Below are 57,671 nucleotides of genomic sequence, written 5' to 3'. Positions count from 1 at the left end.
TCGCTTTACTCTCCATATACAACCGCTTCATTGTCCCTGTATATGTGCAATGAATAAGATCAGACACACAGCGTTGAATCGCAGATGAATCGGGAACACGATCAATGCTTCCTTTGTGACGCTGCAGCCAAGTCTCGATCTGATGCTTCTCCAACACATCACCCGCATAATGAAATAATTCACTTGGTTCTAGGCGGATTTCGAGCAGTTGGTGATGAACACCTGCCTTCATTTCCTCGTAAACCTGAACGTCTTCCAGACACAGCACGCCGCTCGTCTCTCGATCAGTATAACTTTCCTTCCCATCCCATTCACAATAAATCTCACCGCTTACGCAATAGCTCAGTTCGAAAATCCCACATGCCTCCTGGATTCGCAGCTTCATATCTTCTTGAAATGTAACATCTGCGTATACAATCTCCATGCCTGGACGAATTCGTGTACGGGTTATACTTCCATTGCCAACAGGTGAAGGAATAGATAGGCGCTGATCCCATGCAGTATGCTGAACTTGACCGTTGACTACTTCTGTAAACTGGTCAAAATAATCATGAATGTTTGTGACAATGACATCCAAGGTCACCACTACACCTACTCTCGGCATGTTTAGATGCTTTGGCTTATGACTAGATATTAATATTGAGAATTATTATCAACTATTGTGTCATTTTTTATAGTAGTGAAGTGGCAGCATGCTGTCAACCATAGACTAGAGACATTATTGATTTCATTTCGCCAGCGTTTGAGTTCAATCATCACTTCATCCGACTTTCTAGTTGTCTCCGGAAAATAAAGTACTAGACTGATCCCTGAAGAAAGAACAGCAGCAGTCATGGACAAAAAATAAAGTTCTACCCTGCTACTATTTTATTGAACTAACGTTCCCCGCTACTTGAATAATTCGTTTTTGAATCTAGCCATCGTCTGTTTGGACAAATTCTCATAGAAAAAGCGCAGGCTCACGATGTTATCATGAAACCAACGCTTATTCGATCAATTCCACATATACGTTCAAATGGTTCTCTGTTAGGAGTACCTTTAATCGATGTAATGGAACTGCTTTAACAACCTTTCCAAGAGCACCGCCGCTTCCACCCGGGTCGTATGCACCAAGGGTGCAAATTGATTAGCGCTGCCCCCTGAACCTACTCAGCCCCATTGGACACCGCGTGATTCCTGCTGGTTACTATTCAAGAAGCGCGTGTCAATTGCGACGCGCCATTCGCTCTATGCCATCAACGGTTACTTGATACTGTTGGTGCGGCAGGTCGTGTCCCATACCATCAATCAACATGAGCTCGGCGCCCGGGATGGCAGAAGCCGTGTCTTCACCACAAGCCGGGACGAACAAGGGATCGTCCGTCCCATGAATGACAAGTACCGGTACTTTTATGGTCGCAAGCCGCGGACGACGGTCACCTGAGACAGCGATAGCAGCAATTTGTCGTCCGACACTGCCTGGATCGTAAGATCGCTGGACTTCCTCCAGAATAAGCGCCCGATAAGCGCCCTCTTCAAACGGATAGCCGGTGCCGGCGATGCGTTTGGCAAAAGTGAGGCTGTGCGCCAAAAATCCTGCTTCATCCTCAAATGGGTTCGGCGCCGGTTTAGTCATCATCGCCATGACATCCGGGGAAGATTGCGGAAGGGCGGGATTACCGGAACTGGACATAATGGAGGTGAGTGAAAGAACCCGGTCGGGGTACTCACTGGCTGCAATCTGAGCGATCATTCCGCCCATCGATCTGCCAACGAAATGTGCCCGGTCAATTGAAAGGGCGTCGAGCAGTCCGATAACGTCGTTGGACATGTCATCGAGAGTGTAAGGGATGTCCGGCCGCTGTCCAGACATGAGAGCAGTCGCCAGTGCGTCAAAATCCAGCGCATGGTAATGGCTAAAGTGCGTCGAGCAGCCTGCGTCGCGATTGTCAAAGCGGATTACGCGAAAGCCCCGGGCTGCTAATATCCGACAAAACGAAACCGTCCATCGGATCATTTGGGTTCCAAGTCCAGCGATGAGGATAATTGCCTCGTCATTTTCGTTACAGAAACTGTCATAGGCCAATTCAATGCCGTTGACTTTCAGGATGTTCATGGTCATATTCTCCTCCAATTAATTTAGATGTCGGATGTTCTACCATAGGCAGAAGGCGTGAATCTTCGATCGCTGCAGTTCGATGTCCGATACCAGCCAGGTAGTCTTGATGACTTGAAAAAGCAAGAAACGACTGCATGCTGCTCTGGCGGATCAGCATGACAAGATCCCATCTTTCTTCTTCGGGCCCAATAAGAAACTCTCCGCCATCGCCAAGAAACATCACTTCACCTCCGCTTTCACGGAGAAATGGGAGGGTGTGCTCAATATAGCGGTTGAAAGCTTCGGCACCACTAATTGGGACATCCGGTGTTAGCTCAGGATTTGTTGTGTAATCGGCAACATCACGAAAACGCAGCAGGTTCAACATGACAATGCTGCCCTCAATGCCTCGCTGCATGAATCTCATGCCAGCCCGTTGCGATGGTTCGATGTAACAAATAGATTCAAACTCCGTCATAGCAGCTCGCCTCCACATGCTTTCATTCATAAGTTCCCTTCAGGGAATGCATTAGTGGCTAATCTTTTGATATAGTTTCTGATATCAGGTGCCCAGTCATCGATGAAGTGGTAAAAACGATCCAAATCACCCGCATACAGTTCCCGCAGAGCTTCTTCGTATTGATGGAAGTTACCAGCCATAGCAGTCATAAAATGATATGTTGCTTCTTGCGACTCCCGTATCTTACTCTGTTCTCCTCCAGCACGGCGAGCCTCATCAACGAGTTTTCGTAATGTTACCGACGCCCCTCCAGGTTGACTCTTGAGCCATTCCCAATGCCGGGGCAATAACGTAACCTCACCGGATACAACCCCCAGCTTGGGTCGACCGGCCCGCCGTGTAGATTGGTGATTTGCTTCCATACTGGTAAAGTCACCAAACTGTTCTCCTAATCGTTTGAGCACGTCATCTGTCTTCCCGCGAAAATCAACATCTATTTGCATCCCCGTGGAATCGTCAAATATAAACAACTGTGTGAGGTCTCTGTCATTCAGAGCATCCTTCACTGTAGAAACAACGTGATGTAACGAACCACTGGCGACGACGCCCACACCCAAAAATGCCGTGCAGTAAAAGCGTGTTTGATCGTTTCTCATACTGTACCTCCTCCTCTGAATCCTGCGTTAATTATACCCGGGTAAAAATAATAAAGTCAATATTACCCGGGTAAAATATATTTTTTCGTTCGTTATGGAAGGAAGACATGCAAAAGACGCGGTCTAAGAGAAACCGCGCTGTTGAGGGCTAGTGTTTGCTTTATGTTGCACATGCTGTTTTTTGTGGCAAAATTGCCTGTTAGGATCTTGCCTTGAAGAAATCGCAGACATGCTGAAAATTCCCGTTGATTCAGTGAAATTCAGGCATCATCTGGCACTGAAAGAACTCCGGAAACGTTTCGACAGGACGGTAGGAGACGTGTATGTCCATTGACAGGGAATTGCGTGAAGTACTTCGCCAGGTGGCAGCTTCGATGCAATGCCCACCCACCCGATTTGAATGGTCGTGTCCGACCGTCCTATCAACACTATGTAAACGAAAAGAAAGGTAGGTCTCCCATAAAAAATGCCTGCTGGCAGGCATGGCCATAGTAGCCATCCTGATTCCGTCTTCCGTATTTGCTGCTTTCTATCTGGCCGATGCAAAAGGCAAGCTTACGGAAGACAAATTCAAGGAGTATATGGACCTGTTCAAGCAGTTGATGCAATTAAAGCGGAAGATCACCGATGAAAATGGGGTCAACAAAAAAAGACCGGATCGCCCGGTCTTTCATTGCTCACGCTATAATACTGCTACTCCTCTGCCTGCTTCCGAATACGGTACGTACAGCGCTTGCCTTGCTTAGCCAGACATTCAATTCGTTCCACATCTGTATCAAGCAGCTCACGGAACAAATTCAGCTCGCAAGCGCAAGGCTCTTCATATCGATCCGCTACTTGCGCAATCGGACAATTGTATTCATGCAGCAGCCAGCTGCCGTCTTCTAACTGTTCGGTCTCTACCATGTATCCATTAGAGTCCTGGATAGAACCAAGCTCTAGAACTCGCTCGTCCAAGCTCTTAGCTTCCATTCTTGGCTCGTATTTGCGAAGCAGCGTACGCTGTCTACCTGTAAATAGCTTGCCGACTCCATCGTCTGCTCCTGTTCCCCAAGACTGCATCTCATTCAACAGATCAAGTACGAGTTGATGATACTGCTTCGGGAAGCGCTCATCCCCTTCTGCTGACAGTCGGTAAAGCTGCAACGGCCTGCCCATCGGCTGACGAACCTGTTCCGTATCCAGCACTTGGTCATCAACCAATTGATATAGATGCCGTCGAACCCCCATCTCAGTTAAGCCAAGACGTTCTGCAAGCTGTGCAGCCGACATGGGCCCGTTAGTCTTCAGCAAAGTGAGCAGCAATCCGCGTGTTGACGGTTTACGTTCTGCTCGTTTCAATTGCATTCACCTTTTTATATACAAAATAGTACCGTCATTGTAACGTATCTTCAATCGCTTGTAAATCGCGGCATTTATACAACCAACCCTGTATTACACGAGTTCACGTTCCAAATAACTCCTTACCGAAGCTGCAAATTGAGGCATCAGTCCGCTTAACTGCTGAACAGTCGGGTGCAGCCCCGTGCGTTCCCAATCCGCAAACGATTGAACCAACGGCTTCCGCAGTTGGACGAGCTCCCGCATCCCAGTATGTACCTCTTCATTCAGCACACCCTCTTGCGCGATAATGTCGATAATATCCTCGTAGCTGCTTGCATCCCGCATAATAAAGCCGTCGATCAGCAAGCTCCCTACATCTGTCACGATTTCAATGGCAAGATGAAGTGCACGCTCCTGAGCAAGATGGTTCACAACAGAGTTGTTCCAATTCTGTTTCAGATCTTGAGCAGCATCCATAAGGACGGGAATTTGCTTCAATCGATTCTCAATCTGTTCACGATCGACATAATACATTGACGGAACCTCCTTCACAAGATGTATGCTTCTATTATGAAGCATGCCTGGACCGTTTCCTATAGGGTCAACTAAAAAAGGGCCTTCCGAATGAAAGCCCTCTTCCTGCTATCAGATGAACTTATTTCACTACTAAGTAAGATACCATTGTATCATGACCCGCCCCACACATAACTGAACAATGAATCTTATATTTGCCTGGCTTGTCAAATGTAATGTCTTTCTCCATTGCGCCATCTTTCAGATCAATCTTAAGCTCTTCAATTGCCGCGCCATGTACCCCGGACTTGTTCACAAGCTTCAGGCGGACTTTCTCTCCGACCTTAACTTCGTACTCTGGCTTATCGAACTTGAAGTCGCTGGTGGCTTGCAGTTTAACAAGAGTCATGCCTTCCGGTGCCGTTTCCTCAACAGGCGGCTTCGGCATATTAAACAGCATCAGTCCAGCGGCCAACAGGCACGCAATGCTGAATAACACAAACATCGCCCATTTCTGCATAACTGTCATACGCCCCTTTGTCAATTACATTTATCACCTATAATATTACAAAATGTTTCCTAATCCCTACAACCTAAACTTGTAAAAAACATGTCCAAAATTTTCTTTTGTGACAGAATGATGAACATCAGTTGCAGGTTAAACCCGCTGAATGTCCGATCCACTTAAACAGGATTTATATTTGTGCTATCGATGAATAAGTGTCTCTTTACTTGAATTGGATTGTAATCTGCATTTTATAGATATGTATACTTTTTCTTGTAGTTTCCCCTATCTCTTAAATATCTAAACGGTTAAGCTTACTTAAAGACTAAGCGCTGCACCTTGTCCCTATTACCTTTTCACAACTTATCATTTTGGCCTGTTCAAAAAGAAATGACAAGATAAGGTGACCCAAAACAGCCAATCTGCTGTTTATATGGTCATAGATTCTTGTCATTCCAATCTATGTGAAGTTCCGGACTAACCAATACTAGATAGAACAGTGTCAAAGCCCTATGACTTAAAGCCGGAACGGATAAGTTTGCTGCTGCAGGTTGAACACAATAAAGTTTATTTATCCTCTTTATTCGTTGCATCCTGCTTAAGCGTAGCGATGACTCGCTTGACTGCATCTGGGAGCGGAAGTCCGATGCGTCCATAGTTTTCAGTAATGCTGATCAATTCGTTAGCCATGTAAAATGAGATCGCCCCATTCATCACCCAAGTCGTAGCAAACACAACATCCATGTGATGTGCTAATGTGATAATAAGCAGCATTAGCCCTTTTTTGGCCAATCCCCAGTAACCAATGAGACTGTTAAGCCCTGTACCTGACTTTAATGAAGCGACAATGCCGGAAATGTAGTCGATCGATATCGTTATCAAAAATAAAGTCAACAATTGGCTCCACTCCCCGAACATAAAGGTGATGACAACACCGAAGGCTCCGCACACACTATTTAATATCGTCTGTTTCATATCTCGGTCCTCCTTCTTAGCGAGATATTGTATCGTATGCGATCTTGTCCAATACGGCACGGCACCTGCAGCCCGGGATATGCAAAAAACCTCTATTTTCTTCATCGTTAGCGAACTTTCACCAGCGAATCAAAAATAGAGGCTTATATCGTGCAGCCAAGTTATTAATATTTACACAGCAGTGTGTTATGACGGTTTCTTATTTGAAGAAGTTAGGCAAGTATGCTTTGTTTGCCTCCAGCATCTCATCCAACAACTTCTCTGCAACAGCTACCGATGGCACCAATGGATGATGTACCATAGCTTGCAGGGCAATGCCGCGATCACCCGTTACGGCTGCTTCAATCGTAAGCTGTTCATATACTTTGACAGCGTGCAGCAGACCTTTAATATGATCCGGAACCCGCTTCGGAGGAAGCGCTGTCGGCCCTTGCGCAGTGACGACGCAGTTAACTTCTATACTGGCATCCTGCGGCAGGAAATCGTAAATATTGCCGTTTGGTACATTTAGCGTCTGTATATCACGACGATCGCTGTAGATAGATGTCATCAAGTTAACCGCTGCTTCAGAGTAATAAGCGCCACCGCGCTGCTCCAACTGCTTCGGCTTTTCTTTTAGGTTTTCATCCTTATACAGTTCGAACAACTCGGTCTCTACGCGGCTGACGACATCGGCACGTGTGCCGTTTTTGTCCATCGCTTCCTTCATCTCGTCGAACATGATATCCGTCATATAGAAATATTTCAAATAATACGTAGGAATCGCACCCAATGACTGCAGGAATCTTTGATCCCAGCCCGTTGTAGGCACATTTTTAGCCGTATACGTCGTGCCGCCTTCCAGCAACTCATGCAGCTTCTCCTCGCCCTTTACGACAGCAGAAGTCACCCAGTGCAAGTGATTGATACCGACAAATTCAGGCAGTACCTCTTGCTCACTGACGCCATATTGCTCAGCTAGAAACTTCTGCACATTAACCGGGGAGTTGCAAAGGCCGATTGACTTTACTTTGCTGTGCTTGGTTACCGCTTCAGTGACGATACCAGCCGGATTCGTAAAGTTAAGCATCCAAGCGTTAGGAGCCAGCTCCTCAATATCGCGACAAATGTCCAGTATGACAGGGATTGTGCGCAGCGCTTTCATCATTCCGCCTGGGCCAGTCGTCTCTTGACCAATCACACCATGGGTAATCGGGATGTGTTCATCGCGCTTGCGTGCTTCAAGCAGTCCAACACGGATTTGCGTCGACACAAAGTCCGCATCTTTAATTGCCTCTCTGCGATCCAACGTCAAATGAACTTCTATTGGCAATCCTGATTGCTGAACCATACGCTTTGCCAAGTTGCCCACGATATCAAGCTTGTGCTTCCCTTGCTCAATATCGACTAGCCATAATTCACGAACAGGCATCTTGTCATAGTTGCGAATGAATCCTTCAACGATTTCTGGCGTGTAAGAGGAACCGCCGCCGATCACTGCAATTTTTAATCCGGATTGTTGCGTCATGCTTATCGCCTCCACGTAGTGTACGTTATTAGAATGTAAAAGCCTTTAGCTTTGCTTCCGTCTCCGGGGTGATGGTTATACCGTCCATTTCCATCGCACTCATTAAGGAACCGACTACAGGGTCTGTTGTCAACCGTACACAGCGGGCATATGGTGCCTGCTCTGCAACGATGCGCTCAATGGCATCAGACAAGTGTGTGCTGGCTCCCTTGTTTAATACACTGCCGATATAGACGATATCAAACGTATCTTCAACCATATTCAAACGCCGGATAAAAGTACATACCGCATTGCCAAGCTCTGCACCTTCACGATCCAGAATCTCGATCGCAAGCGGATCGCCTTGCTGAGCTGCTGTAAACAACGTCTTCACCAGGTCAAGTGGAATGGAGCGCCTACCATAGAGGACGTCCTCATATAGTTCATCAACGCTGCTGTATCCCATATGTCCAAGCACAAGTTCTGTAAGTACCGTCGCAGGTCCCCTTCCATCCCAAGCTCTAATGACGGCACGAAACGCCAACATAGCAAGACTCGATCCTGCTCCGTAGCTGTCTCCGTACATAAACCCGAAGCCGCCATACTGCAGTTCTTCTCCGTTCCGGTTGCGTGCAGCGGCATTAAAACCTGTGCCGCATATAATCGCCGCTCCGTAAGACTTGTTTGTACCCGCGCGCATGCCGATCATCGTATCACACGTAATCTGATAATTCGCGAATTCCAAATCTGCGATCATAGGCCTCAATATCTCATAGTCTGGCTCTCGGTCTGCTCCTGCCAGACCAAAATAGGCATAAGACACTTGTTCCCTGGTTATACCCGCTTCCTGAAGAGCCGCGTCACATGCCGCTCGAATATTGTTAGCCGCCACATTACGGTTTACTTGATGATTGCCGTTACCCGCGAGGCCTTTGCCAAGCACGTTGCCGTACATATCTGTGAGGACGGCGTGGGTCTTGCTTCCTCCGGCGTCTACACCTAAGTAGATGCTCATCCATACCTCTCCTATAACTCAAAGTTGGGCGTTTCCGTTGCATGGCATGAATATCGGTTAACGCTTACACCTTTAAAGATACACCCATTTACACCTTACCACTACTACTAAACAAGTAAGGACTAATACAATATTACTGACTTTTGTTCAATTAAATTGTAATTTGACTCCGCACATCACTTGGCGACGTGCCGATATGATGTTTGAACAGCCTATTAAAGTTAGATAAATTACGGAATCCACACTGTTCTGCGATATCGATAATCTTCTCATCTGATGACTCTAATAGATGGACGGCACGTGTTAGTCGTAATTGTATCAGATAATTAAGAGGTGACGTCCCGACCACCTGCTGGAACAGCGCACTAAATCGGGACGGGCTGAGATGTGCCTGTTCGGCCAACTCTTGCAGAGTCCAATTGTACGTAAGATTTATTTCCATCATATGAATCACTTCCTTCAGCACATGCATGCCACGGTGTTTCATAGGTGAATATTTCTGATCCTTCAGCTGTAGGCGCCGGTTCACAAGTGCTAAAAACCGGGTGAGGTCGCTCCTGATCATGGTGATATAAGAGATGTCCTCTCTTCTGCCTTCATCCATCATCCTTATAAATAACGTTTGTAAATCTTCAGCGGCAGGATGATCTTTACCAATGAGATTCGCAAATGAAGTGCCCATCTCTCGAAAAGGACGCATCAACTCCGGATCATACCGAAGATCAACCGCAAGTATAGAAGGATCGAACATGATAATATCCATTATAAGATTGTCCATCTCAAAGGCACGGTGCAGATCATCTGAATTAATCAAGATAAGGTCCCCTGCCTGAAATTGAATTTTGAGGCCATTGATTACATAGAACCCAGTACCCTCACGAATATAGTTAAGCTCTAATGCATGATGCCAATGCAAGCGCTGAAAGCCTGGACTTACCCCTTCTGTGGACGTCGTGAGCAGCGGGAAAGAACTGCTAGGGAATTCAATATCGTCACGTAGTATCGCTTGTGGTTTATCCATCGTAAGACTCCTTCTCATAAAATGAATATTCAAACATGCTCCGGACCTAAACTTACTCTCTACTTCCTTTATACTTCTTGATGAGCGACATGACAATGTACAAATACATGCAGGAAGTCACACAGGAAAGAACGATCAAGTAGAGGGAAGATCAAATCCTCTCCATGAGCGCCAATTATATCCTGTCCAATTAACCGCCGAACACAGTATCATTAGATAGAGACGATGGCATTACAAGCTGCTGATCCTAATAAGGGGTTAATAGAAATGAATGAAAAGCACAAATATCAAATCATCATGCACGGCATTACAAGTAATAACGTAGCTAAAACCTGCAAGGAGTTTGGTATTTCCCGCACCATTTATTATCAATGGTATAACGCTTATATAGCGCACGGGATGGAGGGACTTGCTGAGAAGACAAGACGAAGCCCGAATATGCCGAATCAGGTGGATAAGAGTACGGAGAAGCGTATCTTGCAGCATGCTGCAAAGTTCCCTGAAGATGGACCTAAACGGATAAGTTATGAATTGCAGGATGAGGGAATAAATGTTGGAGAATCAGGTATATACAATGTGCTGCGACGCAACAGGTTAAGCAAGAGGAAAGAACGAGAAGCTTACGCCGAAGAAGTTAGACAAATAAAACGAAGTAATGGAGCCTCAGCTCCCAAGCGTCGTCAGTATAAGCCGCAGACATTGGACTTTAAGATGACACAAGCATCCCATGCGCATCCAGGATATATGTGTCTTCAAAGTATCACGTACATGGGCGAATTCCCTAAGATAGGAAGAGTATACCAATATGTGATCTATGATGTCTACTCTCGATTAGTGCTAGTCAAGCTGTATAATCGTAAGGACACCATTCATATTATCGATTTTATGCAATTTAAAGTTATTCCGTTGATCAAAACCTTTCATTTTAGAATTGAACACTTAGTAACCAATAAGAGTCTAGAATTCACAACCAACTGGGAGATGGGAACCCACAAATATACAGAGCTTCTCCATAAGTATAACATTCAGCAAATCACAGTAACAGCTGGCAACAAAGAAGTGTTCCTGCCATTAGATCAATTTCTGACCGTTTTGACACAAGAATTCTATGAACATACCTGGATAGATGATAAAATTGATTCCTTCGAAGTACTGGAGAAACGGCTAGCGGAGTATATGAATAAGTACAACTTTAGCAGACCAATTACAGATGGGCCAAATCAGGGGAAAATACCCTCGGATGTAGTACTGGAGTATAACAACCAGAAAGAACTGTTTCCTCTATGGCTGTTTACAAGGAGATAACAAGTAATGGCACGTGCGACCTACGATCAAGAAATTGCAATTATCGGAGCGGGCATCTCTGGTATGACTATCGCCCATGAATTAGCCCAGAAAGGCTACACCCGCATTACGATTCTAGAACAGGAAGATCGTGTAGGCGGTAAATGTCACTCTATTGAGTATAAATCAAAAACGTATGAAATGGGAACACTTATCGGCCTGCCTTCCTACAAGCATACACAGGAACTAATGGCAGAGTATGGACTAACAGACAAAGGCCCCCTGCTGGAGCGTGGATTTTTTAACAAGCATGGCAGTAAGACATCTCAAATTCCGTTGGACCAGATTGAAGCTTTTACTGAACAGTTCAAACGGCTTCCGAATCTGCTTAGTCAATACGACTGCTTGAAAGAGCCCGGCTTTCTTCGGCTGCCAGAAGAATTGTGCCAGCCTTTTGCTTCCTGGTGTGAAGTACACGACCTTACTGTCATTCAACAAGTTTATATGCACTACTTTAGTACATTTGGTTTTGGAAGCGTCGACGAAGTTCCCGCTGCTTATGTTTTGAAATTTTTAAACTTTGATAATCTATTATCCTTTATCGAAATTACGCATATGATCACATGGCCGCAAGGTGCAAATGCACTGATCAAGCGTATGGCAGATCGAATTGACGACTTGCGCCTCACCTGTTCCGTACAGTATATGGAATTAGGTTCAGATGGACGGGTTCGAGTGGAAACCAATCAAGGAACGTTTTACTTTGATCACGTTATTTACACCTCTTCTCTGCACCATGCCCGTCATTTGCTGTCTTTGTCCCCTGCAGAACAGCAGCTGATGGAACAGGTTACATATGAACGTTTCCGGGTGTATGCCTACAGAGTAGAAGGTATACCAGAGTTATCCGGTTATATACCGGACAATATGTCGTCCGACCGCAAGGGCCATATGATGGCATGGTATTATCGATGGACGGATGAAGAAAATACAGATCTGATTACAGTATATGTGATGGAAAATGAAGACATGAGCGATCAACAAATGCGTGAGACTGTCGAGGAGGAACTCCGCAAGTTAGGCGGAACCCATATACGACTTTACATGATCAAGCAGTGGGAGCACTTCCCGCATGTCAATTCAGCAGCATTGCGTGCAGGATTCTATGATCAGCTGGACCGATTGCAAGGTAAGCAGCATATATACTATGCAGGGGAAATTATGAATTTTCCTACGCTCGAAAACTGTATCATCTATGCAAAATATCTCGTTAATCGTTTTTTCTAACTTTAACATTTAACACAAAAGCACAACAACCGAACGAGGAATAATCGTTTCGCTTGCTGTGCTTTTGTGTTGTATACAACATCGACTTCAAGTTGTTCGATTGCACCCGTGGGCGATTGGTCAACCATACTTGCCGTTCTTCCGGGTTCAGCTATTGTTACAGGAAAACCCACTTGAGACTAGAACTGCAAAATATCGTGTATTTTCCTTACTATAGCAAGCTTTTAGGCATGGATTGGACCTTTTTTTTACTTTCAAGTTGTGTTGACACTCTACTCGCTGTCTTTCCTAATCTGGTCGCGGAATCACCTGATAAGTCAGTGTGTCTCGCAAGTTTAGTTATCGATAACGCTGATACTCTCCAGTTGAAGCATGTTTCCGAGAGCTGTTCCTTTACTCATTATGCATAAATATTAAGTGTAAACCCATCTTTAAATAAGACTCTTAAAACGTTGATGTATCAAGCTCATTCCGGATTTGCTGGATCTAAAACGCTTGTATATATTCAAGGTATAGAACGATACATAATAACATTCTAGGGGAGGGTTACATATGTTTTTATTTGAATCCATACCATGGTACTCCGCACTCATGTGGCTTGTCGTATTAGGCGGCTTGATTTTTGTTAATGAGCTAGCTCGCTTAAACAAGTGGATTGCCTTAACCTTATTCTTGTTCCTGCCAATTGTGCTCACCGTCGCAGTATGGCCAACAACTGCTGGCGAAGGCTCCAGTACAGGGACATGGTTCCATTGGGTAAAAGTATACTCTGCGTTAGCTGGATGTCTTGGCTTTATGGCGCTACGTTACGTGAAAGGCTGGAGCGACAATAAATATTTGTTAATGTTCCCGCCTGTCATTCTTGCCATCAACATTATGGAAGCCGTCATTCGTGACTTCCAAGTGTCTGGTCTGAACGGCATGATTGATGGGGTAATGATGATTGGTGGACCTTGGAATATCATGAACGGTATTGCGGGCATTCTGAACATCATTACAATCTCAGGCTGGATGGGAATCGTCATCAGTAAAGACAAGCATAAAGATATGCTGTGGCCAGATCAGCTCTGGTTCTGGATTATTGCTTATGATCTCTGGAACTTTGCCTACGTGTATAACTGTGTGTCCGATCACTCCTTCTATGCAGGCGCAGCCTTGCTGATCTCATGTACGATTCCTGCTTTCTTTATGAAAAAAGGCGCATGGTTACAACATCGGGCGCATACATTGGCCATTTGGATGATGTTTACAATGTCCTTCCCAATGTTTGTTGGTGAGTCGAAGTTCGCCGTGCAATCTTCGCACAGCGAAACGGCCCTTTGGGTCGTAAGCGCGATCTCCTTAGCTGCTAATATTGCAGTCTTTGTATACCATATTTACAAAATAACGAAACATAAACGGAATCCGCTGAAAGTTGAAGTATATACCGATCTGGCTGCTTACAAAGCGATTGCAGAGGGTCATAAGTAAACGATCGAGTGAACATATGAAATGCCGGATCAGAGGGTTGGATACGTCCAACTGCCTGATCCGGCATTTTTTGTACGATTATTGCTGCAGTCAAGACGATATTGCAACCCAATGCCCTTGAGCAACCTCAACAAGTTCGGAGTTGTCCACATTGTACTTGTCTTCTCCCGCCAATTCTTCCGTCAGCTTGAGCTTTTTCTTAGCTTCAATTTTAGGGTCTGGGATCGGTATCGCCGCAAGTAGCGATTTGGTGTATTCGTGTTGAGGATTGCTGTACAGTTCCTCACTTTCTGCAAGCTCCACAATTTTGCCGCGATACATCACCGCAACACGATCACTAATATGCTTCACCATCGACAAGTCGTGTGCAATAAACATATAAGTCAGCCCCAGACGGTGCTGCAGCTCTTCTAGCAGCTTAACGATCTGTGCCTGTATCGACACGTCCAGCGCCGACAAAGGCTCGTCGCACACGATAAACTCCGGCTCCACAGCAAGTGCGCGAGCTATCCCGATCCGCTGCCGCTGTCCCCCGGAAAATTCATGCGGATAACGCATTGCCATAACAGGATCTAATCCGACCATATCAAGCAGCTCCTCTACACGCTTCTGACGTTCCTGCGGAGTTGCCACAAGCTTGTGGACATCCAGTGCTTCACCGATAATATCCAGCACTCTGAATCGAGGGTTAAGCGAAGCATACGGATCCTGGAAGATCATCTGCATATTCCGACGCATCACCTTCATCTCGGATAAGGTCAACCGATTAATCGAGATTCCCTTGTAAAGCACATCTCCTCCTGTTGGTTCATGCAGGCGCAGAATGGTACGGCCTGTCGTGGACTTTCCGCTCCCAGACTCCCCAACGATACCCAACGTCTCCCCAGCATGAATATGAAAGCTAATATTATTGACCGCTTTCAGCACGTTTCCTTTTCCCATATCGAAGTGTCGCTTAAGCGATCTGACTTCCAACAGCGGTCGATCATCAGCTGCAGAGCGAGTGATAAGAGGCGCAGGCTTCGCTTTCTTCTGCTCATGCAGGCGCGGCAGTGCATTTAACAGCTTTAATGTATACGGATGCTGCGGATTCGAGAAAATTTCCTCAGTCGTGCCTGTCTCTACGATCACACCGTCTTTCATAACTGCTACGCGATCACACATCCCTGCCACAACACCCAAATCATGTGTAATTAGAATAATAGAAGTCCCGATTTGCTGCTGTATCAGCTTCATTTGATTCAGAATCTGTGCCTGTATCGTCACATCAAGCGCAGTTGTTGGCTCATCGGCGATCAATAGTGACGGACGGCATGCTAGCGCGATCGCTATCATTACCCGTTGTCTCATACCGCCTGAGAACTCGTGCGGATATTGATCATATCGTGCCTCGCTATTCGAAATGCCAACCAGCTTAAGCATCTCTACTGCCTGTTGGCGTGCTTCTTTCTTGGATAACTTCTGATGCTTGATCAGACTTTCTGCGATTTGGCGACCGATCTTCATCGTCGGGTTCAAAGAGGTCATCGGATCTTGAAAGATCATTCCGATGTCCCGACCCCGAATTGCCTCCATTTGCTTATCTGTCATATATGCGAGATTCTGTCCGAGAAATGTAATCTCACCGGACTTCACATAGGAAGGTGGTGAAGGCAGCAATCTCATAATTGTACGCGCAGTTACACTTTTACCACTCCCGGATTCTCCTACAATACCTAACGTTTCCCCTCTTCTTAATTCAAAGCTGACCCCTTTTACCGCTTGAACTTCCCGATCACGAGTCTGAAAGGAGACGCTCAAATTGTTAACTTCTAATATCGTATCCACCGTTTCTGTCTTTTCCACTGAAGATCACCCGCCTGCATATATTAATAAACCATCGTATGAATAAGCATTGACTTTTTACTAACTCTAAAATAAAATCTACTATATCGATCGGAATTATGCAAATTAATTAATAGAGAGAGGGGGAACGATCATGGAAGCATCCGCTTCATCACCCCGTTGGGGCTTGCTCCAAAGAATTGCCGCTGCTTACGGCAAAATGATGCTGAATCCGACATACAGAGTGCTTGTCCTACTGCTAGGAGCACCTGTTCATATATTCGTATATTTTTATTACTGGCGTGAACGCAAAAGCGATCCCTATGTTCTTGCTTTGGAAGACACCAAACAAGAGTTGCTTGCGTCAGGTTATCACGACAGCCTTATAGAGGATATTCGCGACCAGCAAATTCGCAAGCACCAGTTCTTTCAGGAGGAGATCGAGCCGCAGACGCTTGAGCGGCAGGTTGCAGCTATTGCAGCGTCGCAGTTTCAAGCCGAAGCACACGAGCAAACAATGGCACGATTGCGACAGCACAGCCAACAAAGGCTTACTTATGCAGCAGCCTTTCAACAACTGCTCGAAAGCCCGCTGTTTGTTGCGATATCGCTTGTTCCTGGAGCATTAATGTACGTATTGATTCTGATATTCGGCAGCCCTTATCTCAAATATATCGTAGAACGGCTGTTGATGAGTGTTTTTGTAATTTTTGGCGTGGCATTCCTTGTGTTCTCGATTCTTTATATTTCCCCAATGAATCCGGCAGCTAATATTTTGGGAGAAACGGCGACGGCGGAACAAATTGAATCCTTTAACCAACTATATGGTCTAGATCAGCCCTATCTAGTCCAGCTAGGGAACACGCTGAAGGGTATTGCCACTTTTGATCTCGGCAAGTCATTCGCCGGCAATGAAGAAGTAACTACGGCTATTGCAGGAAAGTTTCCTGTCACACTAACGTTAACACTCATATCGCTTGTAATGGCGATCATCATTGCATTGCCTATCGGCATCATATCGGCTGTTAAACCTAACTCGGTGTATGATTATACCTTTATGTTTATCGCACTTCTTGGGTTATCGATACCTAGTTTTTGGCAAGGACTTGTCTTTATACTTAATTTTTCCATAAAACTGCAGTGGCTGCCCGCCACTTACAATCCGCAGAACTGGTTATCGATTATTATGCCGACGATCGTTCTGGGTACAGGATTAACAGCAGCCGTTGCCAGAATGACACGATCTTCTACATTGGAAGTCATCAATGAGGATTACATCATTACGGCCAAAGCAAAGGGGCTAAGCAAGCGCCAAATTTTGCGAAAACATGCAGTGGGCAACGCCCTTATTCCTATCATTACGGTCATTGGTCTTCAATTCGGAGGCATGCTGGGGGGATCTGCTGTGACAGAGAAGGTGTTTAACATTAGCGGCATCGGCAGTTATATTGTGGACAAGCAGTTTATTCCCGATATTCCGAGTATTATGGGAGGCGTAATTTATACTGCCATAACGATATCGCTGATCAATGTTGTGATAGACATTCTTTATGCCTTCTTTGACCCTCGTATCCGGTCTAAGATGAAACAATACTAAAGCAGGTGTCGACATGACAAAGAAGCTTATTCATACCCAAGAATTGAGATATCGATTAAAGACATCTCCTGAATATGGCCAGGCCAACCTGGCTTGGATTGTATCCCTGGCGCTGACGATCTTATTGCTGCTTAACAGCTACAGCCTTACCGAGCAGGTGATCAAACCTTACGTATTTATCGGTTTTGTTGTATATGCCCTGTTTACCGTCATCCAACTGGCACTTGCCCTCTTGATTCGGCGGGACCTTGTACGCGTTGGCACGATCCAGGGAAAGACCAGAGCAATTGGCTATATTCAACTGTTGAGCATCGCAGCAGGCAACGTGTTTATCGCGACTGCAGCTTTTGGACTCATTAAGCGTAATAAAAGCGCGGAGTACACATTAGCCGTATACATGCTGCTCACACAACTATTTATTATTGCTGTATCCGGCCTTAATTTATTTAAGCCTTATGTGACGGATACATTTCTGCCCGCTATGTTTGTACTCGTGATCCTGACTGTCTTTTACTTGATCACTCTTTTAATCATCGCCAAGTATGTAAGCAGAGAGCGTGTTCATCCACGCCTGCGGATTATAACATATCTGCTTATCCTAACCTCTGTTACAGGCAACTTGTTTGCGCTGCTGCTAGGGCTTACGTTACTCGCCAAGATTCGTAAAGCGAGCTATCAGTCCACCAGCAAGTGGGAAACGGTGCTGGAGAGATTAACACGGAGCACAACCTCGATGATTGGCTTATTTTTTATCGTGTTTCTGTTCTCCATCTCCATCTGCAGTTATTTTACATTTGATTATGCACTTGCCATTGATAACAACTACGGGGCGATATTACAGCAGCCCAGCTTAGCTTATCCGTTTGGCACAGACAATTTCGGCAGATGTTTGTTTTCACGCATCATCTTTGGTGCACGCATTTCCTTAGTTGTTGGCATGCTGTCCACCGCGATCCCAGTAGTTATAGGCGGTGTACTTGGCGCGATAGCTGGTTACTACGGACGTCGAACAGACAATGTCATTATGCGTATGTTGGACATTCTGTACGCTATTCCTGGCATTTTGCTCGCGATTGCTATCATCGCGGCCTTCGGAGCTAATACCGTAAACCTGATTTTGGCACTCAGTATAGGAGCGATCCCCTCTTATGCACGAACGATGCGAGCTAATGTCATGCTTGTATCTACGTATGAGTTTGTAGAGGCTGCACGTGCATTTGGGTCTGGGAATATGTCAATCATTTTTAAACATATCGTGCCTAATTCGCTGGCTCCCATGATTGTCAAATCTACTTTAACAATCGGTGCAGCCGTTATTTCAACTAGCAGCTTAAGCTATTTGGGACTGGGCGTCGAACCGCAAATACCGGAATGGGGCAACATTCTGAAGATCGGCAGTGCGTATCTGGAATCTCACTCCTATCTGGCCATCTATCCGGGTCTAGCCATCATTATGCTGGTCTTATCCTTTAACTTCCTTGGGGACGGCCTGCGGGACGCGCTCGATCCTAAACTTGATTAACATTGTGGCAGCCATGCATCACAGCTATCCATATCTAAATATGTTAAATACTTATCATTCAGGAGGTCCAACACAATGAAAAAAAGTCCATGGTTCCTATTATTAATCGCCTTTGCGGTCGTCATTAGCGGATGCCAGGTCAACACCAAGAAAGATGTCGTCGAAAATCCTCCTTCACAGGATACAACCAACAAAAGCGCTGTTACCATTGAGCTGCTTGGCATGAGCTCTGGTGAATCTGATCTCAACATTGTTCGCGATCAGTTAACCAAAAACGGGTTTAACGTCAAGTTGAACATTCAGCCTGATTATGGCAGCTTTAAAGCACAGGAAGAGGCAGGCAATTATGATGTTTCCCTCTCTGGCTGGACAACTGTAACGGGCAATCCGGATTATGCCGTCAGATCATTATTTAAGTCAGGCGGGGATTACAGCATCATAGCTGATCCCGATCTCGACAAGCTGATTGATCAAGCTTCCACACAAACACCGGAGCAATTTGTTGACACTTACAAGCAATTAGAACAAAAGCTCGTATTTGATAAAGCCTATATCGCGCCCTTATACAGCTCATTAAAATCACAAGGGCTTAACCAAGAAGTGCTGAACAAAGATTCCGTTCGTCTGTCGAAATCTCGCTCCCTCGTGTGGGAAGATATCGACTTCAAAGATACGTCCAAGCGTAATACCGATCCACTGCTGTTAACACAAGCGACATCCGTGTTGACCTCTCTCGATCCGATCAAAGGCAATGACGGTTCTATTAATATGATTAATACCAATATGTATGTTCGTCTGCTGAACTTGACTGACGATGACAAGATTACAACAGAGGGCTCCTTGTCCTACAACCATTCAATTGCAGAAGGCAATTCGGAGTATTACTTTGTGTTGAGAGATGATATTCATTTTGCAAAAGTTACAAACAAAGCTGCAGTAGACACTGGAGAGCGTGTAGGGGCAGATGATGTTATTTTCTCTCTGAATCGTGCCAAAGACAAAAATTCGGTGCCTGACCATCGTACGTACAGCTTGCACGAGCATATTAAGAACGTTGAGGCCATAACAGACCTTAAATCACTAGAAGCTATCAATCAGTCTGGAAGCAATGAGACGATCAAAGCAGCGTTAGAAAAAGGGCTTGCAGCCCCTATTAAAGAGCTTGTCGCAGACAAGACAAAAGCTAGCAGCAAAGACGGAAAATATCAAGTTATTAAGCTGACGACAACAGCGCCATTCCCGCAAGTCCTGAATTACCTTGCTCACCAATCAGGCGGCATCGTATCCAAAAAACAAGTCGAAAGCATTAATACGTATGATGTAGCTAAATTTGATGTAAACAAAGACGTTCCTTACGGCGATCAAAACACCGTAACCGAAGGAAACAAATATAATAATACCTTGTATGCAAGCGGACCTTATATTTTATCGCATAAAAATGACTATGAAGCGGTCTTTATTAAAAATCCGGGCTACTTGAAAGGCACAGCTCACGAGCCTAAAATTACAAACATCAAGCTTCGCTTTATCAAGGATGCAGACAGTGCATTGTCAGCACTGCGCAGCGGTGAGATTCATGTCTACTACGGCGTACCTGAAACGAAATTCGATCTGGTAAAAGGCGACTCCAAGCTAGCACTTCAAACGTTGCCAAGCAATGCGGTATCTTACTTGTTGTTTAATACGGGTAATCGTGATGTGGCCAAGAACGAGGATTTGAGAAAAGCTGTCTTGTATTCCATTAATCAGGACGAATTCCTGCAATTCTATAACAATAATAAATTTAAAGCCGTCTCTACAGTTAGCCCGCTCGTTACAACGGGCAATGAGCTAAAGTCTGACCCTGCAAAAGCAAAAGAGTATTTGGACAAATACAAAGCAAGCGTAAAGTAAATTAAGTAAAGTTCTCTACCCCTCTTAAAAGACAAATGCAGTTTCCATCTGCATTTGTCTTTTATTTCTTTTGTGAGTATCAAACTGCTGCTACCTCTATTTTCGGCTTCACTTGCTTCTACGCAAAATATTTTTAGTCTATATATTTTAAAGTAAAAATAAATTTAGAAATGAAAAAATGTTGTCATCTACTGACTATTACATTTTCTCAATGCACATGAATGGATTTGAGGCTGCATATCCGATATAAGCTCAACCTGAGTTTATATACATACTTCTTTAAGCAAGGAGGTTACAGCGATTATATTTTTGCAGCCGTAAAGAAGGGAGGTCTCGCACTAAGCAGGTACTACTGTGCAGTATTCTGTCTGATCAGTATCCCGATTTAACCATTAAGGGAGGAATATGATGTTCGTTTTAAATCGCACTTATCATGCATTATTTGTAAAGTTGTTGTTCGCGGCTGGCATGGCTTTAGTACTTACAGTTGCCATGATGTTGTTTGCAGGGAAAGCTTTCGCTCACGGCTACATTGATTCACCTAGCAGCCGCGCAGACCTATGCGCTCGCGGCATTAACAAAAACTGCGGCTTTATTATTTATGAGCCGCAAAGCCTTGAAGCTTATAAGGGCTTCCCTGCCGCAGGTCCGGCGGACGGCAAGATTGCCAGCGCATCAGGCGCTTTCCCGGAACTTGACCAGCAGTCCGCTACTCGCTGGAGCAAGGTCAACATTACACCTGGAACGACGACGTTCCACTGGACTATCGAGGCCAATCACGCCACCACTAGCTGGAAGTACTACATCACTAAGCAGGACTGGAATGCTAACGCTCCGTTAAGCCGAGCTGCGTTTGACCTTACGCCGTTCTGCAACGTGAACTACAAGGGCAAACAGCCCCCACACTCCTACTCCGATACTTGTAACGTGCCTAGTCGTACAGGATATCAGGTCATTTTGGCTGTATGGGAAATCGCGGATACGGCCAATGCGTTCTATAACGTGATTGACGTCGACTTTGGCGGTGGTTCGCCTGTTGATACTAGTGCGCCGACCGTTCCGACAAACCTAGCGGTTTCGAACATTGCTCCTACTAGTGCAACAGTGACTTGGGGGGCTTCGACCGATAACGTAGGTGTCAGCGGATACAAAATTTATAACGGTTCAACCTTGTTAGCTACAACAACCAACGGAACAGCTTTAACTTACAACCTCACAGGACTGACACCAACCACACCTTATACGTTAACCGTCCGTACGATTGACGCTGCAGGCAACAGTTCTACGGCAAGCAATGCAGTCGCCTTTACGACACTTGCATTACCGCCTGATCATGCTGCACCTACGTCCCCGACGAATTTATTAGCGGCGAATGTTACCGCCACAAGTGTCAAGTTAAGTTGGAGTGCGGCAACCGATAACGTTGGCGTTACTGGTTACCAGATCTATAACGGCTCAACATTGGTCACGACGACAAATGGAACGACGCTCACGTATACCGTTACTGGCTTGACGGCCAATACGGCATACACCTTTACAGCACGCGCAATTGATGCCGCAGGCAACATATCTGCTGACAGTAATGCAGTCAGCGTAACCACAAGCAGCGGACCAAGCATTACACCATGGGCCGCAAATACGTCGTACGCACAGGGTGACCTCGTCTCATACAACGGCAAGACCTATGAGGCTCATCAGCCGCACCTCTCTCTGGTTGGCTGGGAGCCGCCAAACGTACCTGCACTATGGACGCTAAAGTAACAACAGGCCATAACTATACAATTGAGCTGCAAATGAATGGATCTGCAAGGAATATTAGCGATTATTCCGCTCCACTTTCTACACTACTGATCTCATACCCTCTCAGTGGAACACAGCTAAAAGAACTCGCGTCACCGTAAATATCCGTACAACAAATCAAGCACCTCTGCTCCCACAAATCGCGTGGTTGTGGAGGTGCTTCAATATTTATCATGCGCCGGTCCCGGACGCTGATCGGGTCCCTATCTTGTTACGCTACCTACATGTGGAGCTCGTGCTGACCACGACTGTTCAATGATACGGTCCAGCAATTGACTGAACGTTAGACCAGCGGCAGAAGCGCTTTTGGGCAGCAGGCTGTTCGTTGTCATACCTGGCAGCGTATTTACCTCCAGAACATAAGGAACACCGTCCCTTAGTATCATGTCAACGCGTGCATACACACTGCACTTCATGATACGGTAACAAGCAAGTGCTGCTTCCGTAACGTTTCGTGTAATCTCAGCAGACAATTGTATAACCTGCTCTTCCGCCCCTCCATCGTCATACTTGCAGCGATAATCAAACCAATCCGATTGTAACGATCTAATACCGATGATCGGAAGCATCTCGCCATTTAACAAGGAACAAGTTATCTCCTGACCACTGATATATTCTTCAATCAACACCGTTCTGTCCCATTGAAAAGCGTTTTGTACAGCCGCATACAATGCTTCACGGCTCCGTACCAACTCCGTACCAACACTTGATCCGCCGCAATTGGGTTTTACGATTAACGGAAATCCTAAGAGTTCTACCACTTCTGGGTCATATTCTTCCATACTGCTCCAACATTTCCATTCTGGAGTGCGAATCCCTTCACTTCTCATGAGTCTCTTTGACACATCTTTATTCATACATATACTGCTGGACAGCACCCCGCTGCCCGTATATGGAATACCCATCGACTCCAGCGCGCCCTGTACTGTTCCGTCTTCTCCATACGTGCCATGCAGAGCAAGCAATGCCATATCAATCCCTTTTACCCGCTCAATAAGCTCATGCCGATTCGATATTTCGATAGGAACAACTTCATATTTATTCCGATCCAAGTGAAGCAGCATTTCCTGCCCTGTCTGCATGGATACCTCTCGCTCCGAGGAATCTCCGCCCATAATGACGCCCACTTTCATCCTTGCACCACCTTACAATCCCATAATATGTTTGGCTGTGTCGCCGATAATCCGAATTCCCTGACTAATCTCTTCTGCTGTCAATCTGGAGAAGCCAATTCTCATCGCATGTTGCCCTAGCCCGTTCGTATAAAATTGATCCCCCGGCGTAAACAACACGCCTTGACGAGCGCAAGCCTCAAGCAATACCCTTGTGTCAAAAGCAGCGTCGAATTCTATAAAAAGATGAAGTCCTCCGTCTCCGGACAGCTTTGCATAAGGGATATAGGTTTCGCAGCATTGTTTCGTCCATTCATATTTTCGACGGTATACAGCTCGCGCCCGTTTCACATATTTCTCCATATTACCGTTTTGCAAATACTGATATAAAAGCGATTGATCCAGTGTCGATGTATGGATACTGCGCGCCCGCTTTATGCTTTCCAAATAATATATTAACTCTTGATCAGCAAGCACCCATCCTACACGCAGTCCCGGAAAAAGAACTTTAGAGAAGCTTCCCAAATAAATAACGTTATTACCTCGGCCCGCAGCTGCCATTAAGGGGGACACATGGGCGCCGGAATAACGCAGCTCTTCATTAAAACCATCTTCAATAATCGGAATATCATAATTCGCCATGACCTGCAGCAGCTTTAATCGTTTAGCGGGAGACATCACAATGCCTGTCGGGTTGTGATACGAAGGTACTACATAAGCACAATCGTATGACTGCGCCTGAACAGCGCGCTCCAATTCCTGAAGATGAATACCGTCGCGCTCCATTGGTATGCCTGTAACGTCGTACCCTTGCAGCCTGAACTGCTTAATGGCCGTATGGTGCGTTGGGTTTTCACACAACACAGCGCCGTTATCCCGCTTTAGCGCAGACAAAACAATATCCAATCCTTCCGTAAAGCCATTCGTAATCAACATATCTTTGCCCTTTAGATTAACACCTTTTTTTTCCATATAATGAAATAGATAATCAATTAAGGGCTTATATCCTTTGGCATATCCATAGTTCAACAGTGTGCTGCCCTCGATGGCCATTCGATCGAGAAATGCGCGCTTCACATGGTCCACGTCAAATAACTTTTCATCAGGCGCAATGCTTGTAAACCGAATCATACCTTCTTCGGCCCGTATTCCTCGCTTCATAATGTCCAAAGAGTCTGCCATACGTGCATGGTTATTTACACGTCTTTTCCAATCTATACTGCGCGGGGAAATCGTTGCAGGCTTCGAAAAAGCCGAAACATAACTTCCATTTCCTCGCCTAACATAAACGAAACCATCCTCTTCCAAACCTTGATATGCCAAAATAACCGTATTGCGGCTCAAGTTCAACAATAAGCTGAGTTCACGGGTAGAGGGAAGCTTCTGCTCCGCTTGAAGGACTCCATTAATAATAAATTGTTGAATGTATTCTTTTAATTGGACCGCAGTAGAACGACCTGCCTGCGGCTTGAATTGTTGAAACATCGCTTCGCCTCCCCTTCTTGATAATGGCATACATAGCGGGATAACAAAAGAACCACGCTCCCGGTATATTTCGCCGTAGGTGGTTCAGGTGGTATAACAAGATCCATTTAATTAGTGCGAATCCCTTATGATTCTCTTCTCCCTGGCCGCCTTTAGCCACAATGGAAATTCATTCAGCAATTGATCGTACAACGATTCGTCGGATATAGCGCCAATATCATCAACATGAATAAAGTTGGCATTATCCACAATTCTGCCTTCCATCGTATCCAGCTTCTTCAACACCTCAAAGTCTGAATGTCCAATCCCAACAAACTGCCAGAAAATAGGCTGAACCGAAGCTGTTGTAATTACTTTCTTGATTGACTTAACCACACCGCCATCATTAATAAATATAACAAATACAGGCGTCGCGGACTCCTCTTCTTCTGTATACTTATGAATGACATCGCGCATGACAGGCGGCTCATTATTCGCGCCAAATTTATTGACCTCACTGTTGTTTAATATATGTCGATTCACATAGCCTGCAATATCCTGTTCGGTTACAGAAGGCAATCGACTGTACTGAGAATCGTATACCCATACATCTAATGTAGCGTTATCATCAAATGAGCAGGCTACTGCTAGAATACGTTCTACTACTTCTTGTACAGTACCGTTCATATACAGCTTCCTCATCGATCCAGAAATATCAAGTACGATGCCTACTCTTGCCACCACGCCTTGAAGTTTCTTCTTTTCCAGCGTATATTGTACCTTTTGCTTTCGCAGATCAATGGGCGCCATTACCTTTTCCTCTACAGCTGCCGCTACCTCACCGGTAGGCTCCTCGATCTCAAGTCCAAAGTGAGTACATAATGCAGCCAATCCTCCGTAGAAGCCGCTGCCTATAGCATTGAACTTCCATTCATCGTTATATCTGTAGAGTTCACCTACCACAATCGCAGTTTCGCGCGTCAAATCCATCCCATATGTATACTGGCATAATACTTCGCCGCTGTCTGTATCTATAAGCTGAACATACATATCGGAGACATCACTCATATGATGCCCCTGTTGTTCTCCTTCATAAATCGTCAATGTAAATGCAATACGCGCAGCACTTTCTGACAGCTTGCTAAATGCAATATGTACAACTTCCTTCTCTGTCCCATCAGCCGAAGAGTGCCTTACTTCTCCATGAGGAGCAGCCGCATTCCCATAAAAAATGAAATGTTCATCCCGGACACAACGGCCCTGATCATTTAGAATAAAAGCAGCAGCATCGACACTCATAGCCGTATGTTTTATGGTCCAGTCGAACCGCAAACTAAGGTTAAGTATGTTTCTACCCTTTGTAATATCTATCTTCTGGCCTTTTAACAACTTCATCAGCATATCCCCTTATTTAGCAACTAAATAGACCATTCCAACTAGATAGAACTACCGACATTCTAGTAAAAATGGAATTATTTACTTCAATTATAGCGTAGAAGCAGCTTCTATGTAACCACACTATTGGGATATGATCTCAAACGTTTTATTCTCCATAGGAACCTCTAAATATTTATAGAGATGGAAACTGATCGTTCAGCGTCCCATCTCTACGTCGTCAATGCCTACTATGCCTCTTGATCTATATCTGCATCTGCATCCAACAAGATCGCGTTAATCGCGTTCAAGAACGCATTGGCACTAGCTTTTAAAATATCCATATCCATCGCACGACCCGAATAGATCTTATCTTGATATTGAATTCGAATGTTCACACGGCCGATCGCCTCTTTTCCTCTGGACAAGCTGTTAATTTTGTAATCCTTCAGCTGTACATCCAAGCCAACCAGTGTCTTTATTACACTGTATAGGGCATCGATAGGACCGTCTCCTACTGCGCTGCCCTTAACCGTGTCAGTGCCTTTCTTTAACTTGACCGTTGCCGTCGGATATAAGTCGTTGCTAACCACCTGAAAAGAAGTTAGTTCGTACAACTGCTTGCTGCCTTCATCCGCTGTGCGATGATTCGTTACCAAGTAGAACACATCGTGATCGTACACTTCTTTTTTGGCATCTGCCAATGTCAGAAATTTATTAAACAACACTTCAAAATCTGCTTCATCACTGACGTCAAAGCCCATCTTCTCGACAGCATTTTTGAAAGCGTGGCGGCCTGAACGAGCTGTTAGAATCAGCTCCATGCTGTCTGCACCCACCTCTTCGGGGGACATAATCTCGTACACTTGTTTATCCTTTAATAACCCGTCTTGATGGATACCGGAGGAATGGGCAAAAGCATTCTCCCCTGTTATCGCCTTATTTACCTGAACATCCAGCCCTGTCAAATACGTAACCAGCTTTGATGTCCGAAGAAGTTCCTTCGTCTGAATGTTGGTATAACAATGGTAATAGTTCTCCCGTACTTTAAGTCCCATTACAACCTCTTCCAACGAGGCATTTCCTGCTCGTTCGCCAAGACCGTTAATCGTACATTCAATCTTATCGGCGCCATTTTTGATGGCGCTTAACGTATTGGAGGTAGCCATTCCCAGATCATTGTGACAGTGCACACTAAGGATGACACTCTCATCCAGATTTTTTAGGCGTTCATTAATCCGACGAATCAGCTCGCCGAACTCCTCCGGTACAGCGTATCCCACCGTATCAGGAACGTTAATCATGGTAGCTCCGGCTTTAACGACCGCTTCAATTGTGCTCCACAAATATTCAAAATCTGATCGCGATGCATCCTCCGTGGAGTATTGCACATGCGGCAGCAAAGTCTTCGCATACTTGACCGCGTCAACCCCCAATTGCATAACCGCTTCCTTGGAGCGATTAAATTTCTTCTCCACATGGATGTTTGAAGTGCCCAGTACAATATGAATTAGCGGATTTTGTGCCAACTTAATACTCTCATATACAGCGTCAATATCACTTTTGACTGCGCGTGCCAGTGCGGTAATCGATACGCTGTCGCCGACACTACGAACAATCTGCTGCACCGCTTGAAAATCTCCTGCTGAAGAAGCAGGGAAACCCGCTTCGATAATATCTACATTCAGCCGCTTTAACTGCTGAGCCATCTCTATTTTTTGATGTACATTTAATTTAGCGCCTGGAACTTGCTCTCCGTCACGCAAAGTGGTGTCTAAGACGATAATTTTGCGGTTCATCTGCATCTCCTCCTGAGCCTTCTTTTAGATATCTATATGAAGCGGGGTTGGTCAAACCCGGAATTTGGCCAACAAAAAAACCCCGTCTCTACGTATAGAGACGGGGTTGAACCCGCGGTACCACTCTAATTCATTTCCTAAGAAATGATCTCCCTCGATGGCCAACACCATCTATCCCTGTAACGGTGGAACTCCGGCATACCCTACATATTCAGGCAGCTGTTCATAGACGAGTTCGGAATATAAGACATTGCCGTTTCACACCAACCAACGGCTCTCTGAAAAGTCTGCCTATTCCTACTATTTCTAATCCTAACATTTGGATGTTAAATTATTTGCAATTATATGGCACTTAAAATATTTTGTCAATATGCAAAAACTCTACACGAGACAGCGGTTTTCTCATCATTAATCCGAGCATCGAGTTCCTGAAACTGATATGACCACTTTCTCTATAACTTTGATATAGTAGTCCGTAGATAGGTGTTGCATATGCCATTGGCTTTGACTAGGAGGGATCATGGATAACATTCAATATTTGTCTCAATTTAATCTACTTCGTTCACTTTCCATCCCTGATCTAATTGAAATGGAACAGTTGACTTCAATTACCGTGATTCCAAAATACACGTTTATTCAAACACCAGCTACATTTGCTGAAGGCCTTTATTTTATAAAAAAAGGAAAAGTACGCTTATACAAGGTAAACGTGGAGGGCAAGCAATTCACCTTGGACATCCTAAGCGAGGGCAATGTATTTGGCGAAATGGCTGGGATCTCCTTAGGCACACGTGACATGTACATCGAGACGGTTGAAGAGAGCCATATCTGCTTAATGGATAAGACTAGATTTGAAAGTTTCCTCATACATCATCCTCAATTTATGATGAACTTGATACAAGTATTAAGCGAACGGCTAGTCAGCATGAGCCATTTGGCCCAACATTTAGCGCTTGGAAACCTACAAGATAAGATTCTGTATGTGATTGACAAGCTATCTAGTCAGTGCGGTGTAGTGCGTGACAAAGATTATGATCTCATTAATCTGCCGATTACTCATCAGGAATTAGCACATTTGGTAGGCGCCACAAGAGAAGCAGTATCAGCTGTCTTACGTGAACTTGCCGAGCAAGAAATCATAAAGACTGGATTCAAAAGTATCTCTATTCATCGAGAAAAAAGGATAGAGCGAGCAGCCAATTGGTCTTTCTAGTGTTCAGAATGTGCTCTGTCGCAATAGTACTTTCGTCTCTTATTTGTACAGTTGTAAACTGGATTACATCTTTCCTTAGTCAACATAGCTTAATCTATACGCGGTTAGGCACAACATAATACCAGCTTGCCGAGTAACCATTACGTCATCCAAGGGAAGAGAGAGGTATATGCATATAAATATTCCTGATCATGTATTATACAGAAAAGGTGCTCAAAAAGTGAAGGACATTCCAGATGAAGTCCAGCAACTGCTGCAAACAGGACAATTGCAGACGGTTAATTTGACCGAATGGCTGGCAGTTGATCATACCTTGCTGCTCCGGCATGTCATCGATGAACTCGATCTAAAGCATCATACAGACGTGATACTATCAGAGCTGGAGCTGCTGCGGGACAAAAAGATGATGAAGATAATTCCCGCCATCGCAAAAGGGTGGCTTCACCTGCTGAATCTGTCCCCGAGTGAGGAGCGCAGCCGAGTCTTCGACTCGTTGGCCAACCATTGTTCTGATAGTGTCAGATGCTGGGCCGCTTATATAATCGGACTTGATGACCAATTATCTCTTTCTCAGAAACTGACAGCCATACGCCCATTTGCAGCAGATCTCCACTTTGGCGTACGAGAGATTGCATGGATGGCTGTCCGGGAGCCCGTCGCCAAGGAATTAACGCAGGCCTTGCATCTGTTTGAGAACTGGGTGTGCGACGATGACGCCAATATTAGAAGGTTTGCAATTGAGTGTACTCGCCCTCAAGGGGTATGGGCCAAACACATTCAGGAATTAAAAGACAACCCAGCACTAGCGTTTCCCCTTCTGGATCAAGTAAAGTCTGATCACACTAAATACGTACAAGACTCTGTTGGAAATTGGTTAAATGATGCCAGCAAAACGAAACCGGAATGGGTGCTTAAAACGTGTAACACTTGGCTCGAGCAATCCGGTACAAAAGATACGAAGCGCATTGTCGCCCGCGCCCAAAGAACGATCATAAAAAAATAGATAAAATAACGCTGCATCTATGTGATCAGGGGACCTATAGGATTAGGTGCCCTGATCGCTTTGCGACACAGACGAGTCTACTTTGTAAAGGCTTGCGCCTACGCATCCTCAGAACTATCAGCAGCCAACAGCTTGTTAAAGTAAAATATTAGTATGCGGTCCTGTATGGCCACACTAGCTGCTCCCCAGCCATGCTTAGGCTTATGTGCTTCAATCCACTAACCATTCACCTTCTATGATATTGGCTAAATGAACTTCAGGCTGCAGCAGAAACTCAGCAAAACTGCACACATCTGCATATACCTGATGCTCAACGTCATAATACCCGATACACTTTTTCTTGGGATTCCAGACGATTAGGATGTCCGAATAGTTGTCCACTGCAGAAGTCAGCCGCAGCAGCTTTTGCCGGCCTACCTTCATCTCAATCACGTCCGTTATCGAGAAAAATTCAACATAATAAATCTCATACTCGTTGGCCGGCAATTCGAGGCGCAACCGGTCTCCACACAGGAAAGCTATCATATCTTTGGGCAGCTTATAACTTTTTAATGCTTGCAGCTTATTTTCCAAATGATGAAATGCAGGAGGTTCGATGGCTTTTAAATAGTCAGCCATTTCGGTATGTTTACTACTTACTGCAATCGTATACGCCCGTTCGCCGTCCTTTTCTGTCAAAGTCACATCCGCTCCGCGTTCGACAAGATACTTCACCATTTTAAGATTTCCATTTCTAGCAGCGACCGTTAATGGGGTAGCTTTATAGGGATATACCATATCTGGTTCGTTAAAGTTTATGTCTACGCCATGCTCCAGCAAATAATCGATTGTTTTTAAATCATGCTTATCAACCGCCTTTCTCAGCGTTTTTCCGCCATGTTTGGTTATATCCAACCCTAATTCCGCAATAAGCGGAATATTCGCCTTATTCCCATAATAGGCTTGCTCGTAAGCACCAGACTTGACGTTATTGATCGCATCCAGCTTAGCTCCATTTGCTGCAACGTAACGTACAATATCTGCTCCACAATAGCGCACGGCGGTTAAAAAAGCAGGACTACCGGCTGCATTTAGATTTGCACCATGCTCGCAGAGCAGCTTCACCACCTCCAACTGCTCAGCAATAATAGCTATGTCCAACGGGCTGCATGTGATATAACGGCTAAGTTCGATGCCCTGCTCGATGTCCCAGCCAGCGGCCAAAGCGCTGTTTAATGCGGCTATATTTCCCTCATAGATATGCTGCGCAAGCTCAGGGATTGTGTCGAATTTCCCGATATCTTTAAGCTTAATCACTTTTGTTTCACTCCTTCCAGCGGAATTAGACATTCCTCTACAAATTGGATGACTTCTTTACGAACAGGGACTAACCCTTGTTTTGCGGAAGCCGGATCTTTACGCAGTTCCCAAAATTTATTCATTAAGGCAGTGTCACCTGCAAATGTTAACTCAGACAGTCGTTCGATCTCTTCAGCAATTGCTGCCCCCTCCGACGACTGCGGTTGAATTCCTTTATGAATACAGTCTTCTATCCGCGTAATAAGCCTGATCCACTCCCGAGTAACCGCGTCGTTACTTTCTAACTTAGGGAGGCGAGCATTCAGCACTTCAAAGCTCCTGAGCATTAAAATAAGTCTGCCACTGCTTAGGTCCAGGCTGATGACTCTGCACAAGCGCAAGAGTGTGTCCCAGTGAATCTCCCCTTCAAGCTCATGAAAATGAAGCAACGATGTTGTATTGTTCATACTTTCTTGCAGTTCGATCATTTTCCCCTCTAAACATTTCTGATGGGCTTCAAGAATTTGACGGATTGACAATGCATCCAACAGGCTCTCAATTTCACTAAGCGGTAGTGACAGTGATTTTAGCAGCGTTATCTTCTCCATTCGGAACATGTCTTCCTCTGAATATAAACGTCTGCCACCCGCCTCTTTGAAGCTAGGTGTATAGTTGTGGAATAATGAAAATACTTCTTGCAGGTAACGTTGCGCCACCCTATAAACTCACTATATTAAATCTTATAGGGGGAAACCTAATGAAAGCAACACCTAGTACAGCAAAAAACATAATCACCACAAAGGAAACCACCTGGCCTCGTACAGATCCATGGTCCTATAAGGAATTCGTTGCTCTTTTAGTACTCATTTTTGGACTGGTTCCTTGGCTTATTGAAAGCCATTTGCACGAATAAGTAGAACCATCCCATACTATCCACCTGTTTTCCCTTTTCTGCGGCTTGCCCGCTTAAGCATGCAATTGCAATTACTATGAAATACGTGCAAGACAAATAGGCCGCCCATACCAAGTCACAGCATAAAAGTGCTAGCGTTGGTATGGACAGCCTGATGAAAATACCCTTTGATATCCCGAACCAGATTAACATTCACTACTTAATGTGGTATCCCTTGCTTATCGCTACTACTTCTTGGCACGTTCAATTATCATTTTTGCAACTTCCTCGACCTGTCCCAGAATAGAGATAGGGTCAGAGAACCAGAAGCGCCAGCCATCAATTTCATATAAGTGATCGTTTTGTACGGCTGCTAGCTTGCTCCAAACCGGTGCTTTCTTATAATCAATCTTGTCCTCTGTTTTACCGACAGCTACAAAGACGCGATCTCCTGCATACTTCGCCAAAACTTCTAGCGAAATTCGCTGCCATTGCTGATCTTTCTTGTGCATCGCTTGTTGCACTGTGTCTGGCATGATGAGTCCTAGTCCCTCGTAAAATGACCGTCCCGTGTACCCATTTCCGAACAAGTTAACGCCACCCTTGTCCCCACTGTCAATCACGGTAACGGTTTCGTCTTTGCCGACAATGTCCTGAATGCTTTGTCTAGCTGATGCTACACGCTGCTCATAGGTAGCTAACCACGCCTCTACCTCAGACTTCTTATTCAAAACACGACCAAACTCGCTTAACTCCTCATACATACCCAAATTATTTGGAATAAGCACCGTAGGCGCAATTTTGGAGAAGGCCTCGTATTTCTCTCTATCACCCGTAATAATGAGGTCCGGATTAAGATCAATCACGGCCTCCAGCGATTCCCCGATATCAACAATATCGGCTGTTCCTTCTTGCAAGTAGGGGCTCTTTTTGTATAACTCATATGTCCCTATAGGAGTAATACCAAGTGCCAGTAAGTCGCCCAAATAATAATCCGTCACTACCCTGGTCGGATTAACTGGTACGTCTACATTTCCCATAATGGTGCTTACGGTCCGTACTTTCCCTTCTGTGGCAGCATGATCTGGATTTGAAGAAGTCCCTCCACTATTTGGACTTGATGCGTGAAGTGGCTGTGCTGCACCGCTTGTGGGCGATGTTGTATTCCCCGTAGTTGTAATTGCTGTGCCTCCGCATGCACTAAGAAGCAACGTAAATGTCAGCAGTAGACTGACAGCCAAGCTAGATCTTGTCACTTTCTGCACTGGAACAAACCCTCCACATTTATATTGATAATAATTATCACTATCAATATAACAGTTAGGCTTCTGAGCAACAATTTCATTTCTTCCTCTATTTAATAGATTATTTTCACTTTCTACTTGCTTCATCTTCCATTTTCCAGGAGAATATCCCGTATGCTTCTTAAACACTCTGCTGAAATAATAAACGTCAGCATAGCCTACATCCTGTGCGATCTCCTTTAAAGCAGCATCGGTTCCCCTTAATAGTTCCTTCGCTCGTTCCATTCGCAAACGAATAAGCCAGTCAATCGGACCGCAATTAAACGTTTGCTTAAACCGATTCGAAAGATGACCATGACTGCAATTCATAACCTCAGCCAACGACTCTAATGTAATACTCTTACTATAATTCTCCTGCATATATTGAATGCACATCGAGATCAGATCAGGTGCAGGCAGATAAGCAGAAATGTCTTGTGCATGCAGTTGTCCAACAAGATCATATACCCACTGATAAAATAACGCCTTGACATGAAATTGCTCCATCTTGCTCTGCTGCTGCCAATGCATCGACATACGTGTGATGGTGGAGTACAAGGAAAGGGGTTGATGAGGAACAAAGTGGTATTGCATTTGATACGGATCATAAACGCCTGCCTTACGGGAATTAGCTGAGGTCCCTGACAAGGGCATCACTGCTTTATATAAAACAAGGTAATATTCCAACTCACTACCGCTTACTTGTATGTTCAGTTGAGCCCCTTTACCTGCGTGAATGAGGTGAAACCCGCGTACGGAATATACAGTACTGTCCACGAGCAATAATGCTTCGCCGCGTACTGTGTACAAAAATCCGCTTGTCGGCAGTTGATAGGTGAACAATTGCTCATTTGACTGCATCACCTGATGTCTAATATCCAATACATGAACCAACGAATGCTGCCAGATCTCAATATGTTCATCCTGCTGCAATTGCCTTTCACCCCCGCCGCTTGTCTAGATTACTCAAATGTTTCTTGTTCATGATCTGCACCCAAATATTCTGCTCCTGCACAGAATGGTGTCATTATAAATGATAATTGTTCTCAGTGTCAATGAATGTAGAATACCCTATAGCAGTGACCTGCTATGTTCTTTGAGCTCAAAGGCAGCATACTCTGCCGCACCAGTTCGTATGCCATGCTGCCTAATTCCTTCTGGTATAGCTTGATCAGTTGGACTCACTTATGAATACTGGTTATCATTATTTTTTACAACTGGAATCCAAATCTCACTTTTAAAAGTAGGTGAAGAAACGTCCTTATGCTCGTTCCATAGTATCTCCGGGCCGACTGCTAGTTCATAATGGGATGAAGGGAACCATTCAGAATAGATTCGCCCCCAAATCTCTTGCAGCCTCTGAGGGAAAGGGCCAACTGCTGTAAAGACAGCCCACGTACTCGCTGGGACCGCTAGTGCTGTATAGTATGCAGGACACGCCTCCGTAGTCGCCACGCCTATATAATGATCCAGTTCACCGTGCTCCAACCGCCCCTCATCGAAGTTTACGGATGCACTGATTAGCCCTGCTGGTATTAAATTAGACAGCCTCTTCAACTGATCAATTTGCTGCTCATTTAAGCTGCCCCACATGGCCGCAATTTCTGGATTCACACCTTCGTAAATTAACGGTACTCTTTTCATTATGCCTATAATACGAAAAGCCTCTTTCTCTTCAATGCGATAATCCATTTCATTTCCTCCTCTAATCGATAATTGGAACGTCATTCGCGGATAAGCCTTTAGTGATTGGCCACTTTGCCTAGCTTCCGAGGGAGCAATACCGTGTATGCCGTAAAACGCCCGCGCAAAGGAATCCGCTGAAGTATATCCGTATTTGACAGCTATATCTATGATTCTGATCTTACTGTTGTGTAATTCTAATGCTGCCAGCGTCAGCCGCCTCCGTCGAATGTACTCGGAGAGTGTAATCCCAGCCAGATAGGAAAACATTCGTGTAAAATGATATTCCGAGCAATGGGCTTGCTTGGCTACTTCTTTCATTTCAATCGTACTCGTCAAATTAGCTTCGATATAGTGCAGCGCTCCGTTCATTCGTTCTAACAAATTCAAGTTGCGACCTCCTTTCATAAATAAGAATAGCAGGTTATTTATTGCGCGGTCCGACATTATGTGCACAAATATGTAGGGTATGCTTAAATTATCTAAATTATCATCCCCACACCTTTTGCTGGTAACTCCTCTGTCTTGTGCCCGAAATCTACGCCCTCCTCTTCAGTTCTTGTATTGTTGCAGCTATCCCGATGTCAAATGTTGTGGCTGGAACAGGTCCAATCTGCCGTTTGTATTTTTCTCCGCTCAATACAAGCGGCTCTTCAGTCAAGTACAACATCTCGATAATTTCCCTCATCACGGGAACCACCAAGCCTAATACAGAGAGCCCCAGCTTCTTGAGTGTAATTACAGGTTTAGCGCGCCCACTTGCTTGTTGAGCAATTCTGACAATTTCCCTGCCTGAGATCGTGCCTGCCCTGGAATATGCCAGTTCTGGTTGTATGCATGATCTCTTTTTGCAAGCTCCACAATCATTTGGGCTGCATCTGGCAAATATACGAATTCCCGAGGAACTTGCATATTCCCAATAAAAAAGGCAGCTTTGCCTGCGGCAATTGCTTCAAGTGTAGTGCCCAGATAGGAGGCCTGATTGGCTGTTATGGCGTATCAATGCGGTACATGGATACTCCTCTTACGAACCTATTCTTTTGATACTTTGCTTTCAACAAAAAACACGCCTCCAACGGGGGGCGTGTTTTTAAATATGTGGTAAATTGTTAAAATGGATACAAAACCTTTCTGTCGTAACACTCTTTGTGCAAGATGCCCTATTACGAGCAGCTATTTTTTATTGGCTAGTAATAAATTAACAATCGAATCTAGTTGAAGTTCAAGCGAATAAGGATCTTCCATTACAAATTCATCGCCTTTGTCGTCAAATGAACCGTACATATAGACGTTGCCCTTCTTTACGGCCGCAAGCCCCTTCCATATACTGCTGTTTAACACATCATTCGCCCCCTTATCATGGGAACCATATACAAATATATGATCGCCCGCATATTCAGGCAGCACTTCTAGTGAGATAGTCTCAAAGCCTTCCTTCATATCCAAGGCTTTCTTTGTAGGAGGGAGTCCCAGCATCTCATAAATGGTTGAGCTGCCATAATTGCCACCTTCCGCCGCTAACACGTACAAAGTTTTGTTGGCCACTTGTACGATAGAGACCGTTTCGCCTTCCTTAATGATCCCGGCAATTTTCTTCTTGGCATCTTCTACATTTTGCTTGTATCCCGTTATCCATTGCTCCGCTTGCTGCTCTTTCCCGAAAATTTCACTGATTCTGCGGAATTTCTCCAGCGGCCCAGCTGTAGAAAGACCTTCCCAATAAGGAAGAAACACCGTTTTTCCAATCTTCTGATAATCCTCAATATTTTTTTCCATCGAACCTATAATTAAGTCAGGCTCCAAATACGTTAATTTTTCTAAATTCATAGGGAAAGCGCCAAGATCCTCAATTCCCGCTATGAGATCTTTGGAAATGCCTGCTTTCTCTATCCATGCCTCACTAAGCATAAAGCTTCTCACACCGACTGGAATAATTCCCAGCTTTAATAAATGACCCATATACTGATCAGAAACTACCCGCTTTGGTTCTGCTGGTATTTCCACATCCCCTTTTAGCGTCGATACTGTTCTTGTTTTGGCCTGCACACCTGCTTGTGCATCTCCATTCGACTTCTCGCCAGTTGTAGGGGCAGTCGTTTGATTCGCTTCCGTTTGCGTGCCTCCAGTTGTATTAGCTTGTGTTGAACAAGCTGCCAGCAGCAACGATAAGCAGAGCACCACCGTCATTGCCGTTACTTTGATTCTGCCTTGCATGTGTATGTCCCCTCTCGCCTTGTATCGATATTGATAATCAATATCATTATAAAGTCGAGACGGCTTCTGCTGAACGGCATATGTTAACATCGTAGTGGGCAAATCTTGATGCCAAGACTGCTGCAATCGCTCTTTTTTAAAACGGACGGGAGATAAACCTATGTACTTTTTGAAGCTGCGGCTTAACGAATGTGCATCTGGATAACCTACCCTCTCCGCAATTTCCTGCAAAGTCGCGTCTGTCTGCATCAGCAGTTGCATCGTTCTTTCCGCACGGACTTGACCAAGATAATGGATCGGGCTTGTGTGCATATGTTTTTTAAACGTTCTGGACATATGCCCTGCACTACATCCCAATTGTTCCGCAATGGACTCTAATGTAAGAGGCTGCCTGTAGTGCTCGTGCATGTAAGCAACTGCTTGCGCCATTAAATCCGGCTTAAGGGGCTGAATACCTTGACGATGAAGCTGTGCTAATAGTTCATACACAAACTGATAAAGCAAAGCTTTAACATGGATATTCCCAAGTTCCGTTGAGTGACGCCATGCTTGCTCCAAAAGCTCTACTTTGTCATATAAGGATAATGGCTGATGCGGTGCAAAAGCATACTGGCATTGAAAAGGATTTTCTCTTTCCAGCAGTTGTTGAATATCTCTGCTGCTGGGCAAAGCAAGAATCGTCTTATACAGAATGAGATAATATTCAAGTTCATCCTCTGTGACGATGTTTAAGCACATCCCTTTTCCACCATGCAGGACATGGAATCGTTCTACCTTGTGCACGCTCTGGTCCAGCCAGATCTGGGCATTTCCACGTATCGTATATAAGAATGCACTGGTCGGCAGTCGGTAGTTTCGTAATCCCTTGTCTTTATGCAAAGTCTCATGTCGGACATCCATTACTTTTATAAATACATGATTCCAAAGCAAGATGTGATCATTTAATTTCATAACTTTATGCTCACCCCGATCAAAATCATCACCTAGACCTACTCTAGTTACGTCACTTAAAACATAGTTTTATTATAGTTGATAATCATTCTCATAGGCAATTAAAGTTAAGCATTACATTTGTGAACTCTGTGAACTGCTGTGAAATTGCAGGAAGTATTTGGAGGTATAGCCAGACTCCGTTTATTTAAAGTGAGCTCACAAAAACAGAAAGACATCGGAGATCACCGATGTCTTTCTGTTTCATCTGACAGCACCTATGTTATTATTATGAAGCATGGATCGCAAATGATTCCGCAGCTGCCGCCAGATAATAGGCCAATCCGATCTGTTGATCTTCAAGCATATGAAGATGGAAATCATCACTCAGAAAATATCGGGTTTGTACTACAAATTCTGCTGCTGATACTGGATGCACATGAGTGTTCAGAAATTCAAGATGCTTGTGCAGTAAGCGTGAGATTTCCAGATCATTGTGCTTCTTTCCTGCTCGCAATGCACCTGCCAAACTCGACATAAATGCCGTAGCCTCCGCAGCTATATCATTCATCTGCTGAGTATCGATTTGAACCGAATCGAGCAGCTCATAATCATACGTTTCTTTTAAATAGTTATGCTGCTCCGTCATGGCTTCCTTCCACGAGTCCTCGCTTTCAAATCCTTTAAACAGATCTTTATCGGTCATCTGTTCTCCTTTCTCCAAGCTCGTTATGGAAGTTCTTAATGTGTTAATGATTGTATCCAGCCGTTGTTTACGAAGACAAAGCTGCTTTTCTTGTCTTGTAAGGATGGCTGCGCGATCTGGCTCTTCTTCAAGCAGTTGTTTAATCTGATCCAAAGTAAAGTCTAGTTCTCTGTAAAGCAAAATTTGCTGCAAACGCTCCAACTCTGTTGTTCCATATAACCGATATCCAGCCTCACTAATTTCACAAGGCACAAGGAGACCAATTTTATGATAGTGGTGAAGTGTTTTTACAGTTACGTTTGAAAATAACGACACTTCTTTTACGGTATAGTGTATGGTAATCACCCCCTTCTTCTTTAAGCTTAGGGGCTCCTCTAAGGTAAGAGTCAATACTGGATTAGAAAATAAATGACTTGTATTTGCTCCGTCATGAACTTATCAACGCTGTGCTCAAAGTCCATAACCGCTCAGCATGGCTGCTGTCGACCGCATATTGGGGGTAGCTTCTGGAACCGAATATGTTTTTCATTTGTGCGATACCTGTTTCACTGATGGAAGGCTGCATGATCTCTCGTTTATGATTGATTAACTGGCCTGTAACACTACAAAATTCATCCGAGGTGCAAATATGATAATAGTTATCTGCCATGCCTGCTGGCAAAGGATTCGTCAAATTTTGTGCCCATGCAAGCCCCCTCCACATAGGACTCATCTTGTTGATCGTTTCTTTGGAAAGTTTAACGCGGTTTATTTGAAGCGCGTTTATATGAATTCCCCGGTTCTTGAAATGTCTGGCCATGCAAAAGGTTAATATCAATAAGGCCATTTTAGAATCTCCGTACATCTTATATGCGCTATGATGTCGTGTGCACTGGTGTTCGCCACGCAAATTATCAAAGTCAATCTTTCGGTTTGGATCAAAGAAATTTTTGATATTTGTTGTGCAGGCGCTAAGGATACGCGGGTTTTCCGATTTCTCCAAATGATCTGCCAACAAATGAGTCATAAAAGTGGGGCCAAAAGCATTTGTTGCGAATGACAATTCGATATGCTCAGGGCTGAGCTTATACTCTTTCTCACCATGGTTTAAGTGTGCGGCGTTATGGATTAAGATGTCCACACGGGGATAATTATCTTTAACAGACGAGCAGAAGGAACGAATTGAATCAAAGGAAGAAACATCAAGCTTCAGCAGATCTACGTTTTACAACAAGTTGAGCGAAATAACGCTTCTTCAGTTACAAAAAAACACGCTTCATGCAGCGTGTTTAATGTAAAGGTATTTATGTAAGCTGCTCTAGCGCTGGTTAGCTAGAATAGAGCGAACAATACGTCCGGTCAAACCGTCCTGCCAGCAAATCTTCCTTACGAATAAAGAAATGCAGCACGCCGGCGTCCCACCAGCAGAATCCTATGTCATCATCGGAATCAAGCTCAAGCAGCATCAGAGTATCTTGAATCTCTTGCTTAGCCTTCTCCTCATCACCTGCAAAATGATTGGTTATTTTCTGGAGCGCTTCCTTAGCCTTGTAGTTGTAATTGGCTCCTGTCAACATCATCAAAGCCGCTTCAATTTCAGCGTCACCGTGCTGACCCTCTGGGTAGCCAAATAATTTGACCACGTCACCCGTCTGGCTCTCGCTTATCTCAAAACACAAATCTTCGTAATCTTCATAACCAAACGTTTCATTTTCGATCAGGTCATCGTCGACGTAAGCATAATTGGGTGGTTCGAGCGACCCTCTTGCGTCAAGCTGGTATCCGCAAAATCGTTCTTCTAGTGCAGTCTCTTCAGGAGACAAGCGGTGCTTAGCGGTCGCAAGCTGCTCATCCTGCAAATAGAGTACTCGATGTTGAATATGATAAGCTGGCTCGTCTATGCCTACAAAAAAGTAAAGCATGCCGCTTGCAGGCAGAAGTCTGGATTCATCATGGATTGCCATATCCTTCAGATTCAGTTGAAGTAAAAAAGTCATCGGTACGCCGTCTGTCGTCAAAGGCCAATCGAGATGGGGAGGAAGGTCTGGATCTCCTCCGACTCTGGAGGTACAAGGAATATGGTAATTTGCCTTCTCGGCTTTTACGCCTCGAATAACGTTCCTTGTCTTCTCAAGTAGATATGGCAAGACATGCATACACTGATGGTCGTGGAGCAGCTGCTCCAATCGATTGCGATGTTGTTCACTTAAATTCATGATCATCCTCCTCCATGTTGATAGATTAATTTTATACGTTGATCGCGGATGCCTCCATAGTGCGTTATACCCAGCCTTTCTCTCCCGCATACCAAAATGGCGACACAGGAACAGATCCTGCACCGCCATTTCGATAAAACCCAATTGATTAATCGTGGAAGTTTGTACCATCCGTTACAGGCTTTACATAGCCGGTACGGATGACAAAGTCGCCAAAATGCTCGCCTTGGCTGCGCTCAGCCGCATAATGATTAATGATCGGCTTTAACGTATCGACAATTTCATCTTCACCAATGTTTTCGCGGTATAACTTGCTCATGCGATCGCCAGAGAAACCCGCACCCATGTACATGTTATATTTCCCAGGTGATTTGCCGATAAACGCAATCTCTCCTAAAGCAGGGCGCGCGCAGCCATTCGGGCAGCCTGTCATACGAATATTAATCTCTTCGTCACGTAGACCTGCCTTCTCAAGGATCGGTTCCAGCTTATCGATTAGCGATGGCAAATAACGTTCTGCTTCTGCCATTGCCAGGCCGCAAGTCGGCAGCGCTACGCAGGACAATGAGCTTCGGCGCAGCGCAGAATATTGAGCGCCTTCCGTAATGCCGTATTCCTTCAACAAAGCAGCGATTGCTGTCTTCTTTTGACTGGTTACGTTCGCAATGACCAAGTTCTGATTAGCCGTCAGACGGAAATCGCCGGTGTGTATCTTGGCAATTTCACGCAACACTGTTCTAAGCTTGTAGCCTTCAACGTCTACGATACGTCCGCTTTGAATGTACAATGTTAAATTCCATCGATTGTCCTTGCCTTTAATCCAGCCGTAACGGTCACCCGTATGATCAAACTTAAACGTGCGCGCAGGCGCAAGCTCCCAGCCCAATCGATCGTGTAGTTCACTCACAAACCACTCCAGACCGTGCCGGTCGATCGTATATTTGAAACGTGCGTTTTTCCGTACGGAGCGATTACCATAATCACGTTGGATCGTAACGACCTTTTCTGCCAGATCCAAAATCCGATCTGCCGTGACGAAGCCTATGACACGAGCAAGCTGCGGATACGTAGCCGTATCGCCGTGTGTCATGCCCATGCCGCCGCCAACACTGACGTTAAAGCCAATCAGCTTGCCGTCCTCTACAATAGCGATAAGCCCAAGGTCCTGCGAATAAATGTCAACGTCATTGGAAGGAGGCACGGCAATCCCGATCTTAAACTTTCGTGGCAAATATACAGGACCGTAAATCGGCTCCACCTCAGCAGCTGCGTCCGCATTCTCCAGACTGTCCACAATCTTTTCATCATCCAGCCAGATTTCATGGTACGCAGGTGTTTTAGGAGCCAAATGTGAAGTCAGCTGCTGCGCCCAATAGTAGATCTCGCTGTGAATGTCAGACTGGTAAGGGTTTGGATTACACATGACGTTGCGGCTAACATCACCACAAGCCGCCAGCGTTGTAAGCAGTGCTTCGTTGATTTCTTGGATCGTTTTTTTCAAATTCCATTTTAATACCCCGTGGAGCTGGAATGCCTGCCGTGTTGTTAAACGAATGCTGCCAGTGCCATATTTATCAGCAAGCTCATCCATAACGAGCCATTGTGCTGGAGTGGATACTCCTCCGGGGGTAACTACACGGAGCATAAACTGAAAGTACGGCTCCAGCTTTTGTTTTTGCCGCTCATTGCGGTAATCACGGTCATCCTGCATATAGCTGCCGTGGAATTTAAGCAGTCGGTTGTCCAGCTCCGGTAAGCCGCCAGTTATACGATTTGAGAGCGATTCAGTCAACGATCCTCGTAAATAGTTGCTCTCCTTTTTCAATTCCTCTACGTCACTTGGTGGCCCGCCGATTGGCTCTACCTTATATTTGTTTGCCATTGCCGTTAGCTCCTTTACCCCCATGATCGGTTCATCTGTACATATCTATAAAAGGATTGCTTATCACATTTGCAAGTGTGTTATTCCTTAGTATACGTCACGCTGATAACGCCCCTGTTCTTGAAGCTCTGACAGATACTGTGCTGCCGCTTCTGGGGATTTGCCACCATGCTGTTCAATAATTGCAAGCAAAGCAGCCTGTACGTCATGCGCCATGTGCTTCTCATCTCCGCAGACATACACGTGAGCGCCGTCTTGCAGCCACTCGTACATCTCTTTGCCATTTTCCAGCATCCGCTGCTGTACGTATACTTTCTCTTCCGTATCTCGAGAGAACGCAACATCAAGCTTCGTTAATATGCCTTCCTTCAACATGCGCTGCCATTCAGTCTGATACAGGAAGTCTGTCACGAAGTGCCTATCGCCATAGAAAAGCCAGGTTTTCCCCACTGCCCCCAGTTCCTCACGCTCCTCCAAAAAAGACCGGAACGGCGCCACGCCTGTGCCAGGCCCCACCATAATGATCGGCATATCCAAATGAATCGGCAGCTTGAAGTTTGGATTATGCTGGATAAAAATTGGAAGTTGTGCGCCCGGTTTAAGGTGTTCGGCAATGTGACCTGAGCAAACCCCTTTACGATTGCGCCCATGTGCTTCGTACTCCACTTTCCGGATCGTCAGATGTACTTCCTCTGGATGGGCATCCAGGCTGCTCGCTATAGAATATAACCGCGGCGGCAGCTTACGAAGCAAAGTCCCAACGTCTCTGGGAGCTAGCGTCCACGGTGCATAATCACGCAGCAGATCAAGCAGATCGCGACCGTTTATATAGGCTTTCAGTTCCTCTTTATGTTCCGGTTTCACCAGTTCAGCCAATTTCCCACTGCTGGAATAGGCAGCTGCTTTTTCTAGCAGCGGCTTCGTTAATACTGTAATTTCGTAATGATGAAGAAGAGCATCGTATAGTGTAGAAGCCTCGCCATTTTTACCGGTAATGACCGTCTCCTCCGGACTCCATTTCATAGCCGAAATCACTTCATTTACCAAAGTCGGGTCATTCTGCGCGTATACGCCAACCGCATCACCAGGCGCATACGTCATACCTGATCCTTCAAGCGACAGTTCCAAATGACGTGTTTCGCGGTCTGAACCCCTACCGTTTAAGTTCAAATTATCCAGTACTTCCGCTTTAAACGGATTCGTACGTGAATATGCAGAATCACCTGCAGTAGATGTTGGTGCAGACATATCACCAGATATGGCAGCCGAAGACACTGGGGTCGCAGCGGCTGATGATGATACTGTGGCAACAGTTACTGCATCATTTATGGCTGCTAGCCAGCCTGAAGCTGCATCCTCAAAATCCACGTCACAATCTACACGGTCCACGATCCGTGCTGCACCAAGCTCCGCAAGCTTGCTGTCAAAGTCCTGTCCTGTCTTGCAGAAGAACTCATACGAGGTATCGCCGAGCGCAAGGACGGAGAACTTCATTCCATCCAGCTTTGGTGCACGCTTGCTATGCAAAAATTCATAAAAAGTTAATGCATTATCCGGTGGATCACCCTCGCCATGTGTGCTGACGATTACAAACAGGTAACCTGCTTTCTTTAGGTTGTTTGTTTTGTACTGATTCATAGCTGAAAGCGTAACCTCGAATCCTTCGCCTTTCAGCGTGTTCGCCAACCTTCCTGCCAGCCGCTGCGAATTACCAGTCTGAGAGCCAAACAAAATCGTTGCTTCGCGCGGACCTTGAGTAACAACTGCTGCTACAGGAAGGTCCTGTACCTCACTTGTCGTCAGTAACGCTGTCGTATTGCTAACTTGATCCGTACGATAAAAAGCTAAATATCCCCCAAGCCAATGTAACTGGGCCTCCGTTAAGGTAGGAAGCAGCTTATTGATTAACTCTGCTTGCTCGTTTGTAAACGGACTATTTGTCACTTGAAGATGCACCATATCCACCCCACATCAATCTCTTTAAATCCGACCACATTACTTTGTTTTATCTTCACTTATACTATCGCAGTCTCATCAAAGGTTCAATGATATTCATCGATATTGGTCTATAAGACTTTTTGAAGCATTCATAACTTTTGATTATAAAGCTGTTTTTTAAACACATGATATATGGATCAACAACCCTTTATTCTCTAATACTTAGTCAAAAGTTCATACATCGGACCGCGAGTCCATTTCAGCAAGAAACCTTTAAACAAACGTTACAGGACGCGGTTATCCTTTTACAGCAACGTTTGTCATTAATGAGCCAAGTTAATTAAACCCTGATCTCATCGCTGTCTGTTTGCTTGTTTACTAGATTCTAGTTATCAGGACTCACTCACCTAAATAACCAGTGCTCCCTTTTTATGCTCTTTATATGTCCTGTCTCTACCTGCCGATCAGCTTCTAGAATTTGATCTAATGAATAGTGTCTATAAGTATCTATCTATGACCGTTTGCATCTTTCTTTTCTCTTTTCCCCATCAGCTCTTTGATTGTGAGGAAATTGATGTCCTCGACGCATTCTTTTGCAACCTCATATCCTACAAATGATACATATTTACCAATCGGAGCACGCGCCCTTTGACATTTCCTTTTCGGGGCAATGTGGCCTTTCCTTATTAGGTGGATTATATTGTTGATCTGCAGCACACACGATATAATGACAATATAAAGGTCGTGAAGAACACGCCGCTTCCGTACAATAGCTATCCTGATACCGTTGTGATGTCAGGATGGAGCCATTGTACGGAAGCGGCTTTTGTTGTTTTGTCAGAGGCAATTGTGTTGAAGCGACTTTTTTTGTTTTGTCAGAGGCAATTGTGTTGAAGCGACTTTTTTTGTTTGTCAGAGGCAATTGCGTTGAGGCGACTTTTTTTGTTTTGTCAGAGACAATTGCGTTGAAGCCACTTTTGTTGTTTTGTCAGAGGCAATTGCGTTGAGGCGACTTTTGTTGTTTTGTCAGAGACAATTGCGTTGAAGCCACTTTTATTGTTTTGTCAGAGGCAATTGTGTTGAAGCGACTTTATTGTTTTGCCAGAGGTGGTAGCGCAGTACTTTGAATTAATTAGTAATGGAAGGGTGGATGAACACATTGTCAAGATTTGAGCAGCACTACAAGGCGTGGTTGCAGGAGAACCTGGATAAGGAGGACAACGTTAGAAGAAAAGAGCTACTTAGGAAAGGACTTGGCCATGGCACTGTGGAGTTTCTTCGACTGATATGGTTTCCAGTAGTGGGCAATATGAATCATCTGTTTCCAGAGTGGGAGGTTCGTGACTTCAACAATGGCTATCGTTATCTGGATCTTGCCTACATGCCTGCTGGCGCTAAAGGAGGGATTGAGATTCAGGGATATGGGCCGCATGCCCGAGATCTGGATGTGAGGCGATTTAAAGATTTATGTCGGCGGCATTGCTTGTTAGTGCTAGATGGGTGGACATTCCTGCCGATTGCCTATCCTTCTATTGTCGATGAGCCCAAGCAGTGTCAACAACTTGTGCTCTCATTTATAGGTAGGTTTATTGCCTCTGACGTACAGTCCTCCTTATCCTGGATCGAAGCCGAAACAGTTCGATTTGCACGCCGACTGTTACGGCCCATAACACCAACAGAACTTGCTAATCATCTCAGGGTGAGTGATCGTCATACTAGGCGGATACTGCATAGGCTTGTTCAATTGCAAATACTGGACATTGCAAGCGGACAACAACGAGCTCGAAGCTATCAGCTGAGATTATAACTTTATATCGTGCGTATTGCTTCATACGCAAACTTAAGGCTGGCTGTGACATAGACAATACTGGCGGACAGAGAAGCCGTTATTTATAGTGTTCAGCCAGTTATGGTAAATTTAGCGGACGTTGGTTCCGCTATTTACTTATTAACACCAGCATTAACTGATTAGATGGAGGATAACGCATCTCATGTCCGCGTACCTACGGAAATCAGCAAAAAACGAGAAATAGCGGAACATCAGTCCGCATATTTCTGACAAGTGTACGAATAATAGCATGCTAGTGTGGTGACTGAATTCTGTTAAGCAATCTACACGGTATAGAGACAGTATGACAGTATATGTAACAAGATATACTGGCTTCGCGTGGGTAAGAGCCACTGGATCGCCCTAGAACTGCTTTAAAAATCAACAAAATCACGCCTATAAGGGCGTGGTTCATCACAGATGTATGGGTGTAACCTAGGGAATGGGACACCAGCAGCCCCATTGCTACCATCGATTACTCTTTCATCATCGGGTTTATGATTACCACTAGATGCGTGTCTCCTAACGTTGGACATAATTTTAAAACTTCTATACGTTATTGTGCCTTGAGCAAGCTATCTACGATAACTTGAAGCTGCTCATCAAGAGAGTATGGATCTTCAAAGGAAAATCGATACGGATTACAAAAATATACGCAACCCTTTCGAACTGCAGGTAAGCTCCTCCATACTTCACTGTCTATTAACGTAGAAGAATCGCCATAAATGGATATAAAAATATGGTCACCGGCATATTTAGGCAGCATCGAATAAGCAATTTCAATACTCAATGAGACTTCGCTAAGCTCCTTGCGCTGCAAGGAGGGTGCTTGCAGTTGCAGGGCTTGATAAAGGCTGAAACTCCCGTATCCCGCATGCCGCCCCAGCACAAATAGCTTCCCATTCAACAGCAGCAAATTCGTGACTGAGTATCCATGCCCGAGCTTGCTTACGATCCTTGACCTTGCCTGTTCCATTCGACACTCGTAGTCTTCGATCCACTGTTCTGCCAGATCGGACTTGTTGAGTGTACCGCCTATTAATCGAAGCTTCTCCAATGGACTAGCGCTCTGATAAGGGATTAAAAGCGTGGGCGCAATTTGTTCGAGCATCTCATATTGCTGCTCATTTTGCGACACAATCAAATCCGGCTTTAGTCTGGTTACTAGGGACAGACAGATGGGAAATTCATTTCCCAAATCGACGGTTCCTTGCAAGCTGCAATTCCTTTTCTGTTCGGAAGACATGAACTCTTGCCTAAGCATTCCCGTTCTGGCCCCTACAGGCTTCACACCAAGCTTAAGCAGCTGTCCCATATATTGATCAGCAACAATGCGCTGAGGACTGGTTGTAAGCGTGAGGCTTCTCAGCGAGCGCTGTTTGTTTTGTGCATATTGACGAGGCGATTGCCCTACAATTTGCTTAAATCGACGATTAAAATAATATTCATCCCGATAACCAACAGTCCGTGCAATGTAAGATAAGGGGCCGCCAGCGAGCAGCAGCTTCTTGGCCTCTTGAATTCTCAGATCGGTCAAGTAATCCGTCACGCTCCGATTCGTTAGCATACGAAACAATTCGGTAAATTGCCTTCGGCTAATTCTAGCCTCCATAGCTAGCTTATCAACTGTAATGTCTTCATGATACGCCGCATGCATATAATCGATCGCCTGCTCAACGGCTTTTTTGCTGTCTTTCTTCGTATCATGCTGTAAGCTGCGTTCTACAAGAATGAACATCATCCATTCCTGAAAGTGCATATGATTCGCTAATTGCTGCAGCGGATCGGAGCTCCATCTATCTTTAAAGAGCTGGTCCAATCCTCTTGAGAGACGCTGCCAGGATACTTTCCACAAATAGTGGTGAGGTAGGAACACAGAGCGACTGCAATTAAGACGGCCAGTACGTGTATCCGTATTCACATACGACGGATCGGCTGCATCACCTGAATCGCCCGTACGCTGAATCGCATAGGAAATGATATAACAGGAAAAGGGTCGTTCCCTTGGATTGCTTATTTGAATGGTGGACGATGGGTCAAGTGCAAGTATTTCTCCTGGATGAAGCTCGACTTTCTTATGATCTTCTTCTATGCAAAGGCTTCCCCTAATCATTACAATGAGCGTGGGTTGATTAATCACATAACGGAATGAAGTCTTCGTAACACTTGAATCGTATCGATCGATATGTAGAAGCGTAAAAGAAATGGAACGAGGTATACGCTCTGTCTGAGTCCGCAATTCAATCATAGGCTTCCATCCTTTCTGCCTCCATTCTATGTTGTAAAACAATGATTTAAAGATAAAGATTAAACCCGTTATCCACAAAATCGTAGAGAACGGGTCGAGATTTGTCTGAAGTAAGATATGCTCATTATTTACCTGACAGACGTTGTCAGAAGGTCAAGTATAATCTTTAATTGTGCTTCCATGGAGTAAGGATCGTCCATTACAAAAATAGTCGAATCGTAAAAATAGACTTGATTGTTCTTAACAGCAGGGATGCTTTTCCAAAAATCACTATCCAGTAATTCCTTCGCTTTATCCTTGTTCACTACCGTTATGAAAGCGTGATCACCCATGTAATCAGGAACCTTTTCAAGCGACAGCTCCGTGCTGGCCATCTCTTTGTTACGCAGCTCTTCAGCCTTGTTAGTCGGTTTCAGCTTCAGGTAATCATAGACGATCGTGCCACCGTATGCTCCTTTGGGACCAAATACATACACATTTTTATCAAACACAGCCATGACGGATACCGTCTGACCTTCCTTTAGGTTACCGGATTTAGCAATTTGCTGCTGTGCATTTATTAGCTGGCTCTCAAATTGTTTGATCCACTCATTTGCTTCGTCAGTTTTGTCAAACAACTCGGCAATTTTAAGCAGCTTGTCCATAGGAGATGCATAGCTTTCTGACCAATAAGGAATATGAACCGTAGGCGCAATCTTACTGTATGCCTCCTGATTGTCTGGGAGAGAACTAATGATCAGATCAGGCTCCACCAAAGTGAGCTTCTCCAAATTTAGTGGAAATCCTCCTAAATTCTCAATACCGTCGAGCGTGCCCTCCTTCAAATTCGAGAGCGGCATCCAGGCTTCCGTCAGCATATTCTCGCGCACGCCGATCGGCTTTATGCCAAGCTTAAGCAGTTGGCCCATATACTGATCGGAGGCAACTCGCAAAGGCTGTGCAGGAACATTCGTCACGCCAGAAGCATGCTTAAAGGGACGTGTAGGTAAATTGGTAACGTTGTCAGATTGCTTGCTCGTACAGGAAGTTAGTAAGAGTGCAACAAGTCCTACCAGGCATATTCGTGCTGAAATAGTTCGTTTCTTAATCAATTTCTTACCCCTTTACATTATATTATAAAAGATAATAATAATCATTATCAATAATTATATGTGTATCGGGCCATGGTCTCAATGGAAATACAGGCGATTTTTTTATACTTTGAAACGATGACTATCAAAGCGCCACAAGATTCTCTGAATAGTTAAACGTTATGCTTATATGTCGCTGACACAATATTGGCAGCACTTGCTTCCTTGTTATACTGCGGAAGACAAATAATCGTCTAGTCCTTTTTCAAGAGAGCTAGACGATTATTTTTGCCATCAGGAGAATGATGCTCTTGATTCATTTATAACAACTTTACAGCTGCTCCGCTTCTACGCTAAGAACATAATCAAATTCCTTGATGTAATAGTAAATCTCTGACAAATAATAATGATTGGGTACGGACAGCACCAGATCCATCCGCTGCCGTGCGCTGTCGAGATCCTTGATCTTAAAATGCCTGATTTTAAATTCGGCTTTATCGCTTGACTTTCTGCCCTCTGATACAGGTGCAGGAATCCGTTGTATATGTCTTATGAGCTCGGTCATGCGAGAATTCGATTCTACGACAACCTTGAGCGACACATCGTATCGATTCAACTTTTCCCATCCAAGAAGTTTCATGAGGCTGGGAATCAGATTGACGGCTGCAATCAGAAGCAAAATACCACACGTTGCTTCCTTATAGAATCCGGCCCCAATGGCGATCCCTAGTGCTGAAGCGGACCAGATAAGGGCTGCGGAAGTCAGTCCGGAAATCACCTCATTGCTTCTTCTTAAAATAACCCCGGCTCCAATAAAGCCGACACCACTTACGATCTGAGCAGCGAGACGCATCGGATCCATATTCGGATGATTCTCACCGCCGAACTTTCCAAATGCTTCAATAGAGACAATCGTCAGCAAGCAACTGGCAATACAAATGACCATACTGGGGCGCATCCCCAACTGCTTCTGTTTCATTTGTCGATCAAGTCCGATGAGTAGGCCGAACAACAAAGCGAGTGTCAATTTTATCATCATAATTATCATTACGATCACCTCTTGGATCTATGTTCATATTTGAATGCGCAAATTGCTTCTCCAGTAAAAGAGGATCGAAATTTATCCGATAAGCTTCTCGCATCTCATTTAAGCTATTATAATTATACTTCATCTCCTATCCGTGTGGCACGTCATGAAGCACTTGGAACGGAATTGGATGTATAGATACGGAAAGCACACGGAATGACGAAGTGACTCTTTATTGTACCCATATAAATTAATGTGCCACTGCTCCAACTTGGGCTACATCCATTATGTACTCTCCCCTTTCTGGCAAAAATAAAAACCCTCTGAGCGCCCAGAGAGTCAAAACCACCTTAAAAATCGTCCTAAGCCTTTAATTACTTAACGAGGATTAATCCGACCATTGCTCCAGCAGCGCTGGAATTCCTTTAACCAGAAGCTGGTGGTACACTTCGCATATATCATCAATTTCAACCGTATTCGAGCCTAGCAGCATTTGCATAACAATACCATCAATCGACCCTATCAACAACGAAGCAAGTGCTTTATTATGACGGGTTGGTTGTATATCATAAATGCGCTGCAGTAAATCATCTACATGTCCGATCCAACTTTGGTATTTCTCCTTAAACTTAAGCGATATATCTTCGTTTCCAAGCATAGCTTCTTGTGCAAGATAGAACTGGATTCGATTGTCATCCTTTTTGTTAAATCGTTTTTTCAAATCCCTCTCAATTTGCTCAATCGCTTCCGCACGACTATATTTTCCTTGCTTTGTGTCCTCTGCCATGCGAGTAGATACAGAAAGGCTCCGATCCATGGCATCATACAGAATATCTTCTTTGCTTTTATAATGGTGATACAATGCCCCCGTGCTAAGCCCCGCCTCATCAGCGATCTTCCGCATCGTTGTGCCCGCAATACCTACTTGAGAGATGACACGATTTGTAGCATTAAGAATACGCAATTTTCTCTTTTCGATCATTGTTTCCTCCCCCAACCTAGTAACTTTATCTATGTTGTAGTTGTCTCTTTGAACATTGTGCTGATCACGAGAGAGCATTTCTAGAAAACTCTTTATAAAAAGGGTACCCAGTTTAAATGGCTTTGTGTGTGCTAAATTACACAGACAACACAAGTTATGTCTTTATACAATAAAACCGAACAGTTGTTATGTTTTTATTTTAACAACTTCATACTTAATTGCAACGCAGTAAGGTGCAAAGCAAACACGCTTCCAACAACATTAGGAGGGTACACCATGAATATCCCTGTGTGGCAGTACAGCATTAGTATGATCGGTTATATCGTATTACTTCTTGTTATTGTCGGTGTCATGCGCAAACATTATAAGTTTGCACATTGGTTCTGGATTGCTTCTTTACTCACATTCCCGTTATGGCTCATGGGAGGAGTAGAAGGATGGTTTCGCTGGGCCAAGATTTTGAGTGTAATTCTGCCTACCATTTTTGTGGGATTCATTCGAATTGCCAACTATGAGAAACGAGAAGGTCGGTTTTGGAGTGCGCTGCAAAAAGATTGGGTATTGTGGTTTGTATACGGTGTTCTTTTCCTTAATATTATGGAAGCTACGATTAAAGACTTTACAATGGGAAATACGTTTAACGCGCTGACTGGTCTTTTATTATGTATTACGATTCCTTTCGCGCCTAAGTACTGGAAGATATCCAATCAAAAACATGGCGATCTTATTGTGTATACGACAATTGGCTGGAACTTCATGTATACCACTTGGAATGCTGCCTTTGTATATGCCGAAAGTCCAAAGTTCTTTGCAAGCTCGTTATGCATCCTGCTCGCAGCTGAGCTTTATCCAATTATTAAACGTCGCCCAGAACTATACATAATTGCGCGGGTGTATACGTTAGCAGCACATTTGCTTCTACGTGCCTGCTTCGTTAACCTGTTCCCAACGCTAATGGATGCTTCCTCCTGGTATAACGCAGATGTCATGAATTACTGGGGTATCGCTAACTTTGTGCTCATGGTTCCATTTGTATTTTGGCACATGTGGCAGCTGCATACAGGTAAAGCTGAGGTCAGTTTCCGACGTGGTCGTACAGAGCTGAATTAACGGAGCACCCCTATTTGCAAAAAAATTGAACCAGTAGCAAAGAGCTACTCTTTGAATAAGGTCCACTAAAATACGTGCGCTTATCATGTTAAAACTACAAATGATAACAACTTTTAAAGGCGAATCTCTCATTTCATTCTGAAAGAGATTCGCCTTTATTTTTCACTATTCTTTTCCCAATACGAATGCTGTGTAGAAGATGAATTTTCGCAAGCCTCATGGAAGCGCTGGGTGCACTAAAAAGATCCACTGAACTATATCAATGGATCTTCTCCTGCAATCCAAAATTAAAGGCGAGAATCATTATTGCAAACAGTCAAAGTGTGGAAGAGGTAACCAGTGAATATTTAGAGTAACGCCATTTGGATTATTATGATGAGTAAGACTTTCAGAAATCAAATCGCATTCTTAATGAAACATTTACTCTTGCTGCTTCAGCCGCCTCTATCTGTGGATTTCTCTACCATATCTGGAGCACGTCTCTGCCGAAGCTGACGCGTTACTTGAAGAAGGGTGAGCCATATCGAATCGTGCATGTAACCGATGAGTCCAATAACGAAAACATCCGGTTGACCCTCAAGGCCTTAAAATTACATAAGCAAGGGAACATTCTTCAGCGAGGAATTGGATACAAACAAAACAAAAAAACGGCATATCTGCCGTTATAGATTACGTAACTGGTGGGTTCTGAGGGGCTCGAACCCTCGACCTGATGATTAAGAGTCAACTGCTCTACCGACTGAGCTAAGAACCCATATTAAAATGTTAATGGTGGAGCCTAGGGGGATCGAACCCCTGACCTCATCGCTGCCAGCGATGCGCTCTCCCAGCTGAGCTAAGGCCCCGTGTAATTTATGTTACGTCAGACGTTAAGTCATCCGAAAAATCCACGTGTACCAAGGTCTTCCGATGTTGTGTTTCAAAACTGTGTTGTAATCGACTTAAATAGTATAGCATATATAAATGTAGGTTTGCAACAGTTATTTTCATATAATTACAGCAGGCTATATCCGATAGTTTAGTCCCCTTCATCTCTCCTCCAGGAGGATTCATATACTTGCGATGATCCCAACATATGTAGGTTTAAACGATATTCTAAAATGATCTTACCCTAAAATCATTTGGATCCTATCCAGATCTACCAGATGAAATAGAGTAGTAGGAGAACAAGCTCCTGCTTAACCACAAGAAACCTCCCCTCCCACTATGATGTGGAAAGAGAGGCTTCTGCTACAACTTTGTACAGATCAAGTCTATTCTAGAACGCACTTTGCTGTAAAACGAGCTCGAAAGCATAACGCTTCGCTGCCAATCCAAACTGTAATAGACGTGCCGTCACCATCGGCACCCCAATCGACTATCCAATTGGCGGCGGACTGCTGGACAGCAGCCCTGCTGCAATGAATAACAAGAGCGCCAAGAACAGCTCTAATCTAATGCCCCCGATGAGTCCGCTCCAACTACTCTCAGCTAGCTCAGGGTTTGAAGCTGCACTCGCCAGCTTCGGCATAAGCGCGTAACGATGATACGCGGCCAGAACCAGTACAAGCGCGAACAGCATTACTTTGGCGATCACCATCGTGCCGTAAGTGCTGTTCAGCAGCCCTTGCCAGCTGGCAATCTTATTAAGTGCCAGCGCAACACCTGAGATGCCTGCAGCAATCATCATTGGCAGGGCCAATTGTGCGAAGCGTAGCAGCATCCTGTTCCAACGCTGCAAGAAGGCGCTGCGCTGTGTGTCCGCCGGCTTTATGCTGACGAGCAGCAAGCCGGTAAGCCCTCCGCACCACACAGCGGTTACAACAATGTGCAGCACATGCATCCACACCATCAGCGATAGCCCGCTTTCCGGCGAGTAAGCATGTCCTGTCAGCGGAAACGTTAAGGCTAGACCAGCGTACAAAATAACACGTATAACTCGCCATGCTCCTTGTTCCAGCTTCAATGCCATCGAGATGGCTATTACCAATGCCAGGCCGATGCGTGTTAGCGTCATCCATCCCAGCATAGTTGTGCCCAGCAAATGTCCAATCGCTTCCGCTGTGCCGATCCCGCTTAATTGGCTGCCGATGTCATACAATCTTAAAGCCCCGCTGATCGCCAGCACAGCAGCTACCACAGTATACAACCATGAACTGAACCAGCGGCTAGCTGAATATCCGCGTTCTTCAAGAGGAATGAATATCCAATCTCTGAACAAAAATACAGAACCCAGGAGCACAATCGCAAGTATGTCTATGATACGAAGGAATGCAATTCCTCCCTTTAGACCCGCTCCACTGCCAGCGGCAGTATCATGCTGATGTGCTGTCTCATTGTGCACATGCACATGTTGTTCCTGTGCAGTCGCTTCATTGTCTGAGCCAGCAGCTTGATTGGAAGCAGCATCGGTGTTGCCACCTTTGGAAACAGAAGAGTCAGAGGTTGATGCGCCAGGCGTAGACACCGTTCCTGAAACTCCCTCTGAACCTGGAGGAACACCACCATTACCGTCAGGCTTAGCGGTCGTCTCTTTCGATGCTTGACTCGGGTCAAGTTGAGCAGACGGTTCCTGACTTGAAGCGGACTTAGATTGGTCCCCTTGGTCCCCCGCTTCGGACCCTGCCTCTACATTTTCTGCGGGCTTCGAACCACTGCCAGACAAAGCCTCTTTAGAATTCCCTGACTGTTCCGTTTTCTTCGAGTCTATGTTGTTGGCGTTCTTCGTACCATTGCCTTCCTTATCCTTAGTTGTCGCACCCGGCTTAGATTGGACTGGCTTGCCACCAGCCGTTTCGGATTTGGAACCGGAAGGCTTTTGATCCTTGCCAGCACCATTAGACGAAGCTGGCTTGTCCGTTCCTGCCCCAGGCTTCTGTTCCGGCTTCTTCACAGGTTCTTTAGGCTTATCTGGCTTTGAGCCGCCTGAGGTTCCAGAACCCGCCGCTGGCTCATCGTCCAACGAAACCGTATCGGATGGCCCTGTCTTTTTCAGCTTCACACCAACCGCAAAGCGAAATGAATCCTCAGTGACATGTGTATCCACGGATAACGACTGCCATTTGACCGTGTAGACACCGTCCGCCAACTTAAATCCAGTCAACATAAGCGTGCGATCCCCCGCCGCGCTTTGCTTGGCAGACACCACATTCCCTTTCTCATCCACAATCGAGACGCTGCTGAGCTTCGTATCGATATCTTCTGTAAAGGTTACATGAAGATGATCAGGCGCGGTAGTAAGCTCCTCTTCCTGCTTGGGATAAGAATTAGCGACATAAGCATGTGCTTGTGCCGCTGGGATGGGGAGCAAGCATACGATCATCATACAGATGATGATCGCTGCCGCCCCTTTATTTAGCCATTTATACATGTGGCCGCCTTACTTTGTATATACGTGGATGGCTGCACGTGTTCCGCCTACCGCAGGGAAGAACTCAAGCACAGCACCCGTCTTGTCTACAGCAGCACGCAGTGATACTTCGCCTTTAGCATCATAAGCGCCTACTTGGGCTTGGATGATCGAAGCGTCAACCATCGTTGTACCATTTTTAACCGTTACAGCTTTATCATCGAGCGCCTTGCCGTTTACATATACAGCTGGCTTAGGATTAACTTTTTCCACTGCTACTTTAAAGGTGCCGTTTTGAACAGTGTACGTCATTGTGGCTTCATAGTTAACGCTGCTGTACTGACCTTCTTGCTTCTCTTGTGTTGCTGGCTTCGCACGAAGCAGATAAGCATCTGCCGGACCTG

At 44.9% G+C, this 57,671-nt stretch carries 44 protein-coding genes, 2 tRNA genes, 2 pseudogenes and 1 other annotated feature (2 of these 49 running past the window's edge); of the genes and pseudogenes, 12 read left to right on the top strand and 36 right to left on the bottom strand.

All coding sequences use genetic code 11. The features are described 5' to 3' along the window. The 11 genes from QP775_RS16300 to QP775_RS16250 all read right to left on the bottom strand — a co-directional run. On the bottom strand, positions 1 to 604 hold the 5' portion of the coding sequence (locus QP775_RS16300; protein ID WP_285107587.1) for a helix-turn-helix domain-containing protein. The gene continues 428 nt to the left of window position 1, outside the view; only the first 604 of its 1,032 coding nucleotides appear in the window; it begins with the start codon at positions 602 to 604; its stop codon lies beyond the left edge, outside the window. 600 nt (positions 605 to 1,204) lie between these two features. Continuing rightward, on the bottom strand, positions 1,205 to 2,095 hold the full coding sequence (locus tag QP775_RS16295) for an alpha/beta fold hydrolase (protein ID WP_285107585.1): 891 nt from the start codon (positions 2,093 to 2,095) through the stop codon (positions 1,205 to 1,207). Next, positions 2,067 to 2,555, bottom strand: a complete 489-nt coding sequence (locus QP775_RS16290; protein ID WP_285107583.1) for a DUF1330 domain-containing protein — start codon at positions 2,553 to 2,555, stop codon at positions 2,067 to 2,069. The genes QP775_RS16295 and QP775_RS16290 overlap by 29 nt, the downstream gene beginning before the upstream one ends. Positions 2,556 to 2,581: 26 nt before the next feature. After that, positions 2,582 to 3,193 (bottom strand): DUF2239 family protein, encoded by a 612-nt coding sequence (locus QP775_RS16285; RefSeq protein ID WP_285107581.1) that lies wholly within the window; start codon positions 3,191 to 3,193, stop codon positions 2,582 to 2,584. A 693-nt stretch (positions 3,194 to 3,886) separates the two neighbouring features. Beyond that, positions 3,887 to 4,540 (bottom strand): helix-turn-helix transcriptional regulator, encoded by a 654-nt coding sequence (locus QP775_RS16280; protein WP_239326467.1) that lies wholly within the window; start codon positions 4,538 to 4,540, stop codon positions 3,887 to 3,889. A gap of 87 nt (positions 4,541 to 4,627) precedes the next feature. Then, positions 4,628 to 5,050 carry a DUF86 domain-containing protein gene (locus QP775_RS16275; RefSeq protein WP_285107578.1) on the bottom strand — a complete coding sequence of 141 codons (423 nt, stop codon included), beginning with the start codon at positions 5,048 to 5,050 and terminating at the stop codon, positions 4,628 to 4,630. A gap of 121 nt (positions 5,051 to 5,171) precedes the next feature. Next, complete coding sequence (locus tag QP775_RS16270) at positions 5,172 to 5,573, bottom strand: cupredoxin domain-containing protein (protein WP_350338980.1); 402 nt, start codon at positions 5,571 to 5,573, stop codon at positions 5,172 to 5,174. 528 nt (positions 5,574 to 6,101) lie between these two features. Next, positions 6,102 to 6,509 (bottom strand): phage holin family protein, encoded by a 408-nt coding sequence (locus QP775_RS16265; RefSeq protein ID WP_239326463.1) that lies wholly within the window; start codon positions 6,507 to 6,509, stop codon positions 6,102 to 6,104. 199 nt (positions 6,510 to 6,708) lie between these two features. Further along, positions 6,709 to 8,016, bottom strand: a complete 1,308-nt coding sequence (locus tag QP775_RS16260) for a 6-phospho-beta-glucosidase (protein WP_285107576.1) — start codon at positions 8,014 to 8,016, stop codon at positions 6,709 to 6,711. A 28-nt stretch (positions 8,017 to 8,044) separates the two neighbouring features. Beyond that, positions 8,045 to 9,010, bottom strand: a complete 966-nt coding sequence (locus QP775_RS16255; RefSeq protein WP_285107574.1) for an N-acetylglucosamine kinase — start codon at positions 9,008 to 9,010, stop codon at positions 8,045 to 8,047. A gap of 151 nt (positions 9,011 to 9,161) precedes the next feature. Beyond that, entirely contained in the window at positions 9,162 to 10,031 is an 870-nt protein-coding gene (locus QP775_RS16250) for an AraC family transcriptional regulator (protein ID WP_239326458.1), read from the bottom strand. A 267-nt stretch (positions 10,032 to 10,298) separates the two neighbouring features. Between QP775_RS16250 and QP775_RS16245 the strand changes: the two genes are divergently transcribed. From QP775_RS16245 to QP775_RS16235, 3 genes are all read left to right on the top strand, one after another. Next, the gene (locus QP775_RS16245; protein WP_239326456.1) at positions 10,299 to 11,336 is read left to right on the top strand and encodes a helix-turn-helix domain-containing protein; all 1,038 of its coding nucleotides are present in this window, start codon (positions 10,299 to 10,301) and stop codon (positions 11,334 to 11,336) included. Positions 11,337 to 11,342: 6 nt separating this feature from the next. Continuing rightward, positions 11,343 to 12,602: a flavin monoamine oxidase family protein gene (locus QP775_RS16240; protein ID WP_285107571.1), complete on the top strand. Its 1,260-nt coding sequence runs from the start codon at positions 11,343 to 11,345 to the stop codon at positions 12,600 to 12,602. Between the two features lie 552 nt (positions 12,603 to 13,154). After that, positions 13,155 to 14,072, top strand: coding sequence for a DUF5692 family protein (locus tag QP775_RS16235; protein ID WP_285107568.1), 918 nt, complete (start codon positions 13,155 to 13,157; stop codon positions 14,070 to 14,072). 90 nt (positions 14,073 to 14,162) lie between these two features. Here QP775_RS16235 and QP775_RS16230 read toward each other — a convergent pair whose 3' ends face one another. Next, on the bottom strand, positions 14,163 to 15,899 hold the full coding sequence (locus QP775_RS16230; protein ID WP_285107963.1) for an ABC transporter ATP-binding protein: 1,737 nt from the start codon (positions 15,897 to 15,899) through the stop codon (positions 14,163 to 14,165). 151 nt (positions 15,900 to 16,050) lie between these two features. On the opposite strand from QP775_RS16230, the gene QP775_RS16225 reads away from it, so the two are divergent. The 4 genes from QP775_RS16225 to QP775_RS16210 all read left to right on the top strand — a co-directional run bounded on the left by QP775_RS16225 (position 16,051) and on the right by QP775_RS16210 (position 22,669). Continuing rightward, positions 16,051 to 17,493 carry an ABC transporter permease subunit gene (locus QP775_RS16225; RefSeq protein WP_285107566.1) on the top strand — a complete coding sequence of 481 codons (1,443 nt, stop codon included), beginning with the start codon at positions 16,051 to 16,053 and terminating at the stop codon, positions 17,491 to 17,493. A 13-nt stretch (positions 17,494 to 17,506) separates the two neighbouring features. Beyond that, entirely contained in the window at positions 17,507 to 19,015 is a 1,509-nt protein-coding gene (locus QP775_RS16220) for an ABC transporter permease (RefSeq protein WP_285107564.1), read from the top strand. Between the two features lie 75 nt (positions 19,016 to 19,090). Then, entirely contained in the window at positions 19,091 to 20,908 is a 1,818-nt protein-coding gene (locus QP775_RS16215) for an ABC transporter substrate-binding protein (RefSeq protein ID WP_285107562.1), read from the top strand. A gap of 408 nt (positions 20,909 to 21,316) precedes the next feature. Further along, positions 21,317 to 22,669 carry a lytic polysaccharide monooxygenase gene (locus QP775_RS16210; RefSeq protein WP_285107560.1) on the top strand — a complete coding sequence of 451 codons (1,353 nt, stop codon included), beginning with the start codon at positions 21,317 to 21,319 and terminating at the stop codon, positions 22,667 to 22,669. Positions 22,670 to 22,911: 242 nt separating this feature from the next. On the opposite strand, the gene QP775_RS16205 is transcribed toward QP775_RS16210, so the two are convergent. The 5 genes and pseudogenes from QP775_RS16205 to QP775_RS16185 all read right to left on the bottom strand — a co-directional run bounded on the left by QP775_RS16205 (position 22,912) and on the right by QP775_RS16185 (position 28,457). Continuing rightward, the gene (locus tag QP775_RS16205) at positions 22,912 to 23,841 is read right to left on the bottom strand and encodes a D-alanine--D-alanine ligase (RefSeq protein ID WP_285107558.1); all 930 of its coding nucleotides are present in this window, start codon (positions 23,839 to 23,841) and stop codon (positions 22,912 to 22,914) included. Positions 23,842 to 23,853: 12 nt separating this feature from the next. Further along, a complete protein-coding gene (pdxR, locus tag QP775_RS16200; protein WP_285107556.1) occupies positions 23,854 to 25,305 on the bottom strand; it encodes a MocR-like pyridoxine biosynthesis transcription factor PdxR in 1,452 nt (483 codons plus the stop codon). Positions 25,306 to 25,416: 111 nt separating this feature from the next. Beyond that, on the bottom strand, positions 25,417 to 26,094 hold the full coding sequence (locus tag QP775_RS16195; protein ID WP_239327709.1) for a vWA domain-containing protein: 678 nt from the start codon (positions 26,092 to 26,094) through the stop codon (positions 25,417 to 25,419). A 69-nt stretch (positions 26,095 to 26,163) separates the two neighbouring features. Beyond that, a pseudogene (locus QP775_RS16190) lies at positions 26,164 to 26,679 on the bottom strand (TerD family protein); the annotation flags it as partial. A 230-nt stretch (positions 26,680 to 26,909) separates the two neighbouring features. Next, complete coding sequence (locus QP775_RS16185; RefSeq protein WP_285107554.1) at positions 26,910 to 28,457, bottom strand: 2-isopropylmalate synthase; 1,548 nt, start codon at positions 28,455 to 28,457, stop codon at positions 26,910 to 26,912. A 93-nt stretch (positions 28,458 to 28,550) separates the two neighbouring features. After that, positions 28,551 to 28,780: a binding site (T-box leader), on the bottom strand. Between the two features lie 197 nt (positions 28,781 to 28,977). Here QP775_RS16185 and QP775_RS16180 point away from each other — a divergent pair. Both QP775_RS16180 and QP775_RS16175 read left to right on the top strand, forming a co-directional pair. Beyond that, positions 28,978 to 29,670 carry a Crp/Fnr family transcriptional regulator gene (locus tag QP775_RS16180; protein WP_285107552.1) on the top strand — a complete coding sequence of 231 codons (693 nt, stop codon included), beginning with the start codon at positions 28,978 to 28,980 and terminating at the stop codon, positions 29,668 to 29,670. 169 nt (positions 29,671 to 29,839) lie between these two features. Next, positions 29,840 to 30,673 (top strand): DNA alkylation repair protein, encoded by an 834-nt coding sequence (locus QP775_RS16175; protein ID WP_285107550.1) that lies wholly within the window; start codon positions 29,840 to 29,842, stop codon positions 30,671 to 30,673. 210 nt (positions 30,674 to 30,883) lie between these two features. Here the strand turns inward: QP775_RS16175 and QP775_RS16170 are convergent, their stop codons facing one another. Further along, positions 30,884 to 31,969 (bottom strand): ankyrin repeat domain-containing protein, encoded by a 1,086-nt coding sequence (locus tag QP775_RS16170; protein WP_239326432.1) that lies wholly within the window; start codon positions 31,967 to 31,969, stop codon positions 30,884 to 30,886. After that, positions 31,966 to 32,667: a MerR family transcriptional regulator gene (locus QP775_RS16165; protein ID WP_285107547.1), complete on the bottom strand. Its 702-nt coding sequence runs from the start codon at positions 32,665 to 32,667 to the stop codon at positions 31,966 to 31,968. Before QP775_RS16165 ends, QP775_RS16170 begins: the two co-directional genes overlap by 4 nt. A gap of 41 nt (positions 32,668 to 32,708) precedes the next feature. Between QP775_RS16165 and QP775_RS16160 the strand changes: the two genes are divergently transcribed. Further along, complete coding sequence (locus tag QP775_RS16160) at positions 32,709 to 32,864, top strand: hypothetical protein (RefSeq protein ID WP_285107545.1); 156 nt, start codon at positions 32,709 to 32,711, stop codon at positions 32,862 to 32,864. Positions 32,865 to 33,091: 227 nt separating this feature from the next. Here QP775_RS16160 and QP775_RS16155 read toward each other — a convergent pair whose 3' ends face one another. The 9 genes and pseudogenes from QP775_RS16155 to QP775_RS16115 all read right to left on the bottom strand — a co-directional run bounded on the left by QP775_RS16155 (position 33,092) and on the right by QP775_RS16115 (position 45,692). After that, the gene (locus QP775_RS16155; RefSeq protein ID WP_285107543.1) at positions 33,092 to 35,059 is read right to left on the bottom strand and encodes an AraC family transcriptional regulator; all 1,968 of its coding nucleotides are present in this window, start codon (positions 35,057 to 35,059) and stop codon (positions 33,092 to 33,094) included. Between the two features lie 252 nt (positions 35,060 to 35,311). Next, on the bottom strand, positions 35,312 to 36,199 hold the full coding sequence (locus tag QP775_RS16150; RefSeq protein WP_285107541.1) for an AraC family transcriptional regulator: 888 nt from the start codon (positions 36,197 to 36,199) through the stop codon (positions 35,312 to 35,314). Positions 36,200 to 36,347: 148 nt separating this feature from the next. Next, a pseudogene (locus QP775_RS16145) lies at positions 36,348 to 36,808 on the bottom strand (Rossmann-fold NAD(P)-binding domain-containing protein); the annotation flags it as partial. A gap of 174 nt (positions 36,809 to 36,982) precedes the next feature. Continuing rightward, positions 36,983 to 38,974: an AraC family transcriptional regulator gene (locus QP775_RS16140; RefSeq protein ID WP_285107539.1), complete on the bottom strand. Its 1,992-nt coding sequence runs from the start codon at positions 38,972 to 38,974 to the stop codon at positions 36,983 to 36,985. 268 nt (positions 38,975 to 39,242) lie between these two features. Next, the gene (locus QP775_RS16135; RefSeq protein ID WP_285107960.1) at positions 39,243 to 39,995 is read right to left on the bottom strand and encodes a MerR family transcriptional regulator; all 753 of its coding nucleotides are present in this window, start codon (positions 39,993 to 39,995) and stop codon (positions 39,243 to 39,245) included. Positions 39,996 to 40,086: 91 nt separating this feature from the next. Then, positions 40,087 to 40,851 (bottom strand): SDR family oxidoreductase, encoded by a 765-nt coding sequence (locus tag QP775_RS16130; protein ID WP_285107958.1) that lies wholly within the window; start codon positions 40,849 to 40,851, stop codon positions 40,087 to 40,089. Positions 40,852 to 40,966: 115 nt separating this feature from the next. Continuing rightward, on the bottom strand, positions 40,967 to 41,854 hold the full coding sequence (locus QP775_RS16125; RefSeq protein ID WP_285107537.1) for a YwqG family protein: 888 nt from the start codon (positions 41,852 to 41,854) through the stop codon (positions 40,967 to 40,969). 148 nt (positions 41,855 to 42,002) lie between these two features. Then, complete coding sequence (gene cysI / locus QP775_RS16120) at positions 42,003 to 43,736, bottom strand: assimilatory sulfite reductase (NADPH) hemoprotein subunit (RefSeq protein ID WP_285107535.1); 1,734 nt, start codon at positions 43,734 to 43,736, stop codon at positions 42,003 to 42,005. Between the two features lie 87 nt (positions 43,737 to 43,823). Continuing rightward, positions 43,824 to 45,692 carry an assimilatory sulfite reductase (NADPH) flavoprotein subunit gene (locus QP775_RS16115; RefSeq protein ID WP_285107956.1) on the bottom strand — a complete coding sequence of 623 codons (1,869 nt, stop codon included), beginning with the start codon at positions 45,690 to 45,692 and terminating at the stop codon, positions 43,824 to 43,826. 1,141 nt (positions 45,693 to 46,833) lie between these two features. On the opposite strand from QP775_RS16115, the gene QP775_RS16110 reads away from it, so the two are divergent. Further along, positions 46,834 to 47,481, top strand: coding sequence for a transcriptional regulator (locus tag QP775_RS16110; protein WP_285107533.1), 648 nt, complete (start codon positions 46,834 to 46,836; stop codon positions 47,479 to 47,481). 577 nt (positions 47,482 to 48,058) lie between these two features. On the opposite strand, the gene QP775_RS16105 is transcribed toward QP775_RS16110, so the two are convergent. From QP775_RS16105 to QP775_RS16090, 4 genes are all read right to left on the bottom strand, one after another. Then, positions 48,059 to 49,750: an AraC family transcriptional regulator gene (locus QP775_RS16105; RefSeq protein ID WP_285107531.1), complete on the bottom strand. Its 1,692-nt coding sequence runs from the start codon at positions 49,748 to 49,750 to the stop codon at positions 48,059 to 48,061. A gap of 128 nt (positions 49,751 to 49,878) precedes the next feature. Continuing rightward, positions 49,879 to 50,841 carry an ABC transporter substrate-binding protein gene (locus tag QP775_RS16100; protein ID WP_285107529.1) on the bottom strand — a complete coding sequence of 321 codons (963 nt, stop codon included), beginning with the start codon at positions 50,839 to 50,841 and terminating at the stop codon, positions 49,879 to 49,881. Between the two features lie 310 nt (positions 50,842 to 51,151). Beyond that, a complete protein-coding gene (locus tag QP775_RS16095) occupies positions 51,152 to 51,868 on the bottom strand; it encodes an MgtC/SapB family protein (RefSeq protein ID WP_285107527.1) in 717 nt (238 codons plus the stop codon). 367 nt (positions 51,869 to 52,235) lie between these two features. After that, positions 52,236 to 52,829, bottom strand: coding sequence for a TetR/AcrR family transcriptional regulator (locus QP775_RS16090; RefSeq protein WP_285107525.1), 594 nt, complete (start codon positions 52,827 to 52,829; stop codon positions 52,236 to 52,238). 276 nt (positions 52,830 to 53,105) lie between these two features. On the opposite strand from QP775_RS16090, the gene QP775_RS16085 reads away from it, so the two are divergent. After that, entirely contained in the window at positions 53,106 to 53,939 is an 834-nt protein-coding gene (locus QP775_RS16085) for a hypothetical protein (protein WP_239326406.1), read from the top strand. Between the two features lie 678 nt (positions 53,940 to 54,617). Here the strand turns inward: QP775_RS16085 and QP775_RS16080 are convergent. From QP775_RS16080 to QP775_RS16065, 4 genes are all read right to left on the bottom strand, one after another. Next, positions 54,618 to 54,693: transfer RNA gene (locus QP775_RS16080), tRNA-Lys, on the bottom strand. A 15-nt stretch (positions 54,694 to 54,708) separates the two neighbouring features. Then, positions 54,709 to 54,784 (bottom strand) — tRNA-Ala (locus QP775_RS16075). Between the two features lie 512 nt (positions 54,785 to 55,296). After that, on the bottom strand, positions 55,297 to 57,288 hold the full coding sequence (locus QP775_RS16070) for a copper resistance protein CopC (protein WP_285107522.1): 1,992 nt from the start codon (positions 57,286 to 57,288) through the stop codon (positions 55,297 to 55,299). Between the two features lie 9 nt (positions 57,289 to 57,297). Beyond that, on the bottom strand, positions 57,298 to 57,671 hold the end of the coding sequence (locus QP775_RS16065; RefSeq protein WP_239326402.1) for a DUF4198 domain-containing protein. 682 nt of this gene lie beyond the right edge of the window; the window shows 374 of its 1,056 coding nt (coding positions 683-1,056); the start codon falls outside the window, past its right edge — the gene reads right to left on this strand; it ends in the stop codon at positions 57,298 to 57,300.

Origin of the sequence: Paenibacillus sp. UMB4589-SE434 (assembly GCF_030226685.1) — a bacterium.
Taxonomy (GTDB): Bacteria; Bacillota; Bacilli; order Paenibacillales; family Paenibacillaceae; genus Paenibacillus_B.
Note: the sequence above shows the minus strand (reverse complement) of the source record. Positions and strands in the feature narration are given on the sequence as shown.

What these genes read in the sequence shown, in the direction of transcription:
- QP775_RS16125 (WP_285107537.1), bottom strand. Translation starts at nt 41,854, where the DNA reads ATGAATTTAAGTGAACAACATCGCAATCGATTGGAGCAGCTGCTCCAC.
- QP775_RS16095 (WP_285107527.1), bottom strand. Translation starts at nt 51,868, where the DNA reads ATGATAATTATGATGATAAAATTGACACTCGCTTTGTTGTTCGGCCTA.
- QP775_RS16140 (WP_285107539.1), bottom strand. Translation starts at nt 38,974, where the DNA reads ATGAAATTAAATGATCACATCTTGCTTTGGAATCATGTATTTATAAAA.
- QP775_RS16090 (WP_285107525.1), bottom strand. Translation starts at nt 52,829, where the DNA reads ATGATCGAAAAGAGAAAATTGCGTATTCTTAATGCTACAAATCGTGTC.
- pdxR (WP_285107556.1), bottom strand. Translation starts at nt 25,305, where the DNA reads ATGTTTCAACAATTCAAGCCGCAGGCAGGTCGTTCTACTGCGGTCCAA.
- QP775_RS16280 (WP_239326467.1), bottom strand. Translation starts at nt 4,540, where the DNA reads ATGCAATTGAAACGAGCAGAACGTAAACCGTCAACACGCGGATTGCTG.
- QP775_RS16070 (WP_285107522.1), bottom strand. Translation starts at nt 57,288, where the DNA reads ATGTATAAATGGCTAAATAAAGGGGCGGCAGCGATCATCATCTGTATG.
- QP775_RS16235 (WP_285107568.1), top strand. Translation starts at nt 13,155, where the DNA reads ATGTTTTTATTTGAATCCATACCATGGTACTCCGCACTCATGTGGCTT.
- QP775_RS16210 (WP_285107560.1), top strand. Translation starts at nt 21,317, where the DNA reads ATGTTCGTTTTAAATCGCACTTATCATGCATTATTTGTAAAGTTGTTG.
- QP775_RS16195 (WP_239327709.1), bottom strand. Translation starts at nt 26,094, where the DNA reads ATGGCGCCCATTGATCTGCGAAAGCAAAAGGTACAATATACGCTGGAA.
- QP775_RS16275 (WP_285107578.1), bottom strand. Translation starts at nt 5,050, where the DNA reads ATGTATTATGTCGATCGTGAACAGATTGAGAATCGATTGAAGCAAATT.
- QP775_RS16290 (WP_285107583.1), bottom strand. Translation starts at nt 2,555, where the DNA reads ATGACGGAGTTTGAATCTATTTGTTACATCGAACCATCGCAACGGGCT.
- QP775_RS16160 (WP_285107545.1), top strand. Translation starts at nt 32,709, where the DNA reads ATGAAAGCAACACCTAGTACAGCAAAAAACATAATCACCACAAAGGAA.
- QP775_RS16260 (WP_285107576.1), bottom strand. Translation starts at nt 8,016, where the DNA reads ATGACGCAACAATCCGGATTAAAAATTGCAGTGATCGGCGGCGGTTCC.
- QP775_RS16295 (WP_285107585.1), bottom strand. Translation starts at nt 2,095, where the DNA reads ATGAACATCCTGAAAGTCAACGGCATTGAATTGGCCTATGACAGTTTC.
- QP775_RS16265 (WP_239326463.1), bottom strand. Translation starts at nt 6,509, where the DNA reads ATGAAACAGACGATATTAAATAGTGTGTGCGGAGCCTTCGGTGTTGTC.
- QP775_RS16180 (WP_285107552.1), top strand. Translation starts at nt 28,978, where the DNA reads ATGGATAACATTCAATATTTGTCTCAATTTAATCTACTTCGTTCACTT.
- QP775_RS16105 (WP_285107531.1), bottom strand. Translation starts at nt 49,750, where the DNA reads ATGATTGAATTGCGGACTCAGACAGAGCGTATACCTCGTTCCATTTCT.
- QP775_RS16185 (WP_285107554.1), bottom strand. Translation starts at nt 28,457, where the DNA reads ATGAACCGCAAAATTATCGTCTTAGACACCACTTTGCGTGACGGAGAG.
- cysI (WP_285107535.1), bottom strand. Translation starts at nt 43,736, where the DNA reads ATGGCAAACAAATATAAGGTAGAGCCAATCGGCGGGCCACCAAGTGAC.
- QP775_RS16245 (WP_239326456.1), top strand. Translation starts at nt 10,299, where the DNA reads ATGAATGAAAAGCACAAATATCAAATCATCATGCACGGCATTACAAGT.
- QP775_RS16085 (WP_239326406.1), top strand. Translation starts at nt 53,106, where the DNA reads ATGAATATCCCTGTGTGGCAGTACAGCATTAGTATGATCGGTTATATC.
- QP775_RS16225 (WP_285107566.1), top strand. Translation starts at nt 16,051, where the DNA reads ATGGAAGCATCCGCTTCATCACCCCGTTGGGGCTTGCTCCAAAGAATT.
- QP775_RS16215 (WP_285107562.1), top strand. Translation starts at nt 19,091, where the DNA reads ATGAAAAAAAGTCCATGGTTCCTATTATTAATCGCCTTTGCGGTCGTC.
- QP775_RS16255 (WP_285107574.1), bottom strand. Translation starts at nt 9,010, where the DNA reads ATGAGCATCTACTTAGGTGTAGACGCCGGAGGAAGCAAGACCCACGCC.
- QP775_RS16175 (WP_285107550.1), top strand. Translation starts at nt 29,840, where the DNA reads ATGCATATAAATATTCCTGATCATGTATTATACAGAAAAGGTGCTCAA.
- QP775_RS16240 (WP_285107571.1), top strand. Translation starts at nt 11,343, where the DNA reads ATGGCACGTGCGACCTACGATCAAGAAATTGCAATTATCGGAGCGGGC.
- QP775_RS16285 (WP_285107581.1), bottom strand. Translation starts at nt 3,193, where the DNA reads ATGAGAAACGATCAAACACGCTTTTACTGCACGGCATTTTTGGGTGTG.
- QP775_RS16250 (WP_239326458.1), bottom strand. Translation starts at nt 10,031, where the DNA reads ATGGATAAACCACAAGCGATACTACGTGACGATATTGAATTCCCTAGC.
- QP775_RS16205 (WP_285107558.1), bottom strand. Translation starts at nt 23,841, where the DNA reads ATGAAAGTGGGCGTCATTATGGGCGGAGATTCCTCGGAGCGAGAGGTA.
- QP775_RS16220 (WP_285107564.1), top strand. Translation starts at nt 17,507, where the DNA reads ATGACAAAGAAGCTTATTCATACCCAAGAATTGAGATATCGATTAAAG.